Origin of the sequence: Cellulophaga algicola DSM 14237 (genome assembly GCF_000186265.1) — a bacterium.
Lineage (GTDB): Bacteria > Bacteroidota > Bacteroidia > Flavobacteriales > Flavobacteriaceae > Cellulophaga > Cellulophaga algicola.
The window spans coordinates 3,343,253-3,400,923 of sequence record NC_014934.1; the positions used below are offsets into that span (position 1 = coordinate 3,343,253).

At 33.9% G+C, this 57,671-nt stretch carries 50 protein-coding genes, 2 tRNA genes and 1 pseudogene (2 of these 53 running past the window's edge); 29 read left to right on the plus strand and 24 right to left on the minus strand.

Going from position 1 to position 57,671, the window contains the following annotated elements; translation table 11 throughout:
• Window positions 1–608 carry the 5' portion of a hypothetical protein gene (locus CELAL_RS14500; protein ID WP_013551645.1) on the minus strand. The gene continues 43 nt to the left of window position 1, outside the view, so only the first 608 of its 651 coding nucleotides appear in the window; it begins with the start codon at window positions 606–608; the stop codon falls past the left edge of the window.
• Between the two features lie 103 nt (window positions 609–711).
• Here CELAL_RS14500 and CELAL_RS14505 point away from each other — a divergent pair, with 103 nt between their 5' ends.
• From CELAL_RS14505 to CELAL_RS14540, 8 genes are all read left to right on the plus strand, one after another.
• Window positions 712–2,151 (plus strand): ATP-dependent DNA helicase, encoded by a 1,440-nt coding sequence (locus tag CELAL_RS14505; RefSeq protein ID WP_013551646.1) that lies wholly within the window; start codon window positions 712–714, stop codon window positions 2,149–2,151.
• 27 nt (window positions 2,152–2,178) lie between these two features.
• On the plus strand, window positions 2,179–2,745 hold the full coding sequence (locus CELAL_RS14510) for a DUF4126 domain-containing protein (RefSeq protein ID WP_013551647.1): 567 nt from the start codon (window positions 2,179–2,181) through the stop codon (window positions 2,743–2,745).
• 22 nt (window positions 2,746–2,767) lie between these two features.
• Entirely contained in the window at window positions 2,768–3,496 is a 729-nt protein-coding gene (gene kdsB / locus CELAL_RS14515) for a 3-deoxy-manno-octulosonate cytidylyltransferase (RefSeq protein WP_041557747.1), read from the plus strand.
• On the plus strand, window positions 3,487–4,188 hold the full coding sequence (locus tag CELAL_RS14520) for an HAD family hydrolase (protein ID WP_013551649.1): 702 nt from the start codon (window positions 3,487–3,489) through the stop codon (window positions 4,186–4,188). Before kdsB ends, CELAL_RS14520 begins: the two co-directional genes overlap by 10 nt.
• A gap of 3 nt (window positions 4,189–4,191) precedes the next feature.
• The gene (locus CELAL_RS14525) at window positions 4,192–4,815 is read left to right on the plus strand and encodes a CatA-like O-acetyltransferase (protein WP_013551650.1); all 624 of its coding nucleotides are present in this window, start codon (window positions 4,192–4,194) and stop codon (window positions 4,813–4,815) included.
• Between the two features lie 6 nt (window positions 4,816–4,821).
• Entirely contained in the window at window positions 4,822–5,898 is a 1,077-nt protein-coding gene (locus CELAL_RS14530; protein WP_013551651.1) for an iron-containing alcohol dehydrogenase family protein, read from the plus strand.
• 22 nt (window positions 5,899–5,920) lie between these two features.
• Window positions 5,921–6,469 (plus strand): 1-acyl-sn-glycerol-3-phosphate acyltransferase, encoded by a 549-nt coding sequence (locus CELAL_RS14535; RefSeq protein WP_013551652.1) that lies wholly within the window; start codon window positions 5,921–5,923, stop codon window positions 6,467–6,469.
• 68 nt (window positions 6,470–6,537) lie between these two features.
• On the plus strand, window positions 6,538–7,557 hold the full coding sequence (locus CELAL_RS14540) for a YncE family protein (RefSeq protein WP_013551653.1): 1,020 nt from the start codon (window positions 6,538–6,540) through the stop codon (window positions 7,555–7,557).
• Window positions 7,558–7,670: 113 nt separating this feature from the next.
• On the opposite strand, the gene CELAL_RS14545 is transcribed toward CELAL_RS14540, so the two are convergent.
• The 5 genes from CELAL_RS14545 to gcvT all read right to left on the minus strand — a co-directional run bounded on the left by CELAL_RS14545 (window position 7,671) and on the right by gcvT (window position 11,598).
• Entirely contained in the window at window positions 7,671–8,381 is a 711-nt protein-coding gene (locus CELAL_RS14545) for a YebC/PmpR family DNA-binding transcriptional regulator (RefSeq protein WP_013551654.1), read from the minus strand.
• Window positions 8,382–8,459: 78 nt separating this feature from the next.
• The gene (locus CELAL_RS14550) at window positions 8,460–8,747 is read right to left on the minus strand and encodes a 4a-hydroxytetrahydrobiopterin dehydratase (protein WP_013551655.1); all 288 of its coding nucleotides are present in this window, start codon (window positions 8,745–8,747) and stop codon (window positions 8,460–8,462) included.
• 26 nt (window positions 8,748–8,773) lie between these two features.
• On the minus strand, window positions 8,774–9,595 hold the full coding sequence (locus tag CELAL_RS14555; protein ID WP_013551656.1) for a sugar nucleotide-binding protein: 822 nt from the start codon (window positions 9,593–9,595) through the stop codon (window positions 8,774–8,776).
• Window positions 9,596–9,598: 3 nt separating this feature from the next.
• Window positions 9,599–10,513 (minus strand): glutaminase, encoded by a 915-nt coding sequence (locus CELAL_RS14560; RefSeq protein WP_013551657.1) that lies wholly within the window; start codon window positions 10,511–10,513, stop codon window positions 9,599–9,601.
• Window positions 10,513–11,598 carry a glycine cleavage system aminomethyltransferase GcvT gene (gene gcvT, locus CELAL_RS14565; RefSeq protein ID WP_013551658.1) on the minus strand — a complete coding sequence of 362 codons (1,086 nt, stop codon included), beginning with the start codon at window positions 11,596–11,598 and terminating at the stop codon, window positions 10,513–10,515. The genes CELAL_RS14560 and gcvT overlap by 1 nt, the downstream gene beginning before the upstream one ends.
• A gap of 266 nt (window positions 11,599–11,864) precedes the next feature.
• On the opposite strand from gcvT, the gene CELAL_RS14570 reads away from it, so the two are divergent.
• On the plus strand, window positions 11,865–13,598 hold the full coding sequence (locus tag CELAL_RS14570) for a polysaccharide lyase family 7 protein (RefSeq protein WP_218916566.1): 1,734 nt from the start codon (window positions 11,865–11,867) through the stop codon (window positions 13,596–13,598).
• A 212-nt stretch (window positions 13,599–13,810) separates the two neighbouring features.
• A complete protein-coding gene (locus tag CELAL_RS14575; protein WP_013551660.1) occupies window positions 13,811–14,758 on the plus strand; it encodes a polysaccharide lyase family 7 protein in 948 nt (315 codons plus the stop codon).
• An 88-nt stretch (window positions 14,759–14,846) separates the two neighbouring features.
• Here the strand turns inward: CELAL_RS14575 and thrC are convergent, their stop codons facing one another.
• Genes thrC through thrA form a run of 5 tightly spaced genes read right to left on the minus strand, consistent with a single transcriptional unit; the run spans window position 14,847 to window position 21,097 of the window.
• Complete coding sequence (thrC, locus tag CELAL_RS14580; RefSeq protein ID WP_013551661.1) at window positions 14,847–16,139, minus strand: threonine synthase; 1,293 nt, start codon at window positions 16,137–16,139, stop codon at window positions 14,847–14,849.
• Between the two features lie 50 nt (window positions 16,140–16,189).
• Entirely contained in the window at window positions 16,190–16,639 is a 450-nt protein-coding gene (locus tag CELAL_RS14585) for a hypothetical protein (protein ID WP_013551662.1), read from the minus strand.
• Between the two features lie 4 nt (window positions 16,640–16,643).
• Entirely contained in the window at window positions 16,644–17,681 is a 1,038-nt protein-coding gene (locus CELAL_RS21910) for an acyltransferase family protein (RefSeq protein ID WP_013551663.1), read from the minus strand.
• 34 nt (window positions 17,682–17,715) lie between these two features.
• Complete coding sequence (locus tag CELAL_RS14595; RefSeq protein WP_013551664.1) at window positions 17,716–18,642, minus strand: homoserine kinase; 927 nt, start codon at window positions 18,640–18,642, stop codon at window positions 17,716–17,718.
• 10 nt (window positions 18,643–18,652) lie between these two features.
• Window positions 18,653–21,097, minus strand: a complete 2,445-nt coding sequence (thrA, locus tag CELAL_RS14600; protein ID WP_013551665.1) for a bifunctional aspartate kinase/homoserine dehydrogenase I — start codon at window positions 21,095–21,097, stop codon at window positions 18,653–18,655.
• Window positions 21,098–21,372: 275 nt separating this feature from the next.
• Between thrA and CELAL_RS14605 the strand changes: the two genes are divergently transcribed.
• The 4 genes from CELAL_RS14605 (at window position 21,373) to CELAL_RS14620 (ending at window position 24,725) form a co-directional block, all read left to right on the plus strand.
• Complete coding sequence (locus CELAL_RS14605) at window positions 21,373–22,920, plus strand: bifunctional ADP-dependent NAD(P)H-hydrate dehydratase/NAD(P)H-hydrate epimerase (protein ID WP_013551666.1); 1,548 nt, start codon at window positions 21,373–21,375, stop codon at window positions 22,918–22,920.
• A gap of 168 nt (window positions 22,921–23,088) precedes the next feature.
• Window positions 23,089–24,111, plus strand: coding sequence for a hypothetical protein (locus CELAL_RS14610; protein WP_013551667.1), 1,023 nt, complete (start codon window positions 23,089–23,091; stop codon window positions 24,109–24,111).
• A complete protein-coding gene (locus CELAL_RS14615) occupies window positions 24,108–24,518 on the plus strand; it encodes a hypothetical protein (RefSeq protein ID WP_013551668.1) in 411 nt (136 codons plus the stop codon). Before CELAL_RS14610 ends, CELAL_RS14615 begins: the two co-directional genes overlap by 4 nt.
• Window positions 24,519–24,545: 27 nt before the next feature.
• Window positions 24,546–24,725, plus strand: coding sequence for a hypothetical protein (locus tag CELAL_RS14620; protein ID WP_041557748.1), 180 nt, complete (start codon window positions 24,546–24,548; stop codon window positions 24,723–24,725).
• Window positions 24,726–24,840: 115 nt separating this feature from the next.
• Here CELAL_RS14620 and CELAL_RS14625 read toward each other — a convergent pair whose 3' ends face one another.
• Together CELAL_RS14625 and CELAL_RS14630 are read right to left on the minus strand one after the other, a co-directional pair.
• Window positions 24,841–25,242: a hypothetical protein gene (locus tag CELAL_RS14625; RefSeq protein ID WP_041557749.1), complete on the minus strand. Its 402-nt coding sequence runs from the start codon at window positions 25,240–25,242 to the stop codon at window positions 24,841–24,843.
• A gap of 296 nt (window positions 25,243–25,538) precedes the next feature.
• Complete coding sequence (locus CELAL_RS14630; RefSeq protein WP_013551670.1) at window positions 25,539–28,088, minus strand: ATP-dependent Clp protease ATP-binding subunit; 2,550 nt, start codon at window positions 28,086–28,088, stop codon at window positions 25,539–25,541.
• A gap of 257 nt (window positions 28,089–28,345) precedes the next feature.
• Here CELAL_RS14630 and gyrA point away from each other — a divergent pair, with 257 nt between their 5' ends.
• The 3 genes from gyrA (at window position 28,346) to CELAL_RS14650 (ending at window position 33,505) form a co-directional block, all read left to right on the plus strand.
• On the plus strand, window positions 28,346–30,880 hold the full coding sequence (gene gyrA / locus CELAL_RS14635) for a DNA gyrase subunit A (RefSeq protein ID WP_013551671.1): 2,535 nt from the start codon (window positions 28,346–28,348) through the stop codon (window positions 30,878–30,880).
• 25 nt (window positions 30,881–30,905) lie between these two features.
• Window positions 30,906–32,168 (plus strand): tetratricopeptide repeat protein, encoded by a 1,263-nt coding sequence (locus CELAL_RS14640; protein WP_013551672.1) that lies wholly within the window; start codon window positions 30,906–30,908, stop codon window positions 32,166–32,168.
• Between the two features lie 108 nt (window positions 32,169–32,276).
• Window positions 32,277–33,505, plus strand: a protein-coding gene (locus tag CELAL_RS14650) for an IS3 family transposase (RefSeq protein WP_085951515.1) whose coding sequence is annotated in 2 segments (ribosomal slippage) — window positions 32,277–32,625 and window positions 32,625–33,505 — 1,230 coding nt in all. Because the reading frame shifts where the segments join, the coding sequence is not laid out codon by codon here.
• Between the two features lie 75 nt (window positions 33,506–33,580).
• Here CELAL_RS14650 and CELAL_RS14655 read toward each other — a convergent pair.
• Both CELAL_RS14655 and CELAL_RS14660 read right to left on the minus strand, forming a co-directional pair.
• Window positions 33,581–34,336: a C40 family peptidase gene (locus CELAL_RS14655; RefSeq protein WP_013551673.1), complete on the minus strand. Its 756-nt coding sequence runs from the start codon at window positions 34,334–34,336 to the stop codon at window positions 33,581–33,583.
• A gap of 18 nt (window positions 34,337–34,354) precedes the next feature.
• Window positions 34,355–35,530: an acetyl-CoA C-acyltransferase gene (locus CELAL_RS14660; protein WP_013551674.1), complete on the minus strand. Its 1,176-nt coding sequence runs from the start codon at window positions 35,528–35,530 to the stop codon at window positions 34,355–34,357.
• A 203-nt stretch (window positions 35,531–35,733) separates the two neighbouring features.
• On the opposite strand from CELAL_RS14660, the gene CELAL_RS14665 reads away from it, so the two are divergent.
• From CELAL_RS14665 to CELAL_RS14675, 3 genes are all read left to right on the plus strand, one after another.
• Window positions 35,734–37,782, plus strand: a complete 2,049-nt coding sequence (locus CELAL_RS14665; RefSeq protein ID WP_013551675.1) for an HD family phosphohydrolase — start codon at window positions 35,734–35,736, stop codon at window positions 37,780–37,782.
• Window positions 37,783–37,882: 100 nt separating this feature from the next.
• Window positions 37,883–37,970: transfer RNA gene (locus CELAL_RS14670), tRNA-Ser, on the plus strand.
• A gap of 40 nt (window positions 37,971–38,010) precedes the next feature.
• Window positions 38,011–38,088: transfer RNA gene (locus CELAL_RS14675), tRNA-Pro, on the plus strand.
• A gap of 155 nt (window positions 38,089–38,243) precedes the next feature.
• Here the strand turns inward: CELAL_RS14675 and CELAL_RS21915 are convergent.
• Window positions 38,244–38,459 (minus strand): annotated as a pseudogene (locus CELAL_RS21915) (transposase); the annotation flags it as partial.
• A 293-nt stretch (window positions 38,460–38,752) separates the two neighbouring features.
• On the opposite strand from CELAL_RS21915, the gene CELAL_RS14680 reads away from it, so the two are divergent.
• From CELAL_RS14680 to CELAL_RS14705, 7 genes are all read left to right on the plus strand, one after another.
• Window positions 38,753–39,094: an ISAon1 family transposase N-terminal region protein gene (locus CELAL_RS14680; protein ID WP_013548878.1), complete on the plus strand. Its 342-nt coding sequence runs from the start codon at window positions 38,753–38,755 to the stop codon at window positions 39,092–39,094.
• A 43-nt stretch (window positions 39,095–39,137) separates the two neighbouring features.
• Window positions 39,138–39,662 carry an ISAon1 family transposase gene (locus tag CELAL_RS22945; protein WP_456151077.1) on the plus strand — a complete coding sequence of 175 codons (525 nt, stop codon included), beginning with the start codon at window positions 39,138–39,140 and terminating at the stop codon, window positions 39,660–39,662.
• Window positions 39,595–40,074, plus strand: coding sequence for an ISL3 family transposase (locus tag CELAL_RS22950; RefSeq protein ID WP_456151070.1), 480 nt, complete (start codon window positions 39,595–39,597; stop codon window positions 40,072–40,074). Before CELAL_RS22945 ends, CELAL_RS22950 begins: the two co-directional genes overlap by 68 nt.
• 125 nt (window positions 40,075–40,199) lie before the next feature.
• Window positions 40,200–41,660, plus strand: coding sequence for a pyruvate kinase (locus CELAL_RS14690; RefSeq protein WP_013551676.1), 1,461 nt, complete (start codon window positions 40,200–40,202; stop codon window positions 41,658–41,660).
• Window positions 41,661–41,672: 12 nt separating this feature from the next.
• Window positions 41,673–44,339, plus strand: a complete 2,667-nt coding sequence (locus CELAL_RS14695) for a cation-translocating P-type ATPase (RefSeq protein ID WP_013551677.1) — start codon at window positions 41,673–41,675, stop codon at window positions 44,337–44,339.
• Window positions 44,340–44,683: 344 nt separating this feature from the next.
• Window positions 44,684–47,935 (plus strand): PAS domain S-box protein, encoded by a 3,252-nt coding sequence (locus CELAL_RS21575; RefSeq protein ID WP_013551678.1) that lies wholly within the window; start codon window positions 44,684–44,686, stop codon window positions 47,933–47,935.
• Between the two features lie 3 nt (window positions 47,936–47,938).
• Window positions 47,939–49,006, plus strand: a complete 1,068-nt coding sequence (locus CELAL_RS14705) for a response regulator (protein ID WP_013551679.1) — start codon at window positions 47,939–47,941, stop codon at window positions 49,004–49,006.
• A gap of 187 nt (window positions 49,007–49,193) precedes the next feature.
• Here CELAL_RS14705 and CELAL_RS14710 read toward each other — a convergent pair whose 3' ends face one another.
• Window positions 49,194–49,523 (minus strand): YtxH domain-containing protein, encoded by a 330-nt coding sequence (locus tag CELAL_RS14710; RefSeq protein ID WP_013551680.1) that lies wholly within the window; start codon window positions 49,521–49,523, stop codon window positions 49,194–49,196.
• A 162-nt stretch (window positions 49,524–49,685) separates the two neighbouring features.
• Here CELAL_RS14710 and CELAL_RS14715 point away from each other — a divergent pair, with 162 nt between their 5' ends.
• Both CELAL_RS14715 and CELAL_RS14720 read left to right on the plus strand, forming a co-directional pair.
• Complete coding sequence (locus CELAL_RS14715; protein WP_013551681.1) at window positions 49,686–50,168, plus strand: hypothetical protein; 483 nt, start codon at window positions 49,686–49,688, stop codon at window positions 50,166–50,168.
• A gap of 131 nt (window positions 50,169–50,299) precedes the next feature.
• Window positions 50,300–50,659, plus strand: coding sequence for a hypothetical protein (locus tag CELAL_RS14720; protein ID WP_041557750.1), 360 nt, complete (start codon window positions 50,300–50,302; stop codon window positions 50,657–50,659).
• Between the two features lie 658 nt (window positions 50,660–51,317).
• On the opposite strand, the gene CELAL_RS14725 is transcribed toward CELAL_RS14720, so the two are convergent.
• The 7 genes from CELAL_RS14725 to CELAL_RS14755 form a co-directional block, all read right to left on the minus strand.
• Window positions 51,318–52,721, minus strand: a complete 1,404-nt coding sequence (locus CELAL_RS14725; protein ID WP_013551683.1) for an NAD-dependent succinate-semialdehyde dehydrogenase — start codon at window positions 52,719–52,721, stop codon at window positions 51,318–51,320.
• Between the two features lie 298 nt (window positions 52,722–53,019).
• The gene (locus CELAL_RS14730) at window positions 53,020–53,496 is read right to left on the minus strand and encodes a Dps family protein (RefSeq protein ID WP_013551684.1); all 477 of its coding nucleotides are present in this window, start codon (window positions 53,494–53,496) and stop codon (window positions 53,020–53,022) included.
• Between the two features lie 151 nt (window positions 53,497–53,647).
• Window positions 53,648–54,283, minus strand: a complete 636-nt coding sequence (locus CELAL_RS14735; protein ID WP_013551685.1) for a DUF2238 domain-containing protein — start codon at window positions 54,281–54,283, stop codon at window positions 53,648–53,650.
• 47 nt (window positions 54,284–54,330) lie between these two features.
• A complete protein-coding gene (locus CELAL_RS14740; protein ID WP_013551686.1) occupies window positions 54,331–56,067 on the minus strand; it encodes a ubiquinone-dependent pyruvate dehydrogenase in 1,737 nt (578 codons plus the stop codon).
• Between the two features lie 25 nt (window positions 56,068–56,092).
• Window positions 56,093–56,608 (minus strand): DsbA family protein, encoded by a 516-nt coding sequence (locus CELAL_RS14745; protein ID WP_013551687.1) that lies wholly within the window; start codon window positions 56,606–56,608, stop codon window positions 56,093–56,095.
• 11 nt (window positions 56,609–56,619) lie between these two features.
• A complete protein-coding gene (locus CELAL_RS14750; RefSeq protein ID WP_041558186.1) occupies window positions 56,620–57,078 on the minus strand; it encodes a redoxin domain-containing protein in 459 nt (152 codons plus the stop codon).
• 170 nt (window positions 57,079–57,248) lie between these two features.
• Window positions 57,249–57,671: the 3' end of an oleate hydratase gene (locus CELAL_RS14755; RefSeq protein WP_013551689.1), read on the minus strand. 1,518 nt of this gene lie beyond the right edge of the window; only the last 423 of its 1,941 coding nucleotides appear in the window; its start codon lies beyond the right edge, outside the window; the stop codon is at window positions 57,249–57,251.

A 57,671-nucleotide genomic window follows, 5' to 3' on the forward strand; every position in this document is an offset into this window, starting at 1 on the left:
TTGATACTTACCTCTTCCATTGATCCTACTCTAATATCAGGACCGTTAACTTCTTCAACATTTATGTATGTTTTTTCTCTAGCTACTAAATCTTTTGGTTGATCTCCTAATACAACCTCTTTAGCAACTTTAGCTTCAAATACAGCTGCACTAAATCCACTCTTGTCAATTTTTGTAGCATCCATTGTAAACTTTTCTCCTTTTAACGCAGTAGGAACATTCATCATTGTCTTGTAACGCGTATCTTTTTTAAATAAAGAATCTTTTACAGAAACAAAACCTAGTGTGTCTATAATCTTCTTTTCAACAAGCATATCAATACCAAATTGCTTGTTAAATTCTAAAAATGAAGTATCTCTTTGTTGTGTAATAGTATACTTTCCATTTTCAACAAAACTAATTAATGAATTAAAATCCTTAGCATATTCTCCTTTAGCGCTTTTATAAGCTTCTTGAGAATTTCTAATGTCTTTTAAAGAATTGATTACTTTTTGGAAACGCTCTTGTTTCACATTAGCAAACTCAATTGGAGCATTAACTGAACTGTAAATTAAATACCCAAGGCCAATACATGCAATCCAAAGTATAATTTGTAAAACGATCTTCATTTTTTTTCGTGTTAATTAATTTAAGTGGTTATGACAAATCTACAATTTTTTTTTAATCACAAAAGTATTTGTGCTTAAAAATCATCATTATCTTTGAGCATATATGAAACCTATCGATTCTGCATCTTTTTATAAAATTCTAAAAGAGAAATTTCCTCATGTTCCTACAAATGCCCAAAGTCATGCATTAAAAGATTTGTCAGATTTTATTTTATCTAAAGAAAAAGATAGTGTTTATCTACTGAAAGGTTTTGCTGGGACAGGAAAAACAACCATAATAGGGACTATTGTTTCTAACCTTTGGAATACAAATATGAAAACCGTTATGATGGCGCCTACAGGTAGAGCGGCCAAGGTTATGTCTAACTATTCCAAGACACAAGCGTTAACCATACATAGAAAGATTTATTTTCCTAAAAAAGAAAGTGGAGGAGGGGTCAAATTTATATTAGCGCCCAATAAACACAGAAATACAATTTTTATTGTAGATGAAGCTTCTATGATTCCTGATACTCCTGCGGATTCTAAGTTATTTGAAAATGGGTCTTTATTAGATGATTTAATACAATTTGTATATTCTGGTCATGCTTGTAAATTAATTTTAATTGGAGATACGGCGCAGTTACCTCCAGTTCGTTTAGATATTAGTCCGGCTTTAGATGCTGGTAAGCTAGGTTTGAACTACAATAAAGAGGTTTATGTTTTAGAATTAGATGAAGTAGTACGGCAATCTGGTGATTCTGGTATATTGTACAATGCTACCAACTTACGGGAACAAATACAAAGTGAGTATTATGATGATTTTAAGTTTGATGTAACTCCTTATAAAGATATTGTTAGACTTATTGAAGGAAACGAAATTTTAGAAGCTATTGAAGATTCTTATGCTAAGAATGGAAAAGAAGAGACTGCTTTTATTGTGCGCTCTAATAAACGAGCCAACTTATATAATGAGAACATCCGTCAACGAATTTTATACCTAGAAAATGAAATATCTGTAGGAGATTTCATGATGGTGGTCAAGAATAATTATTTTTGGTTGAAACCAGAAACAGAAGCTGGATTTATTGCCAATGGAGATATTATTGAAATTTTAGAGATCTTTTCAATCAAGGAGTTGTACTCTTTTAAGTTTGCAGAAGTAAGTGTAAAGATGGTCGACTATCCCAATCAAAAACCATTTGATACGGTACTACTCTTAGATACTATAAAAGCAGAGGCACCTTCTTTACCTTATGAGGATGGTAATCGTTTATATCAGGAAGTTCTTTTGGACTATGAAAATGAAACATCAAAATATAAAAAGTTTTTAGCGGTAAAAAATAATCCGTTTTTTAATGCATTACAGGTAAAATTCTCTTATGCAATTACCTGTCATAAATCACAAGGAGGCCAGTGGGACACTGTCTTTGTGGAGCAGCCCTATATGCCAAATGGAATGGATAAAGAAAATATGCGTTGGTTATATACCGCAATTACAAGGGCTAAAAGCAAATTGTATTTAATAGGATTTAAGAAGGATTTTTTTCTTGATTCAGAATAGATTAATTTAGATTCTTAATATTGCACCATGACAACAGAAACAATCTTAAGTATTTTTTTAGGGATAGGTCTTGCCGCATCTGTAGGTTTTAGAGTGTTTTTGCCCTTATTTGCTTTAAGTTTAGCCTCGTATTTTAACCTTTGGGAATTAAATGATAGTTGGCAATGGATAGGTAGTCTGGCGGCTGTAATAGCTTTAGGTGTTGCAACCTTGGTAGAAATATTTGCTTATTTTATTCCTTGGGTAGATAATATATTAGATAGTGCCGCTGTGCCGTTGGCTGCAATTGCGGGTACTGCAGTTATGGTGTCTACTGTTGCAAATTTAGATCCGGTAATTACTTGGTCATTGGCTATTATTGCGGGTGGTGGTACCGCTACAGCAATTAAAGGAGCTTCTGCAACAACAAGACTAGCATCAACCACTACCACTGGAGGACTAGCCAATCCTATCGTTTCTACTGTTGAAACGAGTACAGCAATGATAGTGACTACTGCATCAATATTTTTTCCAATAATTGCGGGTGTTTTAGTTGTTATTATCTTAGCCATAATTTTTTGGATTTACAGAAAAATTCGACCTAGAAAAGCCTAATTACAAATCTTATATTGAATAAATGAAAAGAATTGCAATGATACCTGCTCGTTTTGCAGCATCTCGTTTTCCTGCTAAACTAATGCAAGATTTACAAGGGAAACCTGTAATCTTAAGGACTTATGAAGCCACGGTCAATACAAAATTATTTGACGATGTTTTTGTAGTCACCGATAGTGAGGTAATCTTTAATGTTATTGAAGCTGCTGGAGGAAAAGCAATCATGAGTATCAAGGATCATGAATGTGGTAGTGATCGTATTGCGGAAGCGGTAGCGCATATGGATGTTGATATTATTGTTAATGTTCAAGGCGATGAACCTTTTACCGAAAAAGAAAGTCTAGCGAGTGTGCTAAATGTTTTTGATAATGATCCCGATCAAGAAATAGACCTTGCCTCTTTAATGGTCAAAATTACAGATTGGGATGAAATTAGCAATCCTAATACCGTTAAAGTAATTGTAGATACTAATAATTTTGCATTGTATTTTTCTCGTTCCCCAATACCTTACCCAAGAGCGAAAGATGTAAATAGTATTTATTATAAGCATAAAGGTATTTATGCCTTTAGAAAAAGGGCTTTAATGGATTTTCAACGTTTACCAATGTTGCAATTAGAAGCTACCGAAAAAATTGAAGCCATTCGGTATTTAGAATATGGTAAAAAATTAAAAATGGTAGAAACTACGGTTTCAGGAATAGAAATAGATACTCCTGAGGATCTAGAAAGAGCAAAAAAAGCATGGAAGTAAAATACGACGAAATAAAAGTCATTGGTTTTGATGCTGATGATACCCTATGGATAAATGAAACTTATTTTAGAGATGCAGAAGAGAAATTTGCTGCTCTTTTAGAAGGGTATGAAACTAAGAATACCATAGATCAAGACCTTTTTAAAATGGAAATAAAAAATCTTGAATTATACGGTTATGGTATAAAGGGGTTTGTACTTTCTATGGTAGAATCTGCACTAGAATTATCAAATAATAATGTGTCTCATGACACCTTGCATAAGATTTTAGATATAGGGAAAGAAATGATTTCTCATCCTGTAGAATTATTGCCAGATGTAGTAGAAGTATTGAAGCAGTTGTCAAAAAAATACCGTTTAATCGTTTTGACTAAAGGAGATTTACTGGATCAGGAACGTAAATTAGAACGTTCTGATTTATCAGAATACTTTCATCATGTAGAAGTATTAAGCGATAAAAAAGAGTCTAATTACCAACATCTTTTAGATCATTTAGAAATTGATGTTAAGGAGTTTTTAATGATAGGAAATTCGTTAAAATCAGATGTATTGCCCTTAATAAATATTGGTGCAAAAGCAATTCATGTGCCTTTTCATACAACTTGGCAGCATGAGCAAGTAGAAGATCATGAAACAAACGGAAAAGAATATCAAACGATAAGCGGACTCAAAGAGCTGTTGAAATTAGTATAGCCTATGAAGTTTTTAGATATAGAAAACTGGGAAAGAAAAGAACATTTTCATTTTTTTAATACCTTTCTAGACCCTTATTTTTCAGTAACTACAAAAGTAGATGTAACTTTAGCTAAAGCCTATGCTAAGGAGTATAGCCTGTCTTTTTTTGCGATTTATTTACACGCCTGTATGCAAGCTATAAATTCCGTTGAGAATTTTAAATACAGAATTGAAGATGATAAAGTAGCCGTCTATGATACCATACATGCATCGGCAACAATATTAAGACCTAATAAAACATTTGCTTTTTCTTTTATTCATTACAGCGATGATCTTTTAACCTTTATCAATAATTTAAACAGAGAAAAAGAACGTATTTTTAATAGTGATTCCTTATTTCCTCCAGTAAATACATTAGATTGTATGTATTGCTCGTCCATGCCTTGGATCCCGATAGAAGGCCATAAAGAGCCATTGAAAGGAGTTAAAGAATCAGTTCCCAAATTTGCTTTCGGTAAAGCTGTTGAGGCAAATGGAATATTTGAAATGACAATTGCAGCAAGCGTAAATCATGCCTTAATAGACGGGTATCACCTAAGTTGTTTTTTTGATAAATTTCAAGAATTTTTAAATTCATATAAATAATAGGTAATGAGATATAGGAATTTTCCAATGGTACCTAGAGTAGTTTTTGGCAATGGAAGTTTTCTTCAATTAGGAGAAATTTTAATGCCAAAGCGTAAGAACTCAGAAGCACCTTTTATATTTTTTATAGACGATGTTTTTGATGGACAGCCTTTAATTACAGAAGTTCCATTACTTTTTAATGATCAAATAATATTTATTTCATCAGAAGAAGAACCAAAAACGGAACAAGTTGATGCTTTAGTGGCTAAGATTAAAGAAAGTTTTCCGGTATTGCCTTCTGGTATTATTGGTATTGGTGGTGGTACGCTATTAGATTTAGCTAAAGCGGTAGCTTTAATGCTTACAAATGATGGCAGTGCAGCTGCATATCAAGGTTGGGACTTAGTGAAAAAACCAGCTATTTATCATGTAGGTATACCAACCATTAGTGGTACTGGTGCAGAAGTTTCCAGAACTACCGTGTTAATGGGGCCTGAAAAAAAGTTAGGAATCAATTCGGACCATACTCCGTTTGATCAAGTTCTTTTGGATCCTAAACTAACACAAGGAGTACCAAAAGAGCAGTGGTTCTTTACAGGAATGGATTGTTATATTCATTGTATAGAGTCATTAAATGGCACGTATTTAAATGCTTTCAGTCAAAGTTATGGTGAGAAAGCTTTAGAATTATGTCATGAAGTGTACCTGAAAGATATTTCTAAAGAAGATTCACGAGATAAATTAATGATGGCTTCTTGGCACGGTGGTATGAGTATTGCTTATTCTCAAGTGGGTATTGCACATGCTATGAGCTATGGGTTATCTTATTTATTAGGAGTAAAGCATGGCATTGGCAACTGTTTGGTTTTTCAATATTTAGAAGAATTTTATCCAGAGGGAGTAAAAGTTTTTAAACAGATGCAAGAAAAACACCAAATTAAATTACCTACAGGTATTTGTGCACATCTTTCTGAAGAACAATTTGATATAATGATTAACGTATCTTTTGGCTTGGTCCCGCTTTGGGAAAATGCATTAGGAGATAACTGGAAAGAAATAATGACCTATGATCGCTTACTGCAATTATTTAAAAAGATATAACGTAAAGTAAATTTATTCTATGATGCATGCTATAGCAAAATTTATTTATTTTAAACTTATGGGATGGACTCTTGTGGGCGATTTTCCTGATGTTAAAAAATGTGTTATGATTGTTGTTTCTCATACCAGTTATTCTGATTTTTTTTTGGGACTTTTAGTGCGCAAAATCTGGCAGGAAGAAATAAATTTTATTGGTAAAAAAAGCTTGTTCATAGGACCTATTGGTTGGTACCTGAAAAAAGTAGGGGGCGCACCCATAATTCGAAATAAAAATAGCGATACCGTATCGGCTATCGTTGATATATTTAATTCAAAAGAAAAATTTAGATTGTCTTTATCTCCGGAAGGAACGCGAGATAAAGTTACAGAATGGAAAACAGGATTCTATTTTATTGCAAAAGCAGCAAAAGTACCGGTTGTTATGGTGGCTTTTGACTATGGTAAAAAGCAAATAAAAATATCAAAAGCATATTTTACTACCGATGATCAAGAGGCTGATTTTAAGTTGTATAAGTCTTTTTTTAAAGGAGTATTAGGTAGAATTCCTAAAAAAAGTTACATCGAAGCATAATTTTTTTATTTTTTTAAAACCCTCTTTATAGTTTTCTCGTAGGTATGGGAAACTATAAAAATAGAAAGATGAAAAAAAATGTTTTAAACTTTAGCCTAATTGCTGCGTTTGCTTTACTAACAGCTACTTCATGTGATAATGATGACAATGATTCAGGAGAGAATGAAATTGAAAGTTCTCAACTATATGTGTCTAATAATTCAGACGGAAATGTCACCGTTTATGATATTCTTACAGGTGAGGTTAAGACTTTAACGACTGTAGCTACTGCGGCTGAGGGGATTTATTATGATGAAGATGCTGACGAAATTATTCAGGCATCTAGATCTTCAAATCAATTGAATGTATACTCAAGTATTTCAACGTATTTAGCAAGTGCTGTAATTTCAGCATCAGTAACAAGTACTGCAGATGTAGAGAGCCCTAGAGATATTGCTGTAAAAGATAATTTTGTTGTAGTTGCAGATAATGCAGATGTAGATGGTAATCCTGATACTGCAGATGGTAGGTTGTTTGTGTATACGAAATCAAATGGAGCACTTACGCTAAGAAATATTGTAACAACAGATTTCGCTCTATGGGGAATTGAGTTTGTTGGTGATGACTTGTATACTGTTGTAGATAAAACGAATAAACTAGCTGTTTATACTAATTTTACGGCAATGAATACGACCAACGCTGTGGTTAGTGCTTCAAAAACCATTGCTATTGAAGGTATTGTTAGAACACATGGTTTAGCTTATGATAAGGGTACAATGATTTTGACTGATGTTGCAGATGCTACTTCAGATGCTGATGGTGCTTTTCATATTATAACAGATTTTGATTCAAAATTTGATGCTGTTGCTAGTGGTGAAACTATGGCTGTAGCTAATAATCAAGTTAGAATTTCAGGTAGTAGTACTTTTTTAGGAAACCCAGTTGCTGCTGAATATGATGCAGCTTCAGAAACTATTTTTATTGCTGAAGCAGCAAATGGTGGTGGTAAAGTATTGGCTTTTTCTAATGCAAGTGCCGGTGGAGATATTGCGCCAAGTATTAATAATACTTTAGCAAGTGCTTCATCATTATATTTTTACGCTAACTAATTATTAGCGTAATAAAAATTAAGGTTAGTAGTAAGTGTTGTTTTATGTTGTAATAAAAAACCTGTTGATTTGTTTCAACAGGTTTTTTTATAAGACTAAAAATTGGACTAAGACTATTCTTGCATGGTGTGATACACGTTTTGCACATCATCATCTTCTTCTAACTTTTCTAAAAGCTTCTCTACATCAGCAGCCTCTTCTTCATTAATTTCTTTGGTAACTTGAGGAATTCTTTCGAAACCTGAAGATAAAATTTCTAGTTCTCTAGTTTCTAATTCTTTTTGTATAGCACCAAAACTTTCAAAAGGGGCGTAAATTAAAATGCCATCTTCATCAGCAAAAACCTCTTCTGCACCAAAGTCAATCATTTCTAACTCTAATTCTTCAGGGTCAATACCTTCCGCAGGAATTCTAAAGTTACAGGTATGGTCAAACATAAACTCTACGGAGCCAGAAGTACCCATGCTTCCATTACATTTATTAAAATAGCTGCGAACATTTGCAACGGTTCTTGTGTTATTATCAGTAGCTGTTTCTACTAATATAGCAATACCATGAGGCGCATATCCTTCAAAAAGAACTTCTTTAAAATCGCCTAAACTTTTGTCACTTGCCCTTTTAATTGCGCGCTCTACATTATCCTTAGGCATATTAATTGCCTTCGCATTCTGTATAACAGCTCTTAATCGTGAATTAGTATCTGGGTCCGGGCCGCCATCTTTTACTGCCATCACAATATCTTTTCCAATACGTGTAAACGCCTTAGACATTGCGGACCATCTTTTCATTTTACGTGCCTTTCTAAACTCAAAAGCTCTTCCCATTTCTAAATCTGATTATAATATTAGTAAGTACAAATTTAATACAATTTGCATTTTTAACAAGTGAAAGTTAAAGATAGGTTATTCACTATCAACAATACTTTCTATAGCTCTAGCTAATCTAAAGTCTTTTTCCGTTACACCTTCTACATCATGTGTATTTAAACGAATATGTAAAGAGTTGTAAACATTGCTCCAATCTGGGTGATGGCCTTGCGCTTCACATTCAAAAGCAATACGGGTCATGATCGTAAAGGCTTCTTTAAAATTTTCAAATTGAAAAGAGGTCTCAATGGCACCATCAATATATTCCCAACCATCTAATTGTTCTAAAATTCGTTCTATTTCTAATATACTTAATGCTTCCATAATTATTTTTTTGTGTGTTTGTATGTTTAGCCTATGACATGATCATTAATGATTTCTTCGTAAGTAGTTTGATAATTTTTAGGGAGTTTATTTTCTTTTGGTAAAACGGCTAAATAACGCTCTTCATTTGTTGTATATACATGTTTAAATAAAGGAGTGAAATTGCCAACCCGTTTTAAAATTTCTTGAATAAACTCATCATGGTGTACCAAGTCATTACTTCCTAAATGATAAATTCCACTTTTGTTTTTGCTTACTAAATAATGTATTTGTTGTGTTAGTTTCAAATCATGGGTAACATTTAAAACTAGATTAGGAAATACTTCTACAGGTTCGTTATTTAAAATATTAGCTTTCATTTCTTTTATTCTAGGAGAACCGTTTCCAAAAACCATGGGTACTCTTAAAATAGCCATTTTTTCTTTAGGAATACGAAGCAACATATTTTCAATTTTTATCTTTAACCGTCCATAGATACTCTCGGATAAAGTCTTATCATATTCATAGGAAGGGTATTTGCTGTAAGAGTCAAATACATTTGCAGAGGATATAAAATACAGCTTACAATTGCTTTGCATTACATATTCTACTAAGTGCTCATGGGCAATAATTTGCGCCGTAAAACTGCCACGTAAAGCAGAAATTATAATATCTGGCTGTACCAAATCTAAAATTTCATGAATATCGTCTTCTTCTAAATTATAGCTGTAGAACTGTTTATTTTTATCAAAACCTTTACGCGCAGTAAAATAGGTGCCATACGTATTAAAGTAGTTGCATAACTCTTTATAAATAGCATTACCTATAAAGCCACTGGCTCCAAGAATAAGAATTTTCTTTTTATCCACCTTTTAAAAAATTGACTGCTTTGTAGCAGTAGTTAGCATTTCTAATGCTAACATGCCTAATTTAGAGTTTCCTTTTTTATTTAGTCCTGGAGACCATGTAGCTACACAATAATTATTGGGCAAAAGCGCTACAATTCCTCCGCCTACACCACTTTTACCAGGTAGACCTACTTCAAAAGCAAATTCTCCGGCTTCATCATAAAAGCCGCATGTTAGCATTAATGCATTAATTCGTTTTACTTGGCTGGTGGTTAAATAAGTGTTGTTTTGCAAACATTTTCCGCGATTCATAAATACGAAAAATAGCTTGGTAAGCTGCTTGCAGTTTAGCGCTAAAGAACATTGGTGAAAATAAAAATCAAGCACAGTATCTACATCGTTATGTAAATTTCCGTAAGATTTTAAGAGATTGGCGGCCGCATAATTTCTAAATCCTGTTTCCTTTTCAGAGGCAGCAACATCAGCATCAAAATTAATGCTTTTATCTCCTGATATATCTTGAATATATGTTAAAAAGTCCTCTTTAGGATTTTTTAGTTTAGATACGAGTATATCTGCAACAACAATAGCCCCTGCATTTATTAAGGGATTTCTTGGGATACCGTTTTCTTGTTCTAGTAATGATAAATGATTAAAAGGGTCTCCCGATGGCTCTACATCAACACGAGTCCAAAGCTCTTCTCCGATAAGGCCAATTGCCTGACTAAGGGATAATACTTTAGAAATACTTTGGATAGAAAAAGCTTCTTCAGAATCGCCCACAGAAAATTCATTTCGGTTAGCATCTATAATATGCATGCCAAATTTATGAGGATCTATTTTGGAGAGCTCAGGAATATACCTAGCTACTTGCCCTCGCTCAGAAACTTTATTAATTTCAAGTTGTATGTTGTGAAGTATATCGGGGTAGTTAATCATTAATTTTTATAAAAGGGTAATTTAACTATGGTTGCAGGAATTGCTTTTTTGCGAATTTGGATATAAATTTTTTCGCCTACAGCGCTTACGGCTTTAGGTACATAACCTAACCCAATACCCTTATTCATAGAAGGAGACATGGTGCCAGAGGTTACAATACCAATTTTTTCACCATTTGCATTTACTATCTCATAATCATGACGCGGAATGCCTCTTTCGTCTAACTCAAAAGCAATAAGTTTTCTAGCAGAACCTTCTGCTTTTTCTTTAGCTAAGTTCTCGCTATTTACAAAGTCTTTTGTGAATTTAGTTACCCAACCTAAGCCTGCTTCAATTGGCGATGTGGTATCATTAATATCATTACCATACAAACAATAGCCCATTTCTAAACGCAAGGTATCTCTAGCGGCTAATCCAATAGGTTTAATCCCGAAATCTTTTCCAGCCTCAAATACTTTAGTCCAAATTTGTGCTACTTCTGTATTTTTACAATAGATTTCAAAACCTCCAGAACCCGTATACCCTGTTGCTGATATAATCACATTGTCTATACCTGCAAACGGTGCTACTTCAAAAGTGTAAAATTTAATAGCAGATAAATCTACTGAAGTAAGAGATTGCATGGCTTCAACGGCTTTTGGCCCTTGAATAGCCAATAGGGAATAGTCTTCAGATAAGTTACGCATATCTGCATTAATATCCTTATTGTATTTTGAGATATGGTTCCAGTCTTTTTCAATATTAGAAGCATTTACTACCAATAGGTATTGCTCCTCTTTTATTTGATAAATAATTAAATCATCAACGATACCGCCAGTTTCATTTGGCATACAACTGTATTGCGCTTTGCCAACAGCTAGCTTGGAGGCATCATTAGAACTTACTTTTTGAATTAATGAAATGGCATTTGGTCCACTGATTAAAAACTCGCCCATATGAGACACATCAAAAACACCAACACCTGTTCTTACCGTTTCATGTTCAATAGTTACGCCTTCATAAGATACAGGCATATTATAGCCTGCAAAAGGTACAAGTTTAGCGCCTAGTTCTTTGTGTATTTCTGTTAATGCGGTGTTTTTCATTTTTAAATTATTTAGTCGTTCAAAATTATTGAAAATATGTTAGAAATGTTCCCTTATTCAAAGGGAATATTTACTTAAGACGTCGACTTTATTAAATGAGTAATTATCAATTAGATAAAATAATCGGACAAAAAGCGTCATTTCATCGATTAAATGACAATTTATTTGGAATTATAGTTTTTCATCTCTATAATTGGTCAACCAAATTGGTAATCCAAATTGAATTACCAATTAAATCACCAATTGAAACACTCAACTTAAGTATTATGAAAAACACACAAAAATTGATGAAGTCAAAAACAGTTTTAAGACTTCTAACAGTGCCAATTTTAGCCTTGGCTTTTAATTGCGCTGAAAACGATCTTTCCGATGAAAATTTATTAGTGTCACCTAATGTAACTATTTCATCGACTAACGCGCAGACCATTCAGGCAGAAAACTTTGATGGTATGAAGGGAATCAAAACCGAATCAACTTCAGATAGTGGAGGAGGTAGTAATGTTGGATGGATAGACTCAGGAGATTATCTAGAATATGCACTTACGGTACCAGCTTCAGGAAGCTATAAATTTGAATTTAGAGTTGCTTCTAAGTCAAATGCGTCTAAATTTGATTTTTACCAAGGCAATACAAAATTATCTAATGTAAATAAAACAGCTACAGGTGGATACCAAACTTGGATTACTACTTCTAAAACAGTGAATTTATCTGCAGGGACAAGTACATTAAAATTACTTGCCACAGGTGGCGGATGGAACATTAACTGGATTAAAATTACGCCAGTAAGTGTAAGTCAAGCTACCGAAAGTGATAATCTTGCTCTTGGTAAAACAGCAGAGCAATCTTCTAACTATTCTTCTAACTCAGGTCTTGCTGGTTTAGCAATTGATGGTAATACCTCAGGGGTATGGAATCAAGGAAGTGTAACACACACCTCAAACTCAGCTTCACCTTGGTGGCAAGTTCGTTTAGGTAATGATTATACAATAGGCGATATTGTAATTTGGAATAGAACAGATTGTTGTTCTTCACGATTAAGTAATTTTGATGTTTTTGTATATAATGATGCGGGGACAGAAGTTTATAAAAAAACAATTACAAGTACCCCAAGTCCTTCAACAATTGTGAGTACTGGTGGCGTAACAGGATCTAGAGTGCGTATTAAATTAAAAGGCACAAATGCATTGTCATTAGCAGAAGTTCAAGTATTTAGTGGTGAAAGTGATGGAGGCGGTGGTACAACAAACCCACCAACAGGTAATGCTTCTATTCCTTCAGATTTAATGAGCAACTGTAACCAGTGGAAAATCACGTATCCTGACGGAGAAGAAGATAAAACGCTTTGTGGTGAAGATAACAACGAATATTTCTTTGTAAATAGTGCAAAGAATGGGATGGTTTTTAGAGCTCCAATTCGTAGTAATAACGGAACTACTCCTAATTCTGATTATGTAAGATCTGAACTTAGAGAAAGAACGGAAGATGGTAAATCTGATATCTACTGGACTACAGATGGTACGCACGTAGTGTATGTAAAACAAGCAATCACACATTTGCCTATCGAGAAAAATCATTTGGTAGCTACTCAAATCCATGGTGATAAAGCTGCAGGTATTGATGATGCAATGGTTTTACGTTTAGAAGGTTCTAAATTATTTTTAAGTTTTAACGGTAATAAACTTAGAAGTGATGTAACGGTAAAATCTAACTATAGTTTAGGTACCGTTCATGAAGTAATTTTTGAAGTTAAAAACGGTAAACATTATTGCTATTACAGTGAAAATGGAGATTTAAGAAGTAAATATCTTAATGGTACAGCTTCCTCATATTTAGTTAAAGATGGTAGTAATAGTGTATTGATGGATATTGATTATGATCAATCATATTTCAAGATTGGAAATTACACACAAAGTAATGCCGAGGAAGAAGGTAGTTCTACTGGAAACTCTAACAATTATGGTGAGGTAGTGGTTTATGACTTTTTCGTAGATCATGATTAAATAACAGTTTTTAAATTTATTGAGTTAGTTAGTCAACATTAAAGGGTATTCGCAGAAATGTGAATGCCCTTTTTTTCACCCTGTATTTTGTTAATGATGAAGCCATTTAACGAAATAATGAGCTTCAAGTATAATAATTGCTAATAATTTACGATATTTGTAATTGGTAAACCAATTTGGTTGACCAGGAATCAAATTTTTAAATTCTAATTATGTTGAAAAGCTTAGGTCTTACTTTTTTTAAATTTTTTATAGCTATTGCAATCTTAGGAGCAAATTTGAATTGCTCAGATAAAGGAAGTCCATTAGAAGAAGATACTACTGCAGCTGAAGAAATGGAAACTCCGGAAGAAGAAGTAGATACACCTGAAGATCCAATAGTTCCAGAAGATGATACTACTCCTGAAGAAACGAGTGGAACTGCGAAAATTCCAGCAGACTTAATGGCTAATTGTGCGCAATGGAAAATTACGTATCCTGATGGAGCAGAAGATAAAACGCTTTGCGATGAGGACAACAACGAGTATTTTTATGTGAATGATGATAAAAACGGAATTGTATTTAAAGCACCAATTAGAAGCACTAATAATACTACAACAAATTCTACCTATATACGCTCAGAACTTAGAGAGCGAACAGAAGATGGTACAGCTGATATTTACTGGACAACCACAGGGACCCATGTAGTTTATGTAAAACAAGCGTTTACGCATTTACCTATAAACAAAAGTCATGTGGTAGGAACTCAAATTCATGGCGATAAAGAAGCGGGGATTGATGATGCTATGGTCTTAAGATTAGAAGGTTCTCATTTGTTTTTAAGCTTTAACGGAGGAGTACTTAGAAGTGACTTAACGATTAAAACAGATTATACGTTAGGAACAAGCCACGAAGTAATTTTCGAAGTTAAAGATGGTAAGCATTACTGTTACTATAGTGAAGATGGTGATTTAAAGGCAAACTATGAAAATGGTACTGCCACACAATACCTTGTTTTAGATGAAAGCAATGCTGTGCTAATGGATTTAGATTATGACCAGTCTTATTTCAAAATTGGGAACTATACGCAAAGTAATTCTGAAAAAGAAGGTAGTGATACCGATGATCCTTTAAATTATGGAGAAGTTGTTGTTTATGACTTCTTTGCAAAGCACCTTTAGAAAAATGATAATTTTTTGTTATTTAGTTGATAGCAATAAAGGGTATTCATGTCGTATGAATACCCTTTTTTATTGAAATTTGTGTAAATTAATCTATCAGAAATTTTTTCAGCTCATCATAGGTTGAAATCTTAATAGATTTTTTCTTTTTATTCATCTGTTTGATAATCTTTTTAGGGATATCTAGATTCTCTTTTATGGTATCTTCTACAATATCTAAAAACTTAACAGGATGCGCTGTTTCTAAGAAAATGCCGTAGGTGTCAGGATTCGTTTCTTGATATTTTTTAAGGCCTAAATACCCAACAGCGCCATGCGGATCTGCAACGTAATTGTAGTCATTGTACAATTCCAACATGGCTTCTTTAGTTTGTTCATCAGTAAATGCATAAGAAGATATATTTTTAGCAATGGTATCAAAATCATCATTATAGATGTGCCTTATTCTAATGAAATTACTAGGATCACCTACATCCATAGCATTTGAAATAGTCGCTATTGAAGGTTTTGGGTCATAACTCTTCGTATTCATAAATCTAGGGACTACATCATTTACATTGGTAGATGCTATAAAATGCTTCACAGGCATCCCTAATTGTTGTGCTACAATACCTGCGCAAATATTACCAAAATTACCACTAGGAATAGAAAATACAATTTCCTTACCCTGCGATTTGGCTTGTTTGTAAGCAAATAAGAAATAGAAAAGCTGAGGCAACCAACGGGCTACATTAATAGAATTTGCCGATGTTAATTGTTTTACAGAAGTAATATCTTCATCTAGAAATGCCGTTTTTACCATCGTTTGGCAATCATCAAAAGTACCTTCTACTTCTAAAGCCGTAATATTCTGGCCTAAAGTAGTTAGTTGTTTTTCTTGAATATCACTCACTTTCCCTGTAGGGTATAAGATTACTACTTTTACGCCTGCTACACCTAAGAAACCATTAGCAACTGCACCACCAGTATCTCCAGAAGTTGCCACAAGTACGGTTACTTCGGTGTTACTTCCTTCTGAAAAATACCCTAGACATCTTGCCATAAAACCTGCGCCAACATCTTTAAATGCCAAAGTAGGACCATGGAATAACTCCAAGGTTCCAATATTTTTATTGATTTCTACTACAGGAAAATCAAAATTTAAAACGTCTTCTAGTATAGTTTTTAGTTTATCATCATCAATATCATCAGAGACAAATTGTTTTATGGCTTTTTGCGCGATTTCAATAGGTGATAAATTTGCTATATTTTCGAAAAAATCATTAGGTAGTGGCGTTATTTTTTCTGGAAAATATAAGCCACGATCTGGAGCAATTCCTTTAATTACTGCGTCTTTAAAACTTACGTTTGGGGCTTTTTTGTTGAGGCTGTAAAAATTCATTTTCTTTTAAATTGGAGTTTGTGAGTTGTTATTTTATGTTATGAATGCGATTAACAGTCATCCGTGTCTTCGTAGTTCTGAACTTCTTGTCTAAACTCAGAAAAGTCTGTTATAGTTGTATCCCGTTCTAAAGTTATATTCTTTTGGGCTTCTTTTTCATTCTTTATAAATCCTTTGAATATAGCGCCATGTTGTTCAATGAACATGTAGTTGGTATACCTTCCAGAGTTCCAGTAATCGTCGACTAATAAGAAGCCATTATTGTCATTGGCGTAAACTTCAAATTTTCTCCATTGCGATTCATCTCTATCAGCGTCAAGAAAACGTACAATACTCTTATAATAGATTACGGCAGTACACTCTTGCATAAAAGATTGAATGTATATTTGAATAGGCTTATCATTATACGTCCCTTCAAATAAGCTTTCCTTTCGTATTTCTTGTCCAACAGCGCTATTAGAAAATAAAATTAAGGCAAAAAGTAATATCAATTTTTTCATCAGATTATATTTTTTTAAGAATTTTACGTAAAGGTGTTTCTATATAAATAAAACAAAGAGCAGAACATAAAATTAAGACTAAAGTTGCTATATAAAATTTACTCGTCTCGTTAGTAATTTGGTTGTCTTTTAAGAATGCTTTGGTCCAGGCAAAAATGGGGCTCTGCAAAATATAGATGCCATAACTTATTTCCCCTAAAAAAACCAGAGGTTTGTATTTTGAAAAAGTAGTAATAAAACCTGTATTAGCACTAATTAATAAAATTAATGGAATAAATAGAATAGCCAATAGCCCATTGTGAAAGTTTAATGTTGAGTTATAATATATGGCTAAAGGAACTAGGCATAAGAGTAGCATGATTACTAGATCATAATTTTTCCTTTTGTTTAAAAACACTTTTATAAAGTATAAACCAGCTAAGTTTCCGATTAAAAATTCCGCCAAATGCATAGGTGGAAAATAGAATAAGAAATCATGAAATTTAGAAGGATACCCTTCGTAATACTCTGAGTAAATACCCCAATGAAATAGAAGCTGACTGATACTAAAGATGCTTACTATTGGGATGATTAATTTCTTAAAAGATATTTTTGAATAATAAGTATTGAATACATAAGGAAAAAGTGCGTAAAAAAAGAATTCTACAGCCAAGGACCAAGCAGGATAATTAAAAGATAAAGCTTTTCCAGGAATCCAACTCTGAAGCATAGTCAGGTTTAAAAATAGATTACCGAGTTCGCTCTCTTTATGATAATAAATTTTGAATGCTAATACTAAAATTAAAGCTAAAAAGTATACAGGATAAATTCGGGCAAATCGTTTTTTGATGTACGCTAAAAAATCGATCTCTTTATAGTGATGATATGCTATAATCATTATGAACCCTGATAGCATAAAAAAATAGCTTACTGCAATGTTTCCTTGTTGGAACAAATGCTGTATTGGTGTTAAGTTAAAAGGGTACACTTCTAGGCCGTAATGATATATTACAACAGCTATAGCAGCGATGAATCTAGAAAATGTTAATTGATCTAATCTCAAAATCCTTTACTTTAACAATACATGAAACATTTTTTTATAAAATTTTAATTCCTTCAGTATTTACTTTTGATACGTGAATATCATAATCTATTCCTATTTTATCATAAACATCAGACATAGCCTTGGCTACATTTTTTGCCGTTTCTATACCTTTACTCAAAGCAAACACCGAGGGTCCAGAGCCTGATATACCACAACCTAATGCGCCAGATTCTAATGCTTTTTGCTTTACAGTATCAAAACCAGGAATTAGAATAGAACGGATAGGTTCTATAATGTGGTCTTCTAATGACCTGCCAATAAGGTCATAGTCCTCGGTAAATAAGCCAGCAATTAAACCTCCAACATTTCCCCATTGTTTAATACCATCTTCTAGAGAGATGGTAGTTTTTAGAATACGTCTAGAATCGGATGTTTTTACTTCAATTTGCGGATGAATAACGGTGGCATATAATTCTTTTGGGGTATTTATTTTAATAACATCTAGCGGATTATAGCTTCGTACTAAGGTAAACCCACCAAATAGGGCGGGAGCAACATTATCTGCATGGGCAACACCACTTGCTAAACGCTCGCCTTCCATTGCAAATTTTACGAGTTCTAATGGAGAAAAAGGATTGCCTAGTAAGGCATTCATGGCCCATACAGCACCGGTAGAACTGGCAGCGCTGCTGCCAATTCCACTTCCTGCTTTTATTTTTTTATAAATTTCAATATCAAAACCACCATCGTAATTACTCTGTGCTAATAGTGCTAAACCGGCAACGCCAGCTACATTTTGTAAGGTTTCTGTAGGTAAATCTTGCCCTGTAAGCTTGGTGATTCTGATGCCTTTTTGGGTTGTTTTTCTAACCACCATTTCATCACCCACAGCATCTAATGCTAGTCCTAAAACATCAAAACCACAAGAAACATTAGCAATAGTAGCCGGACAAAAAACTCTAATTTCATTTGCATTCATAGTCCAATGATTAAAAGTTTCCTATTCTGATAATATCAGCAAAAATACCTGAAGCAGTAACATCTGCACCAGCACCAGCACCTTTAATAATCATAGGTTGGTTAGGGTATCTTTCTGTGTAAAATAATACAATATTATCACTGCCTTCTAAATTATAAAAGTCATGCCCTTTAGGAATATGCTGTAAACCTACACTAGCTTTACCGTTTTCATATTGCGCTACGTATTTTAGCTTGCTTCCTGTATCATTGGCCTCTTTATACATTTTTTGAAAACCAGCTTCGTGCTTAATTAGGGAAGCAAAAAAGTCTTCATTATTTGTAGTAGCAAGGCTTTCTTCAGGTAAGAAAGGTTTGTTGGCAATTTCTTCTATATCTATTTTGTTACCGCTTTCACGGGCTAATATTAAAATTTTACGCATCACATCAATACCGCTCAAATCTATTTTTGGATCTGGTTCGGTATAGCCTTGTTCTTGCGCTTGTTTTACGATATCGTGGAAGGTAGATTGGTCATTAAAGTTATTAAACAAAAAGTTTAAACTACCCGAAAGTACTGCTTGTATTTTCAATATTTTATCTCCCGATGCTATTAAATTTTTAAGTGTATCTATGATCGGTAATCCCGCTCCTACATTAGTCTCAAATAAGAATGGCGCATTGTATTGACGGGCTAGATCTTTAAGATGTTTGTAGTTGTTGTATTCAGAAGAACATGCAATCTTATTACAAGTAACCACAGAGATGCTGTTCTTTAAATAAGAAGCATAGGTTTCAGATACTGCTGCACTTGCGGTGTTGTCTACAAAAATGCTATTTCTATAGTTTAGTTTTTGGATATTCTCAAAGAATTTCTGTTTGTCAGCTTTTTCTCCGCCTTTAAGCTTTTCATCCCAACTTTTTAGGCTGATACCGTCTTCATCAAAAACCATTGTTCTAGAATTTGAAATACCAATAACACGGATATTTAATTTTAGGTTCTCTTTTAAAAATTTACGTTGTTGTTGAATTTGATTTAAGAATTTTGTACCCACATTACCAACACCCATTACAAACAGGTTTAATTGTTTGGTATTGTCTTCAAAAAACTCCTCATGTAATGTATTCAGTGCTTTTTTGACATCATCTTTTACGATAACTGCAGAAATATTACGCTCAGAAGCGCCTTGTGCAATTGCTCTAATGTTAACATTGTTTTTTCCTAAGGTGCTAAACATTTTACCGCTAAGTCCTTGATGACGCTTCATATTATCGCCTACAAGTGCTATAATTGCTAAATCTTGTTCTGCAATTACTGGTTTTATTTTGCCCAATGAAATTTCATATTCAAAGGCTTCATTTACAATTTCTACCGCTTTTAAAGCATCAGTATCAGAAACTCCTACGCAGATAGAATGTTCAGAAGAAGCTTGTGTAATTAATACAACGCTAATATTAGCTTGTGATAATACCTCGAAAAAACGTTTAGAAATTCCGGGAATACCTACCATTCCAGGTCCTTCTAGTGAGAGTAAGGCAATATGCTCAACATGACTAATACCGCGAACAGTTTTTCCTTGTTCGTTTTTATTTTTTGTAATTAAAGTCCCTTCGTTTTCAGCATCAAAAGTATTTTTGATGACAATAGAAATTCCTTTAGCAAGTACAGGTTGTATGGTTGGGGGGTACAATACTTTGGCTCCAAAATGTGATAGTTCCATAGCTTCTTCATAAGAAATATGCGGAATAGGCATCGCTTGTTTTACGATTCTAGGATTAGCGGTATACATTCCACTAACATCCGTCCAAATTTCTAATAGTTCAGCATCAATAGCACTAGCTATAATGGCTGCCGTGTAATCAGAACCACCTCTTCCTAAGGTTGTAGAATCTCCAGAAATAGAGGAGGCTATAAAACCAGCCATTACAATTATTTGTTCGGGAACAGCAGTGAAAAATTCCTTACAATTGGTATTCGTTACCTTAAAATCAACAATAGCCTTACCAAAATTAGAATTTGTTTTTATGACCTCTCTACTATCTTTATAAGAACAATTCAGTTTTTCGGCTATAAAATACTCACTAATAATATAGGACGATAAGAGCTCACCATAACTAACAATTTTATCGGATAGTTTTGGTGTAATTTCTCCTATTAAATAAGCGCCTTCCAATAATGTTTCTAATGTGTTAAGTTCGCTTTTTACTTTACTCAAAACCTTGCTTTGTTGCAAGACAGGGATCAACTCTTTTATCGTATTTAGATGTCTTTCCTCAATTTCTTTAAGGCTGTTTTTATAGGTGTTATCTTGAGCCGAAGCTAGTGTTGCCGTATTTAATAGTAAATCTGTAACTCCGCCTAAGGCAGAAACAACAACGATATTTTTAGTTGCTTTAGAATTTGCCACTATGTTTTTTACAAGGGCTATATTTTTTGCGTTAGCAACAGAAGTGCCTCCAAATTTTAGAACTTTCATTATGTGAAATGGTTTTGTGGTAATAAAAATAAAAATGCATGAATATGCGAAAACGGACGAGTTAATAGCAGCTTACCCCAATGGGGTAGTGGTGCTGATTGTGATAGTAGTATTATCACACGCAATATAAAATGTAGAAAGGTTAAATTGACTATCCATTATTTGATCTTTATATCTTTTAAAGATATAGTCAAATGTAGTATTTTTGAGTTCCTTATCAAATGATTTCCGAAATTATTACGGAATTAGCAATTAATGTTAAATATTATTATTGAATGAAGATTTTTAGCGCAAAACAAATCTACCAAGCTGATAAATATACAATAGAAAAACAGCAAATAAAAAGTGACGAACTCATGGAGCGCGTTGCTATCCAAATTTTTAATTGGTTACATCTTAGACTTCAAGGTGCTCCAGTGAAAATTCAATTATTTTGTGGTATTGGTAATAATGGAGGAGATGGTGTTGCTGTTGCAAGACATTTACAAGAACATGGCTATGCTATAGAAGTGCATATCGTAAATTATAGTGAGAAACGTTCGGACGATTTTTTATTGAATTTAAATCGATTAAAAGAGCGTAAAATTTGGCCTAATTTTATTAATAACGATTCTGAGTTTCCAGAAATTAGTAAAGAAGACATTGTCATAGATGCAATTTTTGGCATTGGATTAAATAGGAATCCAGATGCTTGGGTTGTTAAGTTGATGCAAAAAATTAATACATCAGAAGCTTTTGTTCTTGCAGTAGATTTACCTTCGGGACTTTTCACGGATAAACCAGTAAAGAATAAAGATGCTGTTGTAAAAGCAAATCATATTTTGAGTTTTCAAACTCCTAAATTGGTATTTTTTCTTCCAGAAACTGGTGTCTATGCCAATCAATGGGAGATCATAGATATTGGTATTGATGCTGAATTTATAGCGAATACAGAAGTTGACTACGAATTAATAAGTAAGTTAGAAGTATTACCTACGTATATTCCTCGAGAGAAATTTGCTCATAAGGGTACGTACGGTCACGCTTTAATTATTGGAGGTAGTTATGGCAAGATAGGCGCTGTACAATTAGCTTCAAAATCATGTTTGCGCGCTGGTAGTGGTTTGGTTACGGCATATCTACCTAAATGCGGTTATGTACCTATGCAAACTGCAGTACCTGAAATAATGGTATTAACTGATGAACATGAAGAATTTATAACAAAAATAAAATTTGAGATTACGCCTGATGTGATTGGGCTAGGAATAGGTTTGGGTACGGCTAATGAAACACAAAAGGCACTGGGCAATTTCTTGAAGAAAAATAAAACACCATTAGTTTTAGATGCTGATGCTATAAATATATTAGCTTTAAATGAAGCTTTTTTAAAGAACCTGCCGGCTCAAACGGTCTTAACGCCACACCCTAAAGAATTAGAACGTTTGTTAGGGAAATGGAAAGACGATTTTGATAAATTAAAAAAAGCAAAAGCATTTTCTAAGAAATATGATTGCGTCTTAGTGATAAAAGGGGCGCATACCATTACTGTGTATGATAATAAAGGGTATATAAATACTACAGGAAATCCTGGTATGGCTACTGCGGGTAGTGGTGATGTGTTAACTGGAATCATCACAGGATTAATAGCTCAGGGCTACGGTGCGTTGAAAGCGGCTATATTTGGAGTCTACCTGCACGGTACCTCTGGAGATATTGCAGTTGAAAAATTAGGGTATCAAGCACTAACCGCTAGTGCGCTCATAGATAGTTTGGGGAATGCCTATATTGATTTGTTTAAACAGCCAGAACAACCTCCACAAGTGGAAGAACAAGAACAGCAATAGAGAATGAATAAGTTTAAAGATTTTTTTAACTCTAAAAAATTAGTAGCTGTTATTGGTTTTTGAATCAGCTTCAATAATTAAATTAAGATCAAGTTAACGATTAAATTTAGTTTTAAGTTTTTTTTTATCTAAATTGTATAGAAAATATACTTTTTATACTTAGGGTAAATGGAAAAATTTGTAGATAATGTGCGATTAAAGAACTTAAAAAAACAATTGCAAATTAATGCTAATAAAGTTGTTAGTAAGAATAAACGTGCTTCAAGATTGGGGTTAGAGAGGGCTATTAAAACAGAATTAGCACTAACACTAAATAATTTTATAAATCAAGAAGTTAAAAAAGTTTCAGTAAAAACATATGACTGGTATTTTTTTGATACTGTAGGTAGTTTGCGTTGTTATAGAAATGACTTAAATAAAAATAGATATTTTATAGTTGATTATGTAAATGTTAATTTAGATGGTTTGGCGACTTTTGTTAGTCTAGAGCGCAAAAGAGAATTACCTATTTCAGATGAAGAAATAAAAAAGCGAATATCTAGTTCTGCTGCAATTTTCGCAAAAATGCTTACAGTTACTGTTAGTAAAAAAGAAGATGCTAAAATTTGGAAAGCTTATGATACCGTTGATGAATCAAAGATAATTATGATAACTATTGGTATTCCTCTAGCTATAATCGGAGGTGTGGAACTTTTTCCTGCGCTAGTAGCAGAGGGTGAATTAATAGCTTCTTCGGTGTCTTATATTAAAAATATGTTTTCTACCTATAATATGGGGTTAACATTAAACTCTAGTCTCCAAACAAGTTTAGCTTTTGGTTTTGGTGATGCTGCAGCTCAGTATGTGGGTAATGGTTTCGATATTACCGAGGTTGATCCATATAAAGCAGCAATAACAGGAGTATTTAAGTTCAATCCGAGCTCAGTTTTATTAAGGTCTTCATTTAATGCGAAACAGAAAAATAATTATAAACTTAAACAAACGAAAAGTACGGAGGTACTTGTTGATTTTACATTTGGAATGTTGGGTGGAAGTGTAAATAAAACTATAGGAAGCTTTGGACTTATAGAGTTTAATAATAGTATGGGTGGTTTTTTGACGCACACCATGAGATTAGGCGTCAACTCCAGTAAAACCGCAACTGCTAAAAAAGTTAAAATTGAAATAGAAGGAGAAAATAATATAGAATGAATAAGTTTAAAGATTTTTTTAACTCTAAAAAATCAGTAGCTGTTATTGGTTTGTTATTTGCATGTTTTTTTTTATATACTAATTTGCAGACATACTTTCATTTGAAATATTTTTCGGTATATGGAATAGCTGAATGCACAGAGATTGATACTCAAAATTCAAATTCATATGCTATGTATGAGTTTTATGTCGGCAGTAAAAAAATTGAAGGTGCTACTTATTTGGATGGTAAGATATATCCAGGTTGGGTGGGCAAGCATTTTAAAGTGCAATACTCTAGCAAAGACCCAAAGATTAATGATATACTTTTAGATAAACCAGTTTATGATACCGTGCGTATTAAAAAAGCGGGTTTTGTAATTAAGGTTCAGGAGAAGAAAGAAAAACGCAATCAGTTTCGAGATTAATTAAAGTAATTTTTAGAAGGAATAACTATGAAAAAGTTGGTAATTAATTTAGTGGCATACGGTCCTGTGGTTGGGTATATTATCTACTCAAGAGCCACTAACGTTCCGAATAGCGGTTTTAACTGGGTAGAGCTAGTGATAGTTATTCTTTTAGGGGTAGTGGGGAGTATGCTAAGGCAATATTTAAAACAGAAGTGGAAAGATTAAGCCCGTGAAAAAAAATACTGATTTACATAACGAATAATCAGTTTAGCTCTTTCTGGTAAACGAACAGACGCGATAAAAAAAAAGCCTTTCATACAGATGAAAGGCATTTCTGTTTTTATTTAGCTTTTACACGTCTTTTGATCCATGATAAAGCGTTGTCAAATTCTATGAAGAATTTCATAGAATTTTTATAAAATAATTTTTCTATTTTAAAATTATGCATATCAATCTCTTTCACAGAAACAACAGCAAATGCTTTTAAATTCTCAATTTCACGAATGTAGCTATAAACATTGGGGTCTAAAGCGTAAGAGTTTTTGCGTAAACTAATATATCCGAAATTTTTCTCCCTAAAATGAATTTCGGCAATCCCTATCATTTGATACGCTCTTTCTAGTGTAATTGTTGCTCCTTCATCAAAAGTGGCTACCATATAGTCATCGTATACTTGTATCGTGCCCGTCTCAAGATGATACTCTTGAACGATGATTTTCTTCTTCGATTGTTCAATACTCATTCCTCGTATTTTATATAGTGTGTCTCGAGGACGAAAATAGTACATAGCTTAAAAATGTTAAAAAATATTAGATAAAACACCTATATATCGCTTAAAAAACTAAAGTGGATTCAATAAGGAAAGCGAATGAATGAAAATGATTACATTTTTTTACTGGTGCGCTTATTCTTGTAGTACCTTTTAAGTGGTAGGGAGTAGCTTAAATATTCTAAATAGTTTTCTTTTTACCTAGTATAGCTTATAGGGTAAAAAAAAGAGAGCCAATTGGCTCTCTTTTTTTTAGTTTCTTAGCGCTGTTAGGCTTCAGATTCTTTTTTTGATTTTTCAATCCTTATGGTTAATTCATCTTTCTCTTCATCAAGATCCATAAAAATAGTATCACCTTCTTGTAATTTAGAACTTACAATTTCTTCTGCTAGAGCATCTTCAATGTACTTTTGAATAGCACGTTTTAATGGTCTTGCTCCGTATTGTTTGTCAAATCCTTTTTCAGCAATATAGTCTTTAGCTTTATCAGATAAGTTTAATTCATATCCTATATCCTTAATACGTAATAATAATTTACGTAATTCTATATCAATAATTTTATGAATATCTTCTTTTTCTAATGGATTAAAAACAACGACATCATCAATTCTATTCAAAAATTCAGGTGCAAATGCTTTTTTCAATGCATTTTCTATCACACTTTTTTGGTGACTGTCTGTTTGTGATTTCATTGCTGAAGTACCAAAACCAACACCTTGACCAAAATCTTTTAATTGTCGCGCTCCTATATTAGAAGTCATGATAATAATAGTATTTCTAAAATCTATTTTACGGCCTAAACTATCTGTCAAGAAACCATCATCCAATACTTGAAGCATCATATTAAATACATCAGGATGTGCTTTTTCTACTTCATCTAAAAGAACAACAGCGTATGGCTTACGACGTACTTTCTCAGTCAACTGTCCGCCTTCTTCGTAGCCAACGTATCCCGGAGGTGCACCAACTAAACGAGAAATAGCAAACTTCTCCATATATTCACTCATGTCAATACGGATAAGCGCATCTTCAGAATCAAATAATTCTTTTGCTAAGACTTTTGCTAACTGTGTTTTACCAACGCCTGTTTGTCCTAAGAAAATAAAGGATCCAATAGGTTTGTTGGGGTCTTTTAGTCCAGCTCTATTTCTTTGTATTGCCTTGGCAACTTTAGCTACTGCTTCATCTTGACCTATTACATTACCTTTAATAAGGTTAGGTAGTTCAAACAATTTAGTAATCTCTGTCTGTGCAATTCTATTTACAGGAATACCACTCATCATAGAAACAACATCTGCAACATTCTCTTCGGTTACCGTTTCTCTATGTAATTTGCTATCTTCCTCCCATTTTTCTTGAGCAATGGCTAGATCTTTTTCAATTTTCTTTTCGTCATCTCTAAGCTTTGCAGCTTCCTCATACCGTTGCTTTTTAACAACAGTATTTTTAAGGGCTCTAACATCATCAAGCTGTTTTTCTAGCTCCAAGATTTGCTTAGGTACATCCATATTTACAATATGAACACGAGAACCAGCTTCATCTAAAGCATCAATAGCTTTGTCTGGAAGAAAACGATCGGTCATATACCTGTTCGTTAACTTTACGCAGGCAACTATAGATTCATCTGTATAAATAACATTATGGTGGTCTTCATACTTTCCTTTAATATTTTTAAGTATTTCGATAGTCTCGTCTACGGTAGTAGGCTCCACAATTACTTTTTGAAAACGACGCTCTAAAGCACCATCCTTTTCAATATACTGTCTGTATTCATCTAAAGTTGTTGCACCAATACATTGTATTTCACCTCTTGCTAAGGCTGGCTTAAACATGTTAGAAGCATCTAAACTTCCTGTAGCGCCACCGGCACCAACAATGGTGTGTATTTCATCAATAAAAAGAATAATATCATCATTCTTTTCAAGCTCATTCATGACCGCTTTCATACGCTCTTCAAACTGACCACGGTATTTTGTACCGGCTACTAATGAAGCTAAATCAAGGGTTACCACACGTTTGTTAAAAAGTATTCGGGATACTTTTTTATTGATAATACGCAATGCTAAACCTTCTGCAATTGCACTTTTACCAACTCCGGGTTCTCCTATTAGTAACGGGTTGTTTTTCTTTCTTCTGCTTAATATTTGAGAAACCCGTTCAATTTCTTTTTCTCTACCAACGACAGGGTCTAACTTGTCTTCTTCGGCCATTTGCGTTAGATCACGACCAAAATTGTCTAAAACAGGAGTTTTAGATTTTTTATTACCTTTCTGATTTGCCGTTCCACTGAAATTTCCTTCCTTTCCTTCTGCAGCATCATCTGCATCATTTGGGAAAGATTCTGAGGTTGGCGAATCTACATAATCATCATCACTTGTAATCATAGATTTAAATTGCTCTTTAACTCCATCATAGTCTACTTTTAATTTATGTAGCAACTTAGTAGTTGGGTCATTCTCATTTCTAAGAATGCATAATAATAAATGTGCTGTATTAATAGAAGAGCTTTGAAAAAGCTTTGCTTCTAAAAAAGTTGTTTTTAGTGCTCGTTCCGCCTGCCTAGTCAAATGCAAATTCTTTTTGTCTTTTTGCATTGGTGTTGCATTGGGGTTTGCTGGACTTAAAATTTCGACCTTTCTACGAAGGTGATTTAAGTCTACATCTAAAGCGTCAAGAATGCTAATTGCTTTTCCACTTCCATCACGCAATAGCCCAAGCATTAAGTGCTCGGTGCCAATAAAATCGTGACCAAGTCGTAAAGCTTCTTCTTTACTATAAGCAATTACATCTTTTACTCTAGGTGAAAAATTATCATCCATATATATTCCTTTCAACATTAAAAATAGTGAATCTATCTGGAACAATAACAAATACTGTTCCTATATTCGATAAATTATGCCTAATTGACGGAAAAAAACATAGATTACCAACTTATGTCATTTCATTTTGCAAATAAGGCTATAGTTTTTAATGTTGATAAATTCTTAAATAAACTATGAAAGAATTGTCTCAAAAGCTTCGATTTTCTGTATATTGGCATGTTTTTTAACCTAGTAAATTAATATAAGATTTTAAAATGGCAGAAGGAGAAAAATTAATTCCTATCAACATAGATGATGAAATGAAATCCGCTTACATTGATTATTCAATGTCGGTCATTGTGTCACGTGCCTTACCGGATGTTAGGGATGGTTTAAAACCAGTACATAGAAGAGTTTTATTTGGAATGTACGAATTAGGTGTTCGTTCAACAAGTGCTCATAAGAAATCTGCTCGTATTGTGGGTGAGGTTTTAGGTAAGTATCACCCTCACGGAGATACCTCGGTATATGATTCTATGGTGCGTATGGCACAGGAATGGAGTTTGCGTTATATGTTAGTAGATGGCCAGGGTAACTTTGGTTCTATTGATGGTGATAGTCCTGCAGCAATGCGTTATACGGAAGCACGTATGCGTAAGATTGCAGACGACATGTTGGCAGATATAGATAAGGATACTGTAGATCATCAATTAAATTTTGATGATACTTTAAAAGAACCTAAAGTATTGCCAACCAGAATACCTAACCTTTTGGTGAATGGTGCGTCTGGTATTGCAGTAGGTATGGCAACTAATATGCCGCCTCACAACTTGTCTGAAGTTGTAGATGGTACTATTGCCTATATAGAGAATAATGATATTGAGATAGATGAATTAATTACCCATATTAAAGCGCCAGATTTTCCTACAGGAGGAATTATCTACGGATATGATGGTGTTAAAGAGGCTTTTCATACCGGTAGAGGTCGTGTAGTTATGCGTGCTAAGGCTTCTTTTGAAGAGGTGCAAGGTCGCGAATGTATCATTGTTACCGAAATTCCGTATCAAGTGAACAAGGCAGACATGATTAAAAAAACTGCTGATCTTGTTAACGATAAGAAAATAGAAGGTATTTCTACCATTAGAGATGAATCTGATAGAAATGGTATGCGTATCGTTTATATTATTAAAAGAGATGCCATTCCTAATATCGTATTAAACACCTTATATAAGTATACTGCGCTTCAGTCTTCTTTTAGTGTAAACAACATTGCATTGGTAAATGGCAGACCACAGATGTTGAATGTGAAAGAAATGATTCATTATTTCGTAGAACATAGGCACGAAGTAGTTGTTCGAAGAACAGAATTTGAGCTTAAAAAAGCAGAAGATAGAGCACATATTTTAGAAGGACTTATTATCGCTTCTGATAATATCGATGAAGTAATTGCAATTATTAGAGCATCTTCTAATGCAGATGAAGCGCGTACAAACTTAATGGAGCGCTTTAAGTTGTCAGAAATTCAGGCTAAGGCAATTGTTGAAATGCGATTACGTCAGTTAACAGGTCTGGAACAAGATAAATTACGTACAGAATACGATGAGATTTTAGCATTTATCATTGATTTAAAGGACATTCTTGCACGTAAAGAACGTAGAATGGAAATTATCAAAGAAGAATTAGCTGAGGTAAAAGCTAAATATGGTGATGAAAGACGTTCTGAAATTAATTTTGCGGGAGGTGATTTAAGTATGGAAGATATGATTCCTGATGAACAAGTAGTAATCACTATTTCTCATGCAGGATATATTAAAAGAACAGCACTTTCTGAATATAAAACACAAAATAGAGGAGGAGTTGGTCAAAAAGCATCCTCTACGCGTAACGAAGATTTCTTAGAACATTTATTCGTAGGTACCAATCACCAATACATGTTATTCTTTACGCAAAAAGGAAAATGTTTTTGGATGCGTGTTTACGAGATTCCAGAAGGAAGTAAATCTTCTAAAGGTAGAGCTATTCAAAACTTAATTAGTATTGAAAGTGATGATAAAGTAAAAGCATTTATCTGTACTCAAGATTTAAAAGACGAAGAATATGTAAATAGTCACTATGTGATTATGGCTACTAAGAAAGGTATTGTGAAGAAGACATCTTTGGAGCAGTATTCTAGACCACGTCAAAATGGTATTAATGCCATTGGTATTAGAGAAGATGATGAGTTGTTAGAAGCAAAACTTACAACAGGAACTAGTGAAATATTCTTAGGGCTTAAGTCTGGTAAAGCAATTCGTTTTGAAGAAAGTAAAACTAGACCAATGGGTAGAAATGCTTCAGGGGTTAGAGGTATTACTTTAGCAAATGATGACGATGAGGTAATTGGAATGGTATCTGTTCAAAATCTTGAAGAAGAAATATTAGTAGTTTCTGAAAAAGGATACGGTAAACGTTCTAGTATTGAGGATTATAGAGTAACTAACAGAGGTGGTAAAGGGGTTAAAACAATTTCTATTACCGATAAAACAGGAGGTTTGGTTGCTATTAAAAACGTATCGGATTCTGATGATTTAATGATTATTAATAAATCTGGTATTGCAATTCGAATGAGTGTTGAAGATCTCCGTGTTATGGGTAGAGCTACTCAAGGGGTTCGTTTAATTAATATAAAAGGTAAGGATTCTATCGCAGCTGTAGCTAAGGTAATGAAAGATGAAGACGCTGTAGATGAGTTAGAAGAAGGTAGTGATTTAGATGTGGATCCAGAGGATGGCACGGCAATTGATACTACAGATACTGAAACAGAAGAGTAAACACTAAATTAAAATTATAATAAAAATGAAAACTAGATTATTTATAGCAGCGGCAATGTCTTGCACAATGGTAGCGTTCTCGCAGAAGAACGAATTAAAAAGTGCGGAGAAAGCCTTAAAGTCAGGTAGTGCTGCAGAAGCTAAAACAGCATTAGACAGTGCATCTTCTTTAATAGATGGTGCAGATGCAAAAATGAAAGCGCAATTTCACTTTTTAAAAGGAGAAACATTTGCAATGCTTGCTAAAAAAGGAGATGCAGCTGCATTTAATACAGCAATTGAATCTTATAATGAGGCTATTGCAACAGAGGAAACTTCAGGAAAAGTGAAGTATACGCCAGAAGCTAAACAAAAATTATCAGCAATGACGGCAGATTTAATTAATGCTGCAGTTGAAGATAATAATAATAAGCAGTATAAGCCAGCGGCAGATAAATTGTACATGGGCTATAAATTGAGTCCAAAAGATACCGTTTATTTATACTATGCAGCAAGTAGTGCTGTTAATGGTGGTGAATATGAGCAAGCTTTAAATTACTATAACGAACTTAAGGATTTAGGTTATGATGGTTCTGAGGTAAAGTATACGGCAGTAAATGTTGCTTCTGGTGAGACAGAAGAAATGGACAAAACGCAAAGAGATCTTATGGTGAAATCTAAAACCTATAAAGATCCTAAAGAGGAGAAAAGCCCTTCTAAAAGTTCAGAAATTATTAAAAATATAGCTTTAATCTACACGCAATTAGGTCAAGATGATAAAGCTTTAGGGGCTTATCAAGATGCACGTGCTAATGATCCTGAAGATGTAAACTTAATTTTAAATGAAGCTAATCTTTACTTTAAATTAGGAGATAAAGATAAGTTTAAGTCTTTAATGGCAGAAGCTACAGCTTTACAGCCAGATAACGCAGATTTGTTTTACAATATCGGTGTGGTTAATATGGAACAAGGTAATATTGAAGATGCAAGAGCAGCATATAATAGAGCTTTAGAAATAAACCCTGGTTATGTAAATGCACAATTAAACCTTTCTACTACGTATGTAAACGAAGGAAATGGAATGATAGATGCTATGAATTCTTTAGGGAACTCTAGAGCAGATATCGCAAAATACGATGAGCTTAAAAAGGAAAAAGATGGTCTTTTTCAAAAAGGAGCAGATATTTTAGAGCAAGCTTTAAAATTAAACCCTGATAATCAGGGGATCTTAGAGCAATTAAAGAATATCTATGGTGCTTTAGGTGACAATGATAACTTCATGAGATTAAAGAAGTTAATAGGAGAATAAATCTCTTCATTAATTCTTATAAAAGTAAAAGCCTTTACATCTAATGTAAAGGCTTTTTTTATGGATATGTCCCGTCCTGAAATAAGTTGACACAAAATCGACTTATTTATGAAACATTCAATTATTACGGTAGACAAGCGTACCCAACGCGATTATAATTTGGGCTTTAAATTAAGTGTTGTCCATCAGGTTGAAAAAGGCGAAATGACTTATAAGCAGGCGCAAAAGGCTTATGGTATTCAAGGTAGAAGTACTGTTTTGGTTTGGTTGAGAAAACATGGTACATTAGATTGGACTAAACCAATACGCCATCAAATGCCAAAATCAAAAGAAACACCTGCCCAAAAAATCAAACGCTTGGAGAGAGAGCTTTCCGATGAAAAACTCAGGAACAAAATTCTCAATACTATGATTGACATCTCCGATAAACAGTATGGTACCGCTATCAGAAAAAAGCATTCGCCCAATCAATCCAGCGCATCCGACAAGAACAACGATTAAGTTTATCTCGTTGTTGTCGATTGTTTGGGGTAAGTAGACAAGCGGTCTATCAAGCAGAAAAACGGATTATAAAAAGAGAACAGGAGTTTATAAAAGTAAAGAACTTGGTTGAAGGTGTTCGCAAGGATATGCCCCGGCTCGGTACACGAAAGCTGTATTACCTGTTAAAGGAAGAATTCGCAAAGCACAATTTAAAAATAGGAAGAGATGCCCTGTTTGGATATTTGCGCTCGGAATCGATGCTGATAAGGCCAAGGAAGAATTACACCAAGACAACAAACTCTAAACATTGGCTTAGAAAACATCCTAATCTGATGAAAGAAATCAAAGTTTCCAGACCAGAAGAGTTCTTCGTCAGTGACATTACATATATCAAAAGTAGAGAGCGGACACATTATCTATCCTTGGTAACCGATGCCTATAGTAGAAAAATAATGGGATATCACCTTAGTGATGATATGAGTGCCGAAAATGTGGTAAAAGCAGTAAGAATGGCTAAAAACAATAGATTGACAAGTAAAGATCTAATTCATCATTCCGATAGAGGATTGCAGTATTGCTCCGGCATATACCAAAAAGAACTAAGGCTAAGCAATATGACTCCGTCAATGACAGATGGTTATGATTGCTACCAAAATGCATTGGCAGAACGAATCAACGGCATATTGAAAGGGGAATTCCTAATCTATAAATGTAACACTGGCAAAGAGTTGAAAAAGCTTATAGCAGAATCAATAAAAACGTATAACAACAAAAGACCACACTTGAGTCTAAAATATAAAACACCTAACTTTGTACATAACAAAAAACCAGAGAAGCTAGCTTCTCTGGTTTAATATTAATTATTTAAAAACTGTCAACCTATTTTAGGACGACTCAATATTATTTTAAGAAAAAAAGAGGTTGTTTTCTTAAAATATTTTCTTGATTACTCTTAATTTGTGGGTGTAGGTTTTAGAATCCGTATTAAAAATACCAGTATGATCTATTCGGTCTATTCTTACGGTGCCACTAACATGTATAACGTAGTTGTTTTGCATGATGATCCCTACATGGTTAATGACTCCCTCATTAGTGTCAAAAAATGCTAAATCTCCTGCTTCGCTTTCTTCAATAAAACTCAATGCTTCTCCTTGTGTGGCTTGTTGGCCTGCATTTCGTAATAGATTATGCCCGTTAATTTTATATACTAATTGAGTAAATCCTGCGCTATCTATTCCAAATGGTGTCATTCCACCCCATAAATATGGCGCATTTAAATACAATAATGCAGCTTCAATAAGCTTATGCTTGTCGTTCGATTTTATTTTTGTAGCACTCCCCTCAAAAGTATGCTGCAGTAAGGTAGCGTTGCTTATAGTAGATCCTATTACTATGGGGATCAAAGTGTTTTCTGCTGTAGCTACAAAAGAAATGAGATCATTAGCATATTTGTGGTCATCTCTAGTTGTAATTAAATTGTATTCTTCTTCCGTAATTAATTTTAACTGTAAGTTGCTCACCCAGCCTTCACAACCATCATGAGTCATTCTAATTTTGCTCCAAAATTTACGGGTGTCAGTTACTTTATAGTAATCACCATAAAGTAACTGACTTATTAATTCGCTAGTATCTTCTGGAAGTAATCGTACAGGAACAACACTAAGAGGGCATATGCCGTATTGCATAGTTTGGTCTACTGATAATTAATTTCTTTTGATTACAATTGCAGAAGCACCGCCACCTCCATTACAAATAGCTGCGGCGCCAATGTTACCATTCTGTTGTTCTAGCACATTTATGAGTGTAACTAGTATTCTTGCTCCAGAACAGCCTAAAGGGTGTCCTAAAGAAACAGCTCCTCCGTTAATATTTACATTAGTGTCCGTAAGGCCTAATAGTTTCATATTGGCTAAACCAACCACAGAAAATGCTTCATTGAACTCAAAATAATCTACATCTTCTATTTTTATATTTGCTTTGTCTAAAGCCTTTGGTAATGCTTTAGCTGGGGCGGTAGTAAACCATTCTGGTTCTTGCGCGGCATCAGCAAAACTTACTATAGTGGCTAGTGGTGTTAGATTTAATTCCTTAGCTTTTTCTTCACTCATTAAGACTAAAGCAGCAGCGCCATCATTAATAGTGGAAGCATTTGCGGCAGTAACAGTTCCGTCTTTTGAAAAAGCAGGTCTTAGCGAAGGAATTTTATCCATCCTTACGTTTTTATATTCTTCGTCTTGATTCACTATTGTTGGTTCACCACGTCGTTGAGGTACTTCTACAGGAACAATTTCATTAGCAAATCTACCCTTGTCCCATGCTTCAGAAGCTCTATTGTAGGATTGTATTGCAAAAGTATCTTGGTCTTCTCTAGAAAATTCATATTTGGTAGCACATGCATCGGCACAAACACCCATTGCTTGTTCATCGTAAGCGTCTACTAAACCATCTTTTTGCATACCGTCTATTAACGTAGTAGGGCCAAATTTCTGACCAGTACGCATGTGCACATAGTGAGGTATTAAACTCATGTTTTCCATACCACCGGCTACAATAATAGATGCATCTCCTAATGCAATAGTTTGTGCAGCTAACATTACAGCTTTCATTCCTGACGCACATACCTTATTAACGGTTGTACAAGGAACAGTATTTGGTATTCCAGCATATAGTGCAGCTTGTCTAGCAGGTGCTTGTCCTGTTCCTGCAGAAACAACATTGCCCATTATGACTTCTTCTACTAACGAGGCATCTAGATTTATTTTGTCTAAAGCACCTTTTATGGCTGTTGCACCTAATTTTGGAGCTGTTACGGTGGATAAGCTACCCATAAAACTTCCTATTGGGGTTCTCACTGCAGATACGATTACTACTTTTTTCATTTTGTCGAATAATTAGTTGTGCGAAATTAATAAATTTAAGTACAATGCACTGTGATGATTTTAAAAAAAGGAAGTGAATGTTGTTAATATTTACTTATTCTTCAATGATTTTACTTTATTTGCCGATGTGCTGTTTATGAATAGCGCTAAAATCAATTTTTAAGCTTATATTTTCTATTTTTGAAACACGTTAACAATTCCTAATGAGTACATTTTTAGACAACCTCTATAAGAATCAATCTTTAGTATATAAATATTTTATATATATACTCTCTACGGTACTTATTGTTTTCTTCTTTCCAAAAGGCGGGAAGTTCAAATATGAATTCCAGAAAGGGAAGCCATGGCAGTATGATAATTATTATGCGCCTGTAGATTTTTCTATAAAAAAGTCCGATGATGAAATAGAAAAGGAAAAAACTGCTATTAAAAACCGACAAATTCCTTATTATTCTTATGATAAAGAAATTGTAAATGGTGTTTATGGAGCATACTCTTCAGAGTTTAAAAGGTTATTAGATGGTTTGGCAGAGATGCCAAACAATAAAGACCAGCTTTATGGGGTTGGAGAAAATATCTTAAATATTTTATATAATAAGGGGGTAGCGAATGATGTAGCGATTAAATCAACATCAAACAGTTTAAATCTTATAAAGAATAATGAAGAAATAAGGATTAATAGCAATCAGCTTTTTACAAAAGAAGATTTAGATAGTGTAATTAGTATTGTTCTTAAAAAAAATAATGTCTCAAATTTAAATACAGAATATCAAAGATTGTTCTTTGATATTGTAGAGCCTAATGTGTTCTATGATGGAGAATTGTCTAAAAAAGTATTAGAAGATGCATATTCTAGGCTGTCTTACACGCGAGGTACTGTAGATCAAGGTAAATTGATTATAGCGAAAGGTGAGGTGGTTGAGTCAGAGAATTATAAAATACTGAGTTCTTTAAAAAGTGAATATGAATCTGAGTTGTGGACCTCAAATAACTATTATTTTATATTATTTGGATACTCCGTTCTCGTGGCATTGGTTTTAATGATGTTGTTGCTTTTTCTAAAAAAATATAGGAAAGATATCTATAGGAATAACACAAAAGTTACTTTTATATTCTTCAATATTCTTTTCATGGTATTTGTAACAACCTTAGTTGTTAAATATAATGAAGCCTATGTATTTGTAGTTCCGCTATGCATTTTGCCCTTAATTTTAAAAACCTTTTTCGATGCACGTTTGGGGTTGTTTGTTCACGTTTTAACGGTACTCATATTAGGCTTTGTGGTGCCAAATAGTTTTGAATATATTTTTCTTCAAATTATTACAGGTATCGTCACGATACTTACTGTTTCTGAATTATACAAAAGAGCTAACCTTTTTATCTCTGTAGGACAAATCATATTAATTTATATTGTTGGTTATTTCGCTTTTCATATTATCCATGAAGGTAATTTAGATAACGTACAATGGCTTGTTTTTGGTTTGTTTTTATTAAATGGGATGATAACCTTGTTCGTTCAGCCATTAATTTATATTTATGAAAAAGCATTTGGCTTAGTGTCTGATGTTTCTTTATTAGAATTATCAGACACCAACTCTAAGCTCCTAAAAGAGCTCTCTAACAAAGCCCCAGGCACCTTCCATCATTCCTTACAAGTGGCTAATTTGGCAGAAGCAGCTGCAAATGAAATAGGGGCTAATGCCATGTTGGTTAGGGTAGGTGCTTTGTATCATGATATTGGAAAAATGAATAATCCAACCTATTTTACGGAGAACCAAATAACCAATGTTAATCCGCATGATGAGTTAGCACCTAAGGACAGCGCTAAGATTATTATAGACCATGTTATTGGAGGTATTGAGTTGGCAAGAAAAAATAATCTTCCAGATCGTATTATAGATTTTATAAGAGTGCATCATGGAACATCATTGGTGTATTATTTTTATAAGAAACAACAAGAAATAGATGAACACGTAAATGAACAAGATTTTAGGTACCCAGGGCCAACTCCTTTTTCTAAAGAAACGGCTATCTTAATGATGGCAGATTCTATAGAGGCAGCATCAAAAAGTTTAAAGAACCCTACTTTTTTAATTATTGATGAGTTTGTCAATAAGATTATAAGCGGACAGATGAATGCGAATCAGTTTCTAAATGCGAACATAACATTTAAAGAAATTGAAGCCATAAAGAAGGTAATGAAGCAAAAACTAACAAATATTTATCATCTAAGAGTCGAGTATCCAGAGTAGTAGAAAATAGATGAAAAAAAAGTAAAAAAAAAGTTGCGATATCGTATTCTAAAAAGTACATTTGCAACCGCATTTTTAATGTGTGATAATTGAAATTACTGGAGAGGTGCCTGAGTGGCCGAAAGGAACGGTTTGCTAAATCGTCGTACATCAAAAGTGTACCCAGGGTTCGAATCCCTGTCTCTCCGCTTTTTTTTATTATCGATAGAGATAGTGTTAAAACTTTCTCGGGGTGTAGCGTAGCCCGGTTATCGCGCCGCGTTTGGGACGCGGAGGTCGCAGGTTCGAATCCTGCCACCCCGACCAAAACCTAGAAATAGGTCCTAATGAATAACACTGATGATCTTTTGATTGTCAGTGTTTTTTGTTTTTAGGTATATTCTCGACTCTAATAAGTAAATGATGGATCAAGGATCAAGCCTAATTGTGGATCAAGGAATATTCTTGGGGAGTGACATAAATTAGGCATATAATTTTGTTAGTCTAAACAAGAAAAACTTAACATCTCTTACGCCTCTAAACATCGTCCTGAACTCTTTAATTTTAGCATTAAAGGATTCCGCGGAAGCATTGGTGCTCCTGTTATTAAAATAGTTCAAAATCGGTTTGTAATGCATTTGTATAGATCTTGCAATAGTGTTGAACGACTTAAAATTTGAGTTTTCTACTTCGTTATGGATCAAGCCTAATTGTTGTGTTTATGCAAATATTTTAGGAATCAAGACCAATTGATCCGTAAAAATTAATCTAATTGTTTTTCTTCTTTCAAAAAGTTTTTAGTGTGTAGTTTTTTGGCCCTCTTTTTTATCGCGAATACAATTTTAAATACGCTAATTATTTTATAAGTCAAAACTTTTAAAATCAACCATTTTTCAGCTCTCATTCTTTCAATTTAAACAGACCAAATTAATAGGGGTCAAACGTAAAACTTGGGGAGAAACTTTATCTTTGACAAAAAAGTGTTTAGATTTTGGATATAGAATTAGTGCGGTATTTGTTGCCGGAAGGCGTATTGGATTACTTTGAAATTGTAAGCCATCAATCATCAGAAGGTAAGGTTCATTTTTACTTAGAAGAAAAGAACGTGCTACCCAAAGAGCACCAAACAGAATTAGCCCATTCCAAAGGCTTCTTACCGGAGATAACAGTTGAGGACTTCCCTCTAAGAGGTAAATCGGTACTGCTCCATATAAAGCGTAGGCGCTGGACTCTTATGGATACGGGAAAAATTATAAAAAGAGATTGGGGTTTAATAGCTAAAGGCACTCGGATAACCAGCGAATTTGCCTCTTTTTTAAAAGGTATCGCTTGACAATCATGCCGTAAGCGCTAAACGGTTTGGCGACTATTATAAAATTAATGGCAAAGCCCTACAGTATCACTACAAAAACCATCTTAGCGACTTCAAGGATTGGCCCCAAAAGGAACATTCACAAAAGTGGTTGCTCTTTGGAAAAAATTTAGGTTACTATTTAAGTTTAGATGAAACCTCTTTGTCCAACGGTGAACTCTACACGATTCTAACCAATAAAGGCGCTAACGGAAAGAAAGGTAGCATAGTGGCCATTATCAAGGGAACCAAAGCGGATGACGTCATCAGTGTGCTTAATAAAATCCCTGTGGAAAGACGAAATATAGTCAAAGAAGTTACTGTCGATATGGCTGGAAATATGAATTTGATCGCTAAAAAATGTTTCCCCAGAACAGAGATCGTGACCGATAGATTCCATGTTCAAAAATTAGCCTCAGAAGCAGTCCAAGAAGAACGTATCCGATTAAGATGGGAAGTTATAGAAATAGAAAACAAAGCCATTGAAGAAGCTCGAAAAACAGAAAAAACACATAGACCAGAAATTCTCGCTAAACGGAGATACCCATAGACAGTTGCTGGCCAGAAGTCGATATGTATTATTTAAACCAAAGACCAAATGGACTGCAGGACAAATAGAAAGAGCGGAAATATTGTTTCGACTTTACCCAACTATTGAAAAAGCCTATAAGTTGGCCCAAGCATTAAGCTATATCTATGAAAATAATACGAATAAGGATGTAGCAAGACTAAAATTGGCACAGTGGTATAACGAAGTAGAAAACTCAAATTTTAAGTCGTTCAACACCATTGCAAGGTCTATACAAATGCATTACAAACCAATTTTGAACTATTTTAATAACAGGAGCACCAATGCTTCCGCGGAATCCTTTAATGCTAAAATTAAAGAGTTCAGGACGATGTTTAGAGGCGTAAGAGATGTTAAGTTTTTCTTGTTTAGACTAACAAAATTATATGCCTAATTTATCTCACTCCCCAAGAATATTCCTTGATCCATTAATAGTAAGAAGACAGCATGATCTTTATCATTTAGTATGATCAAACTATAGTATACTTTTAGTAAACAACTGTGCTAAAATTATATAAAATGAAAGCTAAAGAAAATGTACTTAAGAAATTAGCAGAGATTCATAATCGGATGCTAAAAGCTGAGGACCTTAAAAAGGTACCTATTAACGAAGTAAAAGCACAGTTTCGTAATAGCGCAATTAATTTGGTTGATTATTTAGCTTTGCGTTCAGAAAATATTGAGATACTTCAAAAACAACTCCATACTATGGGCTTGTCATCCCTTGCTAGCAGCGAGAGCCATATTAAGACTCAAGTTATTAATGTTATGGAACGGCTTGGCTATGAAAAAACTACAACTTATGAGATAAATGCCACTACTGGGTTCAAGCAATTACATCAAAATATAACCACTCTTTTAGGAAAAGCAGGAATAGGTAATGCGCCGCCAATAATGGTTACGTTTAGCAAGGATTTTGGTGAGGACTTTCAATTGATGTGCAACCTGTTGGAAAATGGTATGCAGGTAGCCCGAATTAATTGTGCCCATGATGATGAATTGATCTGGACTAAAATGATTGAAAATCTTAATAAGGCCGTTGCTAAAATGAACTTGCCTTGTAAGCTTTATATGGACTTAGCGGGCCCTAAAATACGGACGCAAATTATCAGCAAGAAAAATAAACAGGCCAAATTAAAAGTAGAATTAGGCGATAAAATTACGTTGACTGATACCAAACAAAGAGGGGTAAAGGGAAAAAAAATAATACGATGCACGCTGCCTGGTATTGTAGAACAATTAAAGCCAGACCAACGTATTTATTTTGATGACGGATTATTTGAAGCCGTGGTACACAGTGTTAATGATGCTCAAGCTACCCTTGAAATTGTTCGTATATCTAAAAAGAAACCAGTTATTAAAAGTCAAAAAGGCATAAATTTTCCAGATACCATATTTCGGATACAGCCTATTACCGATTATGACGAGAAGTGTCTGCCTTTCATTGTACAGCATGCAGATATGATAGGCTTTTCATTTGTAAACAATGCAGCGGATATAAAGGAATTACAAGAAAGGTTGAGGCGGTTAAATAAACCTGAACTTCCAATCGTTGCAAAAATTGAAACCAACCAAGGGGTCAATAATCTTCCGGCTATTATTTTACAGGGAATGCAGCATAATCTTATAGGCATTATGATAGCTAGGGGAGACCTAGCGGTAGAAATTGGTTTTGAACGAATGAGTGAGATACAGGATGAGATACTATGGATTTGTGAAGCAGCACATACACCGGTTATATGGGCTACTCAAGTATTGGAAAGTATGAATAAGCATGGATTGGCTACCCGTAGCGAAATAACCGATGCTGCACATGCTGCTGAAGCTGATTGTGTTATGATTAACAAAGGAGGACATACCGTAGAAGTGCTTAAAACATTACAAAATATATTAAGTAGAAGCCGTAAAAACAATTTCAAAAATAGGCGACTTTTCAGAAAGTTGTCTATTGCTGAGCAATTCATCTTAAAAGGGAAATAATAGCACTCATATATGACAACATTCAAAGATACCCTAGATATAATAGAAAATACGTATTCAAAAAAAGTGGATGTTATTGTAAACCTGCTTGATGTAGATCTAAAAACAGGCTTACAAGAAAGAAGTATTAATGACAGGATTGCAAAGTATGGCCTAAATAGTTATAGGGAGCAAAAGCAAAAAAGTATTTTACTCATTTTATTTGAGCAATTTAAAAGTCCGATAATCTTATTATTAGTAGTAGCCGCTGGCTTCTCTTTTTTCTTTGAAGATTGGTTAGAAGGATTTTCTATTATTGCTGTAATTTTTATTACTGTAGTGTTGGGTTTTATTATGGAGTTACAAGCGCGTAATTCTATGAAGGCATTAAAGAAAATGGATGTAAGTGTTTCAAAAGTTTGGCGAGATAATTCCCTTAAAGAAATCCAAGCCGAAAGAATTGTACCTGGAGATGTGCTGGTATTAGAAGCGGGTGATATTGTAATGGCTGATGCAAGGTTAATAGAGGTAAATCAATTTGAAATTGATGAATCGGCACTTACAGGTGAATCATTACCGGTTGAAAAAAAGATTGAAGTCATAAAAAATGAAGTGCCTCTTGCAGACAAAATTAATTTAATATTTAAAGGCACATCTGTTGTAAAAGGCAATGCTAGAGCCATTGTTACAGGTACAGGTGTGCATACAGAATTAGGGAAAATAACCCATATGGTTGCTACTGCAAAGCAGGGTGATACTCCACTAGAAAAGAAGATACAAGGGATTACAAAAATATTAATGGTGGTTACTGCTGTATTTGCAGGTATATTTATAATAACAGGATTGCTGCAGGGTAAACAGTTTTATCTTATTGTAGAAACTGCATTAGCATTGGCTGTGGCAGCTATTCCGGAAGGGCTACCTGTGGTAAGTATAATAGCACTTACTTATGGCATGTTGCGCCTGGCAAAGAAGAATGTACTCATAAAAAGACTGGCATCTGTTGAAACACTAGGCGGCGTTAATATTATTTTTACGGATAAAACGGGCACGCTAACAGAAAATAAAATTGATGTAAACAAGTTGATGTTTTTTGATGAAGACATAACGATAGCTAAAAAAGGTGATGATAGTAGCATTGTAATTAACAAAAATAAAGGGGCCTATGAAAAGTTAATACTCATCTCTATTTTATGCAATAATGCTGCAAGTGAACAGAAAGAAAATAAGAAAAAATATTTAGGAGATCCTATTGAAATTGCACTATTACAATTTGTAAATACAAGCAAAGTAAATGTGGAAGCTATAAACGCAACATATCCCCGTATAGCAGAAGAACCCTTTAATTCTGAAACAAAATTAATGGCAACTTTACATAAAAATAATGCAGGCAACTTTGTAGCAGCAAAAGGGGCTGTAGAAAAATTAATAGATACGTGTAGTTTTTATAGTGCAGGCGATAGGGTAATCCCTTTAACAGAGGCAGCAAAAAAAGACTTTTTAAATAGAGCAGAAACTATTGAAGCTCAGGGATCAAAAGTATTGGCATTTGCTTTTAAAGAAGCGGCCAATATCCCTACTACTAATTTTTTATCAGGCTTAACGCTTGTCGGTTTAATAGGGTTTTTAGACCCTCCACGAATGGAAGTTGTAGAGGCGTTACAATCATGTAGGAACGCAGGTATTAAGGTTATTATGATAACTGGAGATCATCCTGCAACAGCACTTAATATTGCTGAAAAAATAAAGCTATCAGAAAAAGATAATGTTGTTATCAATGGTAAAGAATTAGATTCTAAATTATCAGACAAAAAATTATTTGCTGCAACTATTTTTGCAAGAGTTACGCCAAAGCAAAAGTTAGCTATGGTAAGTTTTTATCAAAAACATGGCAGTATTGTGGCAATGACGGGTGACGGGATAAATGATGCTCCTGCGTTAAAGAAAGCAGATATTGGTATTGCTATGGGCATACGGGGTACACAGGTAGCAAAAGAAACCGCTGCAATGATTTTAAAAGATGATTCTTTTACATCTATCGTGACAGCCATTATGCAGGGTAGGGTAATTTTTAAGAACATAAAGAACTTTCTAATGTATCTGCTTTCTTGCAACCTTAGTGAAATATTTATTGTATTTTTTTATGGATTATTAAATTTTCCGTTCTCCGTACTTCCACTACAAATTCTCTTCCTTAATTTGGTTACAGATATTTTTCCGGCACTGGCTTTAGGCCTTGGTAAAGGCAATGATTTAATTATGAAAATACCACCACGAAATCCGCAGCAGCCTATTGTAATTAAAAGAGATTGGTTTACTATAAATGTGTATGCGGTATTATTGGCATTACCTATTCTACTGGTAACTTGGTATTGTAGCCACTATTTAAAGTACGATGCAAAATTATGCAACAACATTACCTTTTTTAGTCTTGCTTTATCGCAACTATGGCATGTCCTAAATTTACCTTCCCGTAAAATATCATTTCTAAACAATGAAATTACCCGTAATAAATTTACCTGGGCTGCCTCATTGCTTTGTATCAGTATAATGGCTGTATTTTATTTCGTTAGTCCGCTTAATAACTATATAGGGCTTCAAAAATTGAGTATAGACACGTGGTTAATAATAACTTTTACGAGTATGACGCCAGTTTTTTTAATTCAACTTTTTAAGAGGATTTTTAAGATTATTGATTGAGATAAAAAAAAACAGTATAGATAGCATGTTTAAATTAGGGTATAAGGGGGCAAAGAAAATGAGTGCAGCAACAAAGGTTTCATCTAATTTTAAAGATAATAAAATGTTTTACATCGGGGGCTAAAGCTAAAAACATGATAATGGTCATGTTTCTATAAGGGCAACCATCATACATTTGTTAAAAGCGCATATGACCCCTTTCTTATTAAAGATAATCCGAGTACCATTTTTACTCAACTATTTGAGCTTAGCACATGTATGTGTTTTATTTAACTTAATCCTGCATAGGAGTCCTTCCTTTTTCCTTAATTTAGTCCATAACGTAAACTATTACCCTACAGTGAATGGTAGATAAAATTAAAGATAACGAACTCTTCAAGGGTATATTTGAATCTTCAATAGAAGGTATTTTGGTAGTAGACCAAGAGGGTAACATTATCAAGGCGAATCCTTCAATAGATAAAATGTTTGGTTATGAACCAGGAGAATTGGTACATAAAAAAGTAGATGACCTTATTCCTCCTCATTATGGGAAATCTCATGAAAACCATAGAAAAGGTTTTGGAAGAAAACCTGTAACGAGAATTATGGGTAAGAGGGGAGATATATGGGGACTTAAAAAAAATGGATTACAAATTCCTTTAGAAATAAGTTTGAGTCCAACCGAAATAAGTAGTGAGAATTTAACGGTAGCATTTGTAATAGATATTTCCGATCGATTATTGACTCAGAAAAGTACGGCAGCTAATGCTCAAAAAATGAATGAAGCCCAAAGTCTGGCTCATGTTGGTAGTTGGGTATGGAATCTGCAAACAAATGAGAGAAGTTGGTCAGATGAGTTCTATAGAATATGTGGCCTGCCAGTGGGTGATGAGCGACTTACTGCCAAAACGGCCTCCAAATTTATTCATCCGGATGACCAACAAAATGTATTAGCTTCCGTAGATTATGCCATTAAAAATTGTACTCCTTATTCTAATAAAAAAAGAATAATTAGAGCAGATGGTACAGTACGCCATATTATGGCTCATGGTAAAGCATCTTATGATCTCTATGGGAAGCCTTTGGAGTGGTTTGGAACCATACAAGATGTTACGGAACAAAAAGAAACGGAACAACAGCTAGAGGAAAACCTAGCTAAGAATAAAGCTTTGTTAGGCGCGCTTCCGGATATGATGTTTATCTTAAACCATGAAGGTAAATTTCTTGATTGCTATGCCCCAGAACCAGAAAAATTGTTTGCAGCACCGGCTACCTTAATAGGTGGTTATATAAACGAATTATTGCCTAAACATATTTACGAGGCAGTACGTAAAGGAATGGATAAAACCATTGAGAGTGAAGAAATTCAGTTTGTTGAATATGATTTTGAGGTAAAAGGGGGGAGGCAGTTTTATGAAGGTCGTATTGTTCCAATGGATAAAAATAGGCTTTTGACTATTATTAGAGATATAACGGCAGAGAGAGTTATAGAGAACATACTATATGTGCGCAACCGTGCTTTAGCAGCCACAGCGAACGGAATTATTATTTGTGATGCCCAACAACCCGACTTTCCAATTATCTATGGTAATGAAGCCTTTACAAAGATTACAGGGTACGAAAAAGTAGAATTTATGGGTCAAAATTGTCGTTTCTTACAAGGTGATGATACCGATCAGATTGAAATTAAAAAAATGTCTGCCGCCATAAAAAAAGGAGAAGACTGCCGTGTGGTATTGCGTAACTATAGAAAAGATGGTTCTTTATTCTGGAATGAAATCAGTATTACATCCATATACAATACTAAAAAAATACTGACGCATTATGTTGGGGTGCAAAATGATGTTACCGCTCATAAAATACAAGAATTTTTTAAAATTGGGCAATCCCATGTTATGGATATGATTATTCAACATAAGCCATTGAAAACCATCGCCTATAAAATTATCGAAACCATAGAAACGGCTATTCCAAACTGTCAAGGTTCCATTCTTTTGTTGGATCAGAAATCTGATAAATTAAAAAAATTAGCAGCGCCAAATCTATCGGAAAGGTATACGAAAGCTATAGAAAAGATGTTTCTTAGTCCAGAAAATGGATCTTGTGGTACGGCGGCATATTTAAAAAAAGAAGTAATTGTTTCTGATACCCTTAATGATCCGTTATGGGAAGCTTTTAGAGAATTAGCAATTAAAGATAATATTAAAGCATGTTGGTCCTTTCCAATATTTTCATCAAATAAAGAATTATTAGGAACCTTTGCAATTTATTTACCTGTTTCTAGAAAACCACTTGATACTGAAAAAGAAATTATAAATATTATAACGCAGGCCATAAGTGTGGCCATTGACCAGCACAATGAAGGCGTTGCTTTAAAAGACAGTAGGCAAGAATTAGCTGCTTATGCTGAAGCACTAGAACATAAGGTTGCCGAACGAACTGTTGAGTTAAAGGATATAGTACAGAAGCTGGTAGAGTCTAATTTGAGCTTTGAAGATCAAATTCAGATTACAAAGACAGCGGAAAATAATGCCATTGCTAGTCAAAAATTATTGGATACTATTTTTAAGAATTTTCCAAGAGGTTTCGTAGGCGTTTTAGATTTGAATCTGTCAGTTGTTTTTATTGAAGGTGAAGATTTAGACGTAGTTGGTTTTAGGGATGCAATCCAAGTTGGTGCTACAATTGATGAATTAAGGCAAGTACCTATTGAATTAAAGAAAAACGTTAAGAAAAACATACAGAAAACATTGAAAGGAGAACACTGCTCTTTTGAAGTAAAAGTTAAGGGAATATCATATTTGGTAAACACTACGCCGTTGTTTAATGAAAATCATGAGGTTATACAAGCTTTACTTGTTTACAATAATATTTCTGATCAAAAAAGAGTAGAAGTTGAAATCCGGAATACATTGCAAAAAGAAAAAGAGCTCAACGAACTTAAATCTCGTTTCATTTCCATGGCCTCTCATGAATTTAGAACGCCATTAAGTACTGTACTTTCTGCTACGAATCTTATTGAACGCCAAAATGAAGCAGGTCAAGAAGAAAAAAGAATAAAATATATAAGTAAGATAAAGACTAGTATAAAAAACTTAGTGGGTATACTCAATGATTTTTTATCTTTAAGTAAGCTAGAAGAAGGGAAAGTCATAGCGCAGCCTATTTTATTTGATTTTGTTGAATTCTCAGATGCTTTAGTGGAAGAGCTTCAAGGCATTAAGAAAACTGGTCAGGAAATGGCCATTGTCTATAGTTCATATAGTATACAAGTGCAGCTAGACCCAAAACTATTAAGACACATTGTACATAATTTATTGACGAATGCTATAAAATATTCTGAAGAAAATACAAAAATACTCCTTATAATAAGTACTAAGAATAAGAAACTTTTCATTGAAGTTACAGATCAGGGTATCGGAATACCCGATGAAGATCAAGGCTATTTATTTCAACGTTTTTATCGCGCAAAAAATGCGACCAATTTTCAAGGTACTGGTTTAGGATTGAATATTGTACAACAGTACGTCCTGCTAATGCGCGGGAATATTAGCTTTCAAAGCAAACTTAATCATGGTACAACTTTTATTGTAGAACTCCCTTTAATCTATTGAAATATGAAAAAAATACTACTTATTGAAGACAATCTTGATGTTCGCGAAATGACTGCAGAAATTCTTGAACTTGAGAATTATGAAGTGGCTACGGCAGAAAAAGGTAAGATTGGTATAGAAAAAGCAAAATCATTTGCACCAGATCTAATTTTATGTGATATAATGATGCCTATAATGGATGGTTATGAAGTTTTTGAACAATTGAGTAAAGATCATAGCACAGCTAGCACCCCTTTTATTTTTTTAACCGCTAAATCAGAAAGGTCAGATTTACGTAAGGGAATGACTATGGGTGCCGATGATTATTTAACCAAGCCTTTTGAAGCGCAAGATTTAATAGAAGCTATAGAAGCACGTATAAAGAAAACTTCTTTTTTACGTAAAGAATTTTTAAGAAATGTTCAAGGCATTAATCAATTTATTAAGGAAGCCTCAAAATATCAAAATTTAAAAGATCTTTCTGAAGACCGAGAATTAAATCAATATAAAGTAAAAGAGAATATCTTTTCAGAGAATAGTATAGCTCAAAATTTATACTTTATTCAGCATGGAGAAGTAAAGACTTATAAACATAATGAAAATGGAAAAGAGTATGTTACCGGCATGTTTGCAGCTGGCGATTTTATAGGTCAGCTTTGCGTTTTAGGCAATTCTGGTTTGTATACAGAAACAGCTGTGGCACTTAGTGATTGTGAGGTGTGTTGTATTCCTAAGAAAGATTTTACCCAACTTTTGTTCAATAATAAAGACGTATCAAACAAATTTATAAGTATGATCTCTAACAATGTTTTACATATGCAAAATCAATTAATGGGTATGGCTTTCGATTCTGTACGGAAAAGGGCTGCTACCGCATTGTTAGAATTATATGACAAAGGGCTTATTAAAGATGATGATTTAGGTATCAATATCTCAAGAGAAGATTTTGCAGGGCTAATAGGTACTGCCACGGAGACAGCCATACGTGTTCTTTCAAGCTTTAAAGATCAAAGTTTAATTCAATTAGGGCAGTCTCGTAGAATTATACTTACAGATAAAAAATTATTACAGCAAGTTGCAGATTTTGGATAGCATGCTGAGGTAGCATTGGATATAGATTTTTTTTGCATACCTAGGATATTATTTTAATCCTTTGCTATGTAAAAAAAATCTATATCAATTATTTAATACCCATGAGGTAGTTTTCATTATTGGTGGTAGACTTAGAAGCTTTTAAAGAATTCAGTAAAAATCTTATATATTATTATTATTATTATTATTATTTATGTAGATGAGCATTTTTCTTTCTAAGATCTTCTAATTTACGTTCTAACGTGGCGATGATGTCATCTGCCTTATAACTCATAGTACTAATGACTTCTTCTATTTTTTGTTCAAAGTCTACTTTCTTTTTATTTGCTGTCTCTGTAAGTTCATCCTTGGCGTTAGATAGATAATCTTTTAGGTCGTATTTGGCATTTAAAGCTTTGTTTTTAATTTTATGTCTAGTTTCAATCCCCTTTTCAGGAGCATATAATATTCCAATGCCTGCGCCTATTGCAGTACCAGTTAATAATGCCAGAAGAATATTCCCTTTATCATTTGCCATAAAATTTTGTTTTTAATTATTAGTAAGTATCTCCTACAAATTTAATCCCATTATTTTTTTTATAGCATGACCTAGATCAGGAATATTGAGCTTATGTCCTTGTAATTTAGCCGTAGAGAATGGACTGACCTAATACCATACTATCTCTAAATTTTTAGTATTATGAACATCCCAAAACCAGAACAAAAACAAGTTTTCCTAAAACCATATGGTCAAATTTTAGAGTTAGAAAATGCTCTTAAATTGATTCATCAAATGGATTTTAATAAAATAGCCATATCGGTTATTGGTATCCTTGAAGGCAACTATAAGAATAATCCTAAAGATTTAGAATTTATAGAGATTAAGTTAACTCTCTTTTTTAAAAAAATATTAGGGCAAAATACTGAATTTAGTACTTTTTACAATCCTGAATTAGGTCGTTTGTTTGTAGCCGGATTTTTAGTTCCAACATTTCTTAACCCGGTAGGCAGAAAAGCTATTGGAGTGCTTTCTGGTGGACCTTATGGAATTTTAAGAGGACTTGGAGTGAGTGAGGAACAAGCAGGGGCTAGTGTTAAAAAATTAATCGATGGAACCTTTTTTTTAGTTGCTAGAGGAGACCGTTTAGATATAGAAAAATTAGAAAATACATTGACTGATTAAATATTAGAAAATGGGCACACTAACGTATAAAAAATTAGTAACAACTTTAACTAAATGAATTTTTCTAAATGGGGAAAATAAGGTAAGTAATTTTGTTGCGAATCTTACTCCCATCATTTTAAACTAAAACCATGATGCAAATCTCTATTTATCAACAAGCATACAAAACAACGGATAGCGTTGAGAATTTTATGGAATTCTATTATGGTTTGCGAATGCATTTTTTTGCAAGCGACTTATTGTACCATGGTCTATCTCCCAATCAAATTAGTGATGCAGTAGCAAAAGCCATGAATGTAGCTAAGTCTTCTGAAATGAACTTACGAGAACATTTTAGACCAGTTTTCAGCAGTATAGCCAACGAGATTATTAGCGATTGTAAGTTAACTCGCTTAGGGTATGGTCTTGTGCTATTAAATGCAGAAACTAAAATTTCTATAGTGGGCGAGTGGCAGCTTAAGGTATTACAGCGTTTTTTAGGAGGAGAATAATTTCACTATAAGAAAAGTTGCTTTGTTTTCTAAATAATCTATTTTATTTTTGGATACAGAGAATATTGAAATAATTCTTATATAGGTCTTTTTTTGTAGTAAATAAGCCCTTCCCTATACTTATCATATACCGGTGTTATTGACTTAAGAGTTCATCAATACTCTAAAGTAAATTAGAATCATTTTATATTCAGAATTTATTCCTAGGCTTACTAAATCAGTAAAAATATCAAACTATTTTAGTTGAAATCAATTGACACAAAAAAATAATTTTCACATGTAAAGAAATGATTTTGGAGTTTCATAAGAGAAGTAATAATTGGCAACCTGAAACATAAAAATTAAAATTATATATAAGCAGAATTTCTAGTTCAAATTTGAGTTAAATCTCATATTGAAATATTTAAAAAAAATACGATTATTTCTAATTTTTAGGTTTTAAAAATTAAAAACAATCGTAAATTAATAATTTTCGCTAGCCGTAATTACTTATTTTCTGAAGAGAATTTACAACATTTACGAATTCTAAAACAAGTTTTAAATCTCACCATTTTTTGTTCAGAATGCAGATTTTTAACGTTGGTCCTATGGTAATGCGCTGAGGTGTTGTCCTTCAGATTTCAAAAAAATATTAATCCCTTATTTATTAGTTTTTATTCTAATATACGGCTTCAGGAGTAGTCGTCCTAATCAATTTTTCATTAACAAATTCATAGATTCCTAAAGGAGATTGTTCTCTACCAAAACCTGAATTTTTAGTACCTCCAAAAGGTAATTCAGGAGCAATACCGGTTACGTGATTAATATAGACCATACCTGTATCTATTTGTCTTGCCACTTTTAAAGCTTCTTGAGTATCGTTACCAAAAACGGTACTACCTAAACCATATTTGGTAGCATTGGCAAGTGTAATAGCTTCATCTATATTTTTATAGCTATACAACATAAACACTGGACCAAATATTTCTTCGTAGTACACATCCATTTCTGGGGTAATGTCTGTAATAATGGTAGGCTCTACAAACGCACCAGGCCTATCTACACGTTTACCGCCCAAGACAATGGTGGCGTTTTGTTGTGCCGCTTTATTAATTTGGGCAATAACACCTTGTGCCGCAGCTTCCGTACAAAGTGGGGCTACATTGGTTTCTTTATCCATTGGGTCGCCCACTTTTAAAGTGCTGAAAAAGGCCTTGACTTTAGATAAAAATTCTTCTTTTATACTTTCAGGAACGATAACCCTTTTAGGAGAAACACAGACTTGACCTGCATTCCACATTCTACCTTCAACTGCCGTTTTTACGGCTAAATCAATATCAACATCTTCTAATACTATAAAAGGGTCACTACCGCCAAGCTCTAGCGTTGCTTTTTTAACGTTTAATCCTGCGGCACCTGCAATACTTGCTCCTGCAGGCTCACTCCCTGTTAATGTTACAGCTTTGATTTTTGGGTTAGAGACCAATTTTTTAATTTCCCTACCAGGAATAAAGATATTGGTATATACTCCTTTAGGTAAACCAGCCTCTAGGAATAAATCTTCCATCAGTTGTGCGCATTGTGGTACGTTAGATGCATGTTTCAATACCATAGTATTACCTGCCATCAGGTTGGCAGAAGCACTTCTGGTAATTTGATAGTATGGAAAATTCCAAGGCTGAATACTTAAAATAGTACCTATAGGTTCATAGGAGATAAATGCATCTCCGGTTTTAACGTCCAAGGGTTTATCGGCTAAGAATACTGCTGCATTATCAGCGTAATAATCAAAAATATTTGCTGATAATTCTACTTCGTAAATAGATTCTGCCAATAGTTTCCCCATTTCTAAGGTGGCTAGTTTTCCTAATGCCTCTTTACGCTCACGCATTAAAGCAGCTACTTTATGAATAATTTTCGCCCTTTTTTCAAAGGTCGTGTTTTTCCAAGGTTGGAAAGCTGCGTCCGCCTTATCAATTATTGCTGCTAATTGGGCATCTGTCATTGGTAGAAACTCTTTTACCAATTCGTTATTAAAAGGATTTACCGTTTTAATACTGGATGTTTTTTTTGTTACTTCCATATCTTTTATTTTAATTATAAAATCAAGTAGATTTCATTTTTAAATGATGATTTAAAAGTATAGCGTTTTGATCACAATTCTCCTGACCTAAGTCAGGATGCTATTTTTTTTATCTAAAAATTACGTTTCAGTTCCATTAAAACCTCAGTAATATTTGTCATAAAAACAAAAAATAGCTTAGCAATTAAGCTAAGCTATTTTTTAATCTATAGAAAACTAGTAGTTCATGTAATTGAACTCTGATGCCAACCGGACATTATTATAAAATTGCTTTATAATACGTTGGTGTCAAGTATCATTATTTTAAATGTGAACGCAACATCCAAGCTGTCTTTTCATGCTGTTCCATTAATCCTGTAACATAGTCGCTTATGCCATCTGCTTTCCATTTTTTTGCAATAGGTTTTATCTCTTCTCTAATATGAATAATAATACTTTCATGGTCTTCTAACAATTCTGAAAATATGCTTTTACTATCATTTTTACCTTTTGTTTTTTCGGTAAGATGAGTCAATTGAGAATAGTCCTTTAACGTTGCAGGCACATAATGACCTATTGCACGTATTTTTTCAGCTACGGTATCCACAACCTCTTGTTGTTCTTGATATAAGGTTTCTAGATATAGGTGTACTGAATGAAAATCTGGACCTTCAATATTCCAATGGAAATTCAGCGTTTTTGAATAAAGAACAAATTCATCTGCTAATATTTTTGATAACTGGTCTGCGATAGCTTGTCTGTTTTCTTCTGAAATACCTATGTTTGGTGTTTTCATGTTTTGTGTTTTACAATTTATTATAGCCCAAAGGTATTTTGATTAAAAAGTGTGTACACTGATATAGATCATGTATATACTTTTAATAATGATTGTAGCATTGAAGGCTAAAAAAAAAGAAACACTACGTTAAAATGGTTTTTTAGTACACCTATATTTTAGTGTTTGTATGTCTGTTTTTTTGGTATCCATAGAAAAATAAAAAAGCTATAACCGCCCCTAAAAAAGCTAGTGCCATATCTTTTTGAGCATCCCAAACATCGCCTTGTATGCCCAAATAAGAAACGCCCTGTTCCACAAAGAAAACATCGGCGACCAACCATTCAATAATTTCATAAAGGCAACTGACAGAAAGCGTTGTCATTATGGGGAACAATAATGCAATTCTCTGAGGATATTTTAACCATTTTGAAAAGCATTCCTGCATAGGATAATAGAGCAAAAAACCAAAACTAAAATGGACCAACCTATCATACTGATTTCTTGGAGAATGAAAGAGATCCTGCAACCAATATCCGAAGGTATTATCTGCATAGGTGTATTTAGAACCATAGACATGCAGACATAAAAAGATACAGATAAGCAAATAACTAAAGTTGCTGAATCTGTATCTTTTGAAAGTGAAAATTAAAAAAAATAATGAAATCACCGTTAAGGTATTTTCAATATACCAATTAGAGATATCTGTTGTTCCAATTAAAGAATTTAGCCATACAATGATAAATAAAAGGCAAAAAAGAACAATTAACTTATTTTTTTTAGCAGGACTAGCGGTTCGTTTATTCATTTATTCTTTCCTTGGTGCTATTTTATTAAAAATATAAAAAATAGCACTTACAACACTTCTTTCATGTGTTTGTAATTTGTTTTTACCATTTCTAAAACCTCATCCATTCTTCCGCTCAGGATCATTTTACTCATAGATAGGGCATAACCTTTCATTTGGTCAAATTCCATTTTTGGTGGCATTGCTAATGCTTGTGGGTTGGTAAATACACTCACCAAAACAGGACCATCGTGTGCAAATGCTTCTTCCAAAGATTTTTTTACATCTTCAGGTTTTGTAACCGAAATTCCTTTGAATCCCATGGCTTGTGCTATCATTTCAAAATTAGGGTTCACCATCTCCGTTTCATTATTAGGTAAACCTTCTACTTGCATTTCCAATTGTACCATTCCCAAAGAACGGTTATTAAAAACAATTAGTTTTATAGGAAGGTTGTATTGCTTGATAGTTGCTAAGTCTCCCAATAACATAGAAAGACCACCATCACCACAAAATGCAACAACTTGTCTTTCAGGATAGGCTAATTGTGCTCCTATAGCCATAGGCATGGCATTTGCCATAGAACCATGATTGAAAGAACCTAACATGATTCGTTTTCCAGTACCGTGAATATATCTTGCCCCCCATACACAACACATTCCTGTATCTACTGTGAAAACGGTATCATCATCAGCCATTTTATCGATGGTAGATGCCACATATTCGGGACTAATATGATGTTCAAACCCCTCATCGTTTACATAGACATTCAAGTTTTCTTTCACTTTTTCATAAAATTCTAATTGAGCATCTAAGAAACTGGTATCTTCTTTTTCGTTGATTAATGGCAAGAGAGCCGCAATGGTATCTGTTATTCTTCCGGTCAATCCCATTTCTAATTTTGCCCGTCTTCCTAGGCGTTCTGGTTTTTCATCTACCTGAATTATTTTATTTTTTACGGGCATAAAATGCTCGTAAGGAAAATCAGTTCCTAATAATATCACGACATCCGATTCGTGCATGGCATGAAAAGCAGATGGAACACCGAGTAAACCTGTCATTCCTACTTCGTATGGATTGTTGTGCTGCATCCCCATTTTGCCACGGAAAGAATATCCAATGGGTGCTTTTAGTAATCCTGCTAATTTTATAATGTCGTCATGAGCTTCCCTTGCTCCAATACCACAATAAATAGAAATTTTTGGATGCTTATTCACCAAGTGGGCTAATTTTTGCATCTCATTATCTGTAGGGCGTAAAATGGTTTCGCTATGATAGTTATACATAGACGTTGCACTTTCTTCAGCAGGCATGGCAGATACATCACCAGGCAAACCAAATACAGCAACTCCTTTTTTATGAACCGCATTTTGGATAGCAGCTTGTAACATGCGAGGTACTTGTTTGGGCGTAGTTGCCACTTCATTGTATACGCTACAATCATCAAATAATTTGCACGTATTTGTAGCTTGAAAATAATCAACGCCAAATTCTGGGGTATTAATAGTAGAGGCAATAGCGATAATGGGTACTCCAGAACGGTTGGCATCATAGAGTCCGTTTATTAAATGCACATGACCAGGGCCACTGCTTCCTGCACAACAAGCTAAACCGTCCAATTCTGCTTCCGCAGCAGCAGCATAAGCGCCCACTTCTTCGTGGCGAACATGAATCCATTTAATTTTTCCGCTTCTTCTTACCGCATCATTCAGTTCGTTGAGACTATCACCCGTTACAGCATAAATTCTTTTTACGTTATTATTTACCAACATCTCTACGATTTGGTCTGCTACTTTTTTTCCCATGATTGTTTTTTTATGTTGAAAGATATTAAGCTACACGTTCCTGAATCAATTCTAGTAAATTAGAAGCATCTCCGTCAAATTTATTTCCGTTTACGAAAAAAGAAGGCGTACCATTAACACCGCTGCGAATGCCACTTTCAAAATCAGTATCAATTTTTTCTGCAATATTATTTTGTCGCATATCCATTTTGAACTTTTGAATATCCATCCTTAAGTTTTCTGCACGTTGGACAAAATCGTTGGGTTGTAAATATTCTTGATTTTCGAAAATACTATTATGCATCTCCCAATATTTTCCCTGTAATGCAGCAGCTTCTGTTGCTTTTGCAGCCTCAAGTGCATTTGTGTGCATTTCGGATAAAGGGAAATTACGAAAAACAAATTTAATTTGGTTACTAAATTCCTTCATTATTGTTTCCATAATTGAGTGCGCTGCACCACAATGGGCACATTCAAAGTCACCATATTCTACAATTTCTAAACTGGCGTTTAAATTTCCCTTGATGTGATCGCTATGATTAATTGCGGGATGTAAACTCATTTTATAAGTAATTATTTATTCATTTTTTCGAGAGCATCCAAAATACCGTCGGCACCGGGATTAATTGCTGTAGGAGAAACATAACTCCACTCAATAATGCCTTTTTTATTGATCACGAATAATGCTCGTTTGCATTGGCCTTCGGTATCATCGTAAACATCATAAGACTTTGCTAGAGCACCTTTTGGTTCAAAGTCGGCCAATAAAGGGAAATGTAAATTTCGCGATGTACTAAATGCCATATGGCACCATTTACTATCTACTGATATGCCGAATATTTCAGCATCATATTTTTTGAAATATTTTAGGGTCTCATTGTATAGTGCCATTTGGTCGCTACAAACTGGACTCCAGTCTGCAGGATAAAAGGCAAGAATTACATTCTTACCTTTCATTTCAGATAACGCTATTTTTTGGTCTGGTGTGGCGTACAATTTAAAGTCAGGTGCGCTATCGTTTTTATGTAGCATATTTTTTTTTTTTTGATAAGTCATTGCTTTCATGTTCAGTTACAGATACTTCTGTTAAATGCATTAGTTTCAAAAATGATTTTATCTACTCTTTAGATTTAGCTTTAAAAGGACGACATACTATTCGATGAGGTATCCAGTTCGTATTCACGTTCAAATTTCTTATGGTATTAATGCGTAAGCTCTTTAGCCCAGCCTTTAAGTTTTTCTAACTGTTCGGTTAAAAAAGAATCATGCTGCTCTTCGTCTTCTACTCCTTCAGGTAAAATATGTTCAAAGTAGGTATTTTTTAATACCCGTTTTAAAACACTTTCTCCAGGAAAAGGTTTGTAATCGTTTAAAGCTTTAGCTGCTTTCAATAGTTGACGAATGTCATACTGACCAGCAGCAATATCAGGCACTTGCTTGTTAAGGTTTAGCAATTTGTAAACAGCTATTCTAGCAGTTCTAATCGAAGCATCTACGGTAAACACCACATCATTATGTGTTTCTACAAACTGTCCTACAAGCCCTAAATTCTTAGAGCCATTTGGTACAACTTCTGGCCTGTCTCCTGCTGCTCTAGGCATAAACATTGAGGTTATGTAGGGCAT

Coding starts and splice junctions, on each gene's coding strand:
- CELAL_RS14505 (WP_013551646.1), top strand. CDS start 712: ATGAAACCTATCGATTCTGCATCTTTTTATAAAATTCTAAAAGAGAAA.
- CELAL_RS14510 (WP_013551647.1), top strand. CDS start 2,179: ATGACAACAGAAACAATCTTAAGTATTTTTTTAGGGATAGGTCTTGCC.
- kdsB (WP_041557747.1), top strand. CDS start 2,768: ATGAAAAGAATTGCAATGATACCTGCTCGTTTTGCAGCATCTCGTTTT.
- CELAL_RS14520 (WP_013551649.1), top strand. CDS start 3,487: ATGGAAGTAAAATACGACGAAATAAAAGTCATTGGTTTTGATGCTGAT.
- CELAL_RS14525 (WP_013551650.1), top strand. CDS start 4,192: ATGAAGTTTTTAGATATAGAAAACTGGGAAAGAAAAGAACATTTTCAT.
- CELAL_RS14530 (WP_013551651.1), top strand. CDS start 4,822: ATGAGATATAGGAATTTTCCAATGGTACCTAGAGTAGTTTTTGGCAAT.
- CELAL_RS14535 (WP_013551652.1), top strand. CDS start 5,921: ATGCATGCTATAGCAAAATTTATTTATTTTAAACTTATGGGATGGACT.
- CELAL_RS14540 (WP_013551653.1), top strand. CDS start 6,538: ATGAAAAAAAATGTTTTAAACTTTAGCCTAATTGCTGCGTTTGCTTTA.
- CELAL_RS14545 (WP_013551654.1), bottom strand. CDS start 8,381: ATGGGAAGAGCTTTTGAGTTTAGAAAGGCACGTAAAATGAAAAGATGG.
- CELAL_RS14550 (WP_013551655.1), bottom strand. CDS start 8,747: ATGGAAGCATTAAGTATATTAGAAATAGAACGAATTTTAGAACAATTA.
- CELAL_RS14560 (WP_013551657.1), bottom strand. CDS start 10,513: ATGATTAACTACCCCGATATACTTCACAACATACAACTTGAAATTAAT.
- gcvT (WP_013551658.1), bottom strand. CDS start 11,598: ATGAAAAACACCGCATTAACAGAAATACACAAAGAACTAGGCGCTAAA.
- CELAL_RS14570 (WP_218916566.1), top strand. CDS start 11,865: ATGAAAAACACACAAAAATTGATGAAGTCAAAAACAGTTTTAAGACTT.
- CELAL_RS14575 (WP_013551660.1), top strand. CDS start 13,811: ATGTTGAAAAGCTTAGGTCTTACTTTTTTTAAATTTTTTATAGCTATT.
- thrC (WP_013551661.1), bottom strand. CDS start 16,139: ATGAATTTTTACAGCCTCAACAAAAAAGCCCCAAACGTAAGTTTTAAA.
- CELAL_RS14585 (WP_013551662.1), bottom strand. CDS start 16,639: ATGAAAAAATTGATATTACTTTTTGCCTTAATTTTATTTTCTAATAGC.
- CELAL_RS14595 (WP_013551664.1), bottom strand. CDS start 18,642: ATGAATGCAAATGAAATTAGAGTTTTTTGTCCGGCTACTATTGCTAAT.
- thrA (WP_013551665.1), bottom strand. CDS start 21,097: ATGAAAGTTCTAAAATTTGGAGGCACTTCTGTTGCTAACGCAAAAAAT.
- CELAL_RS14605 (WP_013551666.1), top strand. CDS start 21,373: ATGAAGATTTTTAGCGCAAAACAAATCTACCAAGCTGATAAATATACA.
- CELAL_RS14610 (WP_013551667.1), top strand. CDS start 23,089: ATGGAAAAATTTGTAGATAATGTGCGATTAAAGAACTTAAAAAAACAA.
- CELAL_RS14615 (WP_013551668.1), top strand. CDS start 24,108: ATGAATAAGTTTAAAGATTTTTTTAACTCTAAAAAATCAGTAGCTGTT.
- CELAL_RS14620 (WP_041557748.1), top strand. CDS start 24,546: ATGAAAAAGTTGGTAATTAATTTAGTGGCATACGGTCCTGTGGTTGGG.
- CELAL_RS14625 (WP_041557749.1), bottom strand. CDS start 25,242: ATGAGTATTGAACAATCGAAGAAGAAAATCATCGTTCAAGAGTATCAT.
- CELAL_RS14630 (WP_013551670.1), bottom strand. CDS start 28,088: ATGGATGATAATTTTTCACCTAGAGTAAAAGATGTAATTGCTTATAGT.
- gyrA (WP_013551671.1), top strand. CDS start 28,346: ATGGCAGAAGGAGAAAAATTAATTCCTATCAACATAGATGATGAAATG.
- CELAL_RS14640 (WP_013551672.1), top strand. CDS start 30,906: ATGAAAACTAGATTATTTATAGCAGCGGCAATGTCTTGCACAATGGTA.
- CELAL_RS14655 (WP_013551673.1), bottom strand. CDS start 34,336: ATGCAATACGGCATATGCCCTCTTAGTGTTGTTCCTGTACGATTACTT.
- CELAL_RS14660 (WP_013551674.1), bottom strand. CDS start 35,530: ATGAAAAAAGTAGTAATCGTATCTGCAGTGAGAACCCCAATAGGAAGT.
- CELAL_RS14665 (WP_013551675.1), top strand. CDS start 35,734: ATGAGTACATTTTTAGACAACCTCTATAAGAATCAATCTTTAGTATAT.
- CELAL_RS14690 (WP_013551676.1), top strand. CDS start 40,200: ATGAAAGCTAAAGAAAATGTACTTAAGAAATTAGCAGAGATTCATAAT.
- CELAL_RS14695 (WP_013551677.1), top strand. CDS start 41,673: ATGACAACATTCAAAGATACCCTAGATATAATAGAAAATACGTATTCA.
- CELAL_RS21575 (WP_013551678.1), top strand. CDS start 44,684: ATGGTAGATAAAATTAAAGATAACGAACTCTTCAAGGGTATATTTGAA.
- CELAL_RS14705 (WP_013551679.1), top strand. CDS start 47,939: ATGAAAAAAATACTACTTATTGAAGACAATCTTGATGTTCGCGAAATG.
- CELAL_RS14710 (WP_013551680.1), bottom strand. CDS start 49,523: ATGGCAAATGATAAAGGGAATATTCTTCTGGCATTATTAACTGGTACT.
- CELAL_RS14715 (WP_013551681.1), top strand. CDS start 49,686: ATGAACATCCCAAAACCAGAACAAAAACAAGTTTTCCTAAAACCATAT.
- CELAL_RS14720 (WP_041557750.1), top strand. CDS start 50,300: ATGATGCAAATCTCTATTTATCAACAAGCATACAAAACAACGGATAGC.
- CELAL_RS14725 (WP_013551683.1), bottom strand. CDS start 52,721: ATGGAAGTAACAAAAAAAACATCCAGTATTAAAACGGTAAATCCTTTT.
- CELAL_RS14730 (WP_013551684.1), bottom strand. CDS start 53,496: ATGAAAACACCAAACATAGGTATTTCAGAAGAAAACAGACAAGCTATC.
- CELAL_RS14735 (WP_013551685.1), bottom strand. CDS start 54,283: ATGAATAAACGAACCGCTAGTCCTGCTAAAAAAAATAAGTTAATTGTT.
- CELAL_RS14740 (WP_013551686.1), bottom strand. CDS start 56,067: ATGGGAAAAAAAGTAGCAGACCAAATCGTAGAGATGTTGGTAAATAAT.
- CELAL_RS14745 (WP_013551687.1), bottom strand. CDS start 56,608: ATGAGTTTACATCCCGCAATTAATCATAGCGATCACATCAAGGGAAAT.
- CELAL_RS14750 (WP_041558186.1), bottom strand. CDS start 57,078: ATGCTACATAAAAACGATAGCGCACCTGACTTTAAATTGTACGCCACA.